The organism is Arthrobacter sp. SAFR-179 (assembly GCF_059414945.1).
In genome coordinates this window covers 55440-112841 of sequence record NZ_JBPFDM010000008.1, presented here as the reverse complement: position 1 = coordinate 112841, position 57402 = coordinate 55440, and the positions used below count along the sequence as shown (strand labels likewise).

Annotated in this window: 48 protein-coding genes and 1 pseudogene (2 of these 49 running past the window's edge); 28 read left to right on the top strand and 21 right to left on the bottom strand. The window is 65.6% G+C overall.

The features are described from left to right. Together ACR65K_RS13825 and ACR65K_RS13820 are read left to right on the top strand one after the other, a co-directional pair. Positions 1-568, top strand: partial view of a sugar phosphate isomerase/epimerase family protein gene (locus ACR65K_RS13825; RefSeq protein WP_440153433.1) — the 3' portion only. Its footprint begins 308 nt before the window's first position; 568 of the gene's 876 nt are visible here — the last part of the coding sequence; the start codon falls outside the window, past its left edge; the stop codon is at positions 566-568. Next, positions 565-2004: a sugar porter family MFS transporter gene (locus tag ACR65K_RS13820; RefSeq protein ID WP_440153431.1), complete on the top strand. Its 1440-nt coding sequence runs from the start codon at positions 565-567 to the stop codon at positions 2002-2004. Before ACR65K_RS13825 ends, ACR65K_RS13820 begins: the two co-directional genes overlap by 4 nt. 112 nt (positions 2005-2116) lie before the next feature. Here ACR65K_RS13820 and ACR65K_RS13815 read toward each other — a convergent pair whose 3' ends face one another. Beyond that, positions 2117-2566: a MarR family winged helix-turn-helix transcriptional regulator gene (locus ACR65K_RS13815; RefSeq protein ID WP_440153429.1), complete on the bottom strand. Its 450-nt coding sequence runs from the start codon at positions 2564-2566 to the stop codon at positions 2117-2119. A 171-nt stretch (positions 2567-2737) separates the two neighbouring features. On the opposite strand from ACR65K_RS13815, the gene ACR65K_RS13810 reads away from it, so the two are divergent. Continuing rightward, on the top strand, positions 2738-3943 hold the full coding sequence (locus ACR65K_RS13810) for an MFS transporter (RefSeq protein ID WP_440153427.1): 1206 nt from the start codon (positions 2738-2740) through the stop codon (positions 3941-3943). Here ACR65K_RS13810 and ACR65K_RS13805 read toward each other — a convergent pair. Genes ACR65K_RS13805 through ACR65K_RS13795 form a run of 3 tightly spaced genes read right to left on the bottom strand, consistent with a single transcriptional unit; the run spans position 3940 to position 6648 of the window. Further along, complete coding sequence (locus ACR65K_RS13805) at positions 3940-4953, bottom strand: LacI family DNA-binding transcriptional regulator (RefSeq protein WP_440153426.1); 1014 nt, start codon at positions 4951-4953, stop codon at positions 3940-3942. The two genes, ACR65K_RS13810 and ACR65K_RS13805, sit on opposite strands and share 4 nt — an antisense overlap. Before the next feature lie 43 nt (positions 4954-4996). Next, entirely contained in the window at positions 4997-5890 is an 894-nt protein-coding gene (iolB, locus tag ACR65K_RS13800) for a 5-deoxy-glucuronate isomerase (protein WP_440153425.1), read from the bottom strand. A 17-nt stretch (positions 5891-5907) separates the two neighbouring features. Then, positions 5908-6648 carry a GntR family transcriptional regulator gene (locus ACR65K_RS13795; RefSeq protein WP_142120104.1) on the bottom strand — a complete coding sequence of 247 codons (741 nt, stop codon included), beginning with the start codon at positions 6646-6648 and terminating at the stop codon, positions 5908-5910. A 316-nt stretch (positions 6649-6964) separates the two neighbouring features. On the opposite strand from ACR65K_RS13795, the gene ACR65K_RS13790 reads away from it, so the two are divergent. Both ACR65K_RS13790 and ACR65K_RS13785 read left to right on the top strand, forming a co-directional pair. Then, complete coding sequence (locus tag ACR65K_RS13790) at positions 6965-8362, top strand: sugar porter family MFS transporter (RefSeq protein WP_440153423.1); 1398 nt, start codon at positions 6965-6967, stop codon at positions 8360-8362. Between the two features lie 146 nt (positions 8363-8508). Beyond that, positions 8509-9642, top strand: coding sequence for an LOG family protein (locus tag ACR65K_RS13785; RefSeq protein ID WP_440153422.1), 1134 nt, complete (start codon positions 8509-8511; stop codon positions 9640-9642). Positions 9643-9645: 3 nt separating this feature from the next. Here the strand turns inward: ACR65K_RS13785 and ACR65K_RS13780 are convergent, their stop codons facing one another. Next, entirely contained in the window at positions 9646-10791 is a 1146-nt protein-coding gene (locus tag ACR65K_RS13780) for a VIT1/CCC1 transporter family protein (protein ID WP_440153420.1), read from the bottom strand. Between the two features lie 266 nt (positions 10792-11057). Between ACR65K_RS13780 and ACR65K_RS13775 the strand changes: the two genes are divergently transcribed. Continuing rightward, entirely contained in the window at positions 11058-11285 is a 228-nt protein-coding gene (locus ACR65K_RS13775) for a hypothetical protein (protein WP_056331285.1), read from the top strand. Between the two features lie 109 nt (positions 11286-11394). On the opposite strand, the pseudogene ACR65K_RS13770 reads toward ACR65K_RS13775, so the two are convergent. Next, a pseudogene (locus ACR65K_RS13770) lies at positions 11395-12915 on the bottom strand (sodium:solute symporter family protein). Positions 12916-13171: 256 nt separating this feature from the next. Between ACR65K_RS13770 and ACR65K_RS13765 the strand changes: the two are divergent. The 11 genes from ACR65K_RS13765 (at position 13172) to ACR65K_RS13715 (ending at position 28166) form a co-directional block, all read left to right on the top strand. After that, positions 13172-13747 (top strand): helix-turn-helix domain-containing protein, encoded by a 576-nt coding sequence (locus ACR65K_RS13765; protein WP_056331290.1) that lies wholly within the window; start codon positions 13172-13174, stop codon positions 13745-13747. 250 nt (positions 13748-13997) lie between these two features. Next, the gene (gene speB, locus ACR65K_RS13760) at positions 13998-15062 is read left to right on the top strand and encodes an agmatinase (protein WP_056331292.1); all 1065 of its coding nucleotides are present in this window, start codon (positions 13998-14000) and stop codon (positions 15060-15062) included. A 14-nt stretch (positions 15063-15076) separates the two neighbouring features. Then, on the top strand, positions 15077-16756 hold the full coding sequence (locus ACR65K_RS13755; protein ID WP_440153507.1) for a thiamine pyrophosphate-binding protein: 1680 nt from the start codon (positions 15077-15079) through the stop codon (positions 16754-16756). A gap of 156 nt (positions 16757-16912) precedes the next feature. After that, entirely contained in the window at positions 16913-17407 is a 495-nt protein-coding gene (locus tag ACR65K_RS13750) for a MarR family winged helix-turn-helix transcriptional regulator (RefSeq protein ID WP_440153419.1), read from the top strand. Beyond that, a complete protein-coding gene (locus ACR65K_RS13745; protein WP_440153418.1) occupies positions 17400-19691 on the top strand; it encodes an MDR family MFS transporter in 2292 nt (763 codons plus the stop codon). The genes ACR65K_RS13750 and ACR65K_RS13745 overlap by 8 nt, the downstream gene beginning before the upstream one ends. A 271-nt stretch (positions 19692-19962) precedes the next feature. Further along, on the top strand, positions 19963-21696 hold the full coding sequence (locus ACR65K_RS13740) for an ABC transporter ATP-binding protein (RefSeq protein WP_440153417.1): 1734 nt from the start codon (positions 19963-19965) through the stop codon (positions 21694-21696). Then, positions 21693-23774, top strand: a complete 2082-nt coding sequence (locus ACR65K_RS13735; protein WP_440153416.1) for an ABC transporter ATP-binding protein — start codon at positions 21693-21695, stop codon at positions 23772-23774. Before ACR65K_RS13740 ends, ACR65K_RS13735 begins: the two co-directional genes overlap by 4 nt. 110 nt (positions 23775-23884) lie before the next feature. Next, positions 23885-24301, top strand: a complete 417-nt coding sequence (locus ACR65K_RS13730) for an acyl-CoA thioesterase (RefSeq protein ID WP_307093349.1) — start codon at positions 23885-23887, stop codon at positions 24299-24301. Between the two features lie 82 nt (positions 24302-24383). Next, positions 24384-24641, top strand: a complete 258-nt coding sequence (locus ACR65K_RS13725) for a PLDc N-terminal domain-containing protein (protein WP_056331301.1) — start codon at positions 24384-24386, stop codon at positions 24639-24641. A gap of 71 nt (positions 24642-24712) precedes the next feature. Beyond that, positions 24713-26944, top strand: coding sequence for an McrB family protein (locus tag ACR65K_RS13720; RefSeq protein ID WP_440153415.1), 2232 nt, complete (start codon positions 24713-24715; stop codon positions 26942-26944). Then, positions 26931-28166, top strand: a complete 1236-nt coding sequence (locus ACR65K_RS13715) for a 5-methylcytosine restriction system specificity protein McrC (RefSeq protein ID WP_440153413.1) — start codon at positions 26931-26933, stop codon at positions 28164-28166. Before ACR65K_RS13720 ends, ACR65K_RS13715 begins: the two co-directional genes overlap by 14 nt. Before the next feature lie 31 nt (positions 28167-28197). On the opposite strand, the gene ACR65K_RS13710 is transcribed toward ACR65K_RS13715, so the two are convergent. Beyond that, complete coding sequence (locus tag ACR65K_RS13710; protein ID WP_440153411.1) at positions 28198-29853, bottom strand: sensor histidine kinase; 1656 nt, start codon at positions 29851-29853, stop codon at positions 28198-28200. A gap of 94 nt (positions 29854-29947) precedes the next feature. Here ACR65K_RS13710 and ACR65K_RS13705 point away from each other — a divergent pair, with 94 nt between their 5' ends. Continuing rightward, positions 29948-30715 carry a response regulator transcription factor gene (locus tag ACR65K_RS13705; protein ID WP_200946159.1) on the top strand — a complete coding sequence of 256 codons (768 nt, stop codon included), beginning with the start codon at positions 29948-29950 and terminating at the stop codon, positions 30713-30715. On the opposite strand, the gene ACR65K_RS13700 is transcribed toward ACR65K_RS13705, so the two are convergent. From ACR65K_RS13700 to ACR65K_RS13690, 3 genes are all read right to left on the bottom strand, one after another. Further along, entirely contained in the window at positions 30688-31098 is a 411-nt protein-coding gene (locus ACR65K_RS13700) for an Hpt domain-containing protein (RefSeq protein WP_440153410.1), read from the bottom strand. The genes ACR65K_RS13705 and ACR65K_RS13700 overlap by 28 nt on opposite strands. A 182-nt stretch (positions 31099-31280) precedes the next feature. Next, positions 31281-31724 (bottom strand): very short patch repair endonuclease, encoded by a 444-nt coding sequence (locus ACR65K_RS13695; protein ID WP_056331310.1) that lies wholly within the window; start codon positions 31722-31724, stop codon positions 31281-31283. A 19-nt stretch (positions 31725-31743) separates the two neighbouring features. Continuing rightward, positions 31744-32178 (bottom strand): pyridoxamine 5'-phosphate oxidase family protein, encoded by a 435-nt coding sequence (locus tag ACR65K_RS13690; RefSeq protein ID WP_056331313.1) that lies wholly within the window; start codon positions 32176-32178, stop codon positions 31744-31746. A 186-nt stretch (positions 32179-32364) separates the two neighbouring features. On the opposite strand from ACR65K_RS13690, the gene ACR65K_RS13685 reads away from it, so the two are divergent. From ACR65K_RS13685 to ACR65K_RS13670, 4 genes are all read left to right on the top strand, one after another. Next, the gene (locus ACR65K_RS13685; RefSeq protein ID WP_440153409.1) at positions 32365-34092 is read left to right on the top strand and encodes a purine-cytosine permease family protein; all 1728 of its coding nucleotides are present in this window, start codon (positions 32365-32367) and stop codon (positions 34090-34092) included. A gap of 197 nt (positions 34093-34289) precedes the next feature. Next, on the top strand, positions 34290-34955 hold the full coding sequence (locus tag ACR65K_RS13680; RefSeq protein ID WP_440153407.1) for a DUF6318 family protein: 666 nt from the start codon (positions 34290-34292) through the stop codon (positions 34953-34955). A 4-nt stretch (positions 34956-34959) separates the two neighbouring features. Further along, positions 34960-35922, top strand: coding sequence for a PKD domain-containing protein (locus tag ACR65K_RS13675; protein WP_440153406.1), 963 nt, complete (start codon positions 34960-34962; stop codon positions 35920-35922). A 128-nt stretch (positions 35923-36050) separates the two neighbouring features. Beyond that, positions 36051-37121 (top strand): alkene reductase, encoded by a 1071-nt coding sequence (locus ACR65K_RS13670; protein ID WP_440153404.1) that lies wholly within the window; start codon positions 36051-36053, stop codon positions 37119-37121. A 233-nt stretch (positions 37122-37354) separates the two neighbouring features. Here the strand turns inward: ACR65K_RS13670 and ACR65K_RS13665 are convergent, their stop codons facing one another. Then, positions 37355-37672 (bottom strand): hypothetical protein, encoded by a 318-nt coding sequence (locus ACR65K_RS13665; RefSeq protein WP_056331318.1) that lies wholly within the window; start codon positions 37670-37672, stop codon positions 37355-37357. 129 nt (positions 37673-37801) lie between these two features. Between ACR65K_RS13665 and ACR65K_RS13660 the strand changes: the two genes are divergently transcribed. Then, the gene (locus ACR65K_RS13660; RefSeq protein ID WP_440153402.1) at positions 37802-40264 is read left to right on the top strand and encodes a Tex family protein; all 2463 of its coding nucleotides are present in this window, start codon (positions 37802-37804) and stop codon (positions 40262-40264) included. A gap of 46 nt (positions 40265-40310) precedes the next feature. Next, positions 40311-40631, top strand: a complete 321-nt coding sequence (locus ACR65K_RS13655; protein WP_440153400.1) for a hypothetical protein — start codon at positions 40311-40313, stop codon at positions 40629-40631. Positions 40632-40660: 29 nt separating this feature from the next. Here the strand turns inward: ACR65K_RS13655 and ACR65K_RS13650 are convergent, their stop codons facing one another. The 5 genes from ACR65K_RS13650 to ACR65K_RS13630 all read right to left on the bottom strand — a co-directional run bounded on the left by ACR65K_RS13650 (position 40661) and on the right by ACR65K_RS13630 (position 45851). Then, positions 40661-41467 (bottom strand): YqjF family protein, encoded by an 807-nt coding sequence (locus tag ACR65K_RS13650; protein ID WP_440153399.1) that lies wholly within the window; start codon positions 41465-41467, stop codon positions 40661-40663. A 149-nt stretch (positions 41468-41616) separates the two neighbouring features. Continuing rightward, positions 41617-43392, bottom strand: a complete 1776-nt coding sequence (locus ACR65K_RS13645; RefSeq protein WP_440153398.1) for an HNH endonuclease signature motif containing protein — start codon at positions 43390-43392, stop codon at positions 41617-41619. Positions 43393-43601: 209 nt separating this feature from the next. Beyond that, on the bottom strand, positions 43602-43997 hold the full coding sequence (locus ACR65K_RS13640) for a DUF1622 domain-containing protein (protein WP_440153397.1): 396 nt from the start codon (positions 43995-43997) through the stop codon (positions 43602-43604). Between the two features lie 69 nt (positions 43998-44066). Further along, a complete protein-coding gene (locus tag ACR65K_RS13635) occupies positions 44067-44927 on the bottom strand; it encodes an SDR family oxidoreductase (protein ID WP_440153396.1) in 861 nt (286 codons plus the stop codon). Between the two features lie 3 nt (positions 44928-44930). After that, positions 44931-45851, bottom strand: a complete 921-nt coding sequence (locus ACR65K_RS13630) for an MSMEG_6728 family protein (RefSeq protein ID WP_440153395.1) — start codon at positions 45849-45851, stop codon at positions 44931-44933. 156 nt (positions 45852-46007) lie between these two features. Between ACR65K_RS13630 and ACR65K_RS13625 the strand changes: the two genes are divergently transcribed. Beyond that, positions 46008-46595 (top strand): hypothetical protein, encoded by a 588-nt coding sequence (locus ACR65K_RS13625; RefSeq protein ID WP_440153393.1) that lies wholly within the window; start codon positions 46008-46010, stop codon positions 46593-46595. Between the two features lie 179 nt (positions 46596-46774). On the opposite strand, the gene ACR65K_RS13620 is transcribed toward ACR65K_RS13625, so the two are convergent. Beyond that, a complete protein-coding gene (locus tag ACR65K_RS13620) occupies positions 46775-47425 on the bottom strand; it encodes a transglycosylase family protein (protein WP_440153391.1) in 651 nt (216 codons plus the stop codon). A gap of 311 nt (positions 47426-47736) precedes the next feature. Between ACR65K_RS13620 and ACR65K_RS13615 the strand changes: the two genes are divergently transcribed. The 3 genes from ACR65K_RS13615 (at position 47737) to ACR65K_RS13605 (ending at position 50433) form a co-directional block, all read left to right on the top strand. Further along, on the top strand, positions 47737-48798 hold the full coding sequence (locus tag ACR65K_RS13615) for an adenosine deaminase (RefSeq protein ID WP_440153390.1): 1062 nt from the start codon (positions 47737-47739) through the stop codon (positions 48796-48798). A gap of 261 nt (positions 48799-49059) precedes the next feature. Next, positions 49060-50010, top strand: a complete 951-nt coding sequence (locus ACR65K_RS13610) for a pullulanase X25 domain-containing protein (RefSeq protein WP_440153388.1) — start codon at positions 49060-49062, stop codon at positions 50008-50010. Positions 50011-50118: 108 nt separating this feature from the next. Continuing rightward, complete coding sequence (locus ACR65K_RS13605) at positions 50119-50433, top strand: acylphosphatase (RefSeq protein WP_056331906.1); 315 nt, start codon at positions 50119-50121, stop codon at positions 50431-50433. Between the two features lie 31 nt (positions 50434-50464). On the opposite strand, the gene ACR65K_RS13600 is transcribed toward ACR65K_RS13605, so the two are convergent. From ACR65K_RS13600 to ACR65K_RS13585, 4 genes are all read right to left on the bottom strand, one after another. After that, entirely contained in the window at positions 50465-54133 is a 3669-nt protein-coding gene (locus ACR65K_RS13600) for a TM0106 family RecB-like putative nuclease (protein ID WP_440153387.1), read from the bottom strand. Positions 54134-54227: 94 nt separating this feature from the next. Then, positions 54228-55430 (bottom strand): TerC family protein, encoded by a 1203-nt coding sequence (locus ACR65K_RS13595; RefSeq protein WP_440153385.1) that lies wholly within the window; start codon positions 55428-55430, stop codon positions 54228-54230. 37 nt (positions 55431-55467) lie between these two features. Continuing rightward, positions 55468-57174 (bottom strand): RecQ family ATP-dependent DNA helicase, encoded by a 1707-nt coding sequence (locus ACR65K_RS13590; protein WP_440153383.1) that lies wholly within the window; start codon positions 57172-57174, stop codon positions 55468-55470. 206 nt (positions 57175-57380) lie between these two features. Continuing rightward, positions 57381-57402 carry the 3' portion of an aldo/keto reductase gene (locus ACR65K_RS13585; RefSeq protein ID WP_440153382.1) on the bottom strand. The gene runs 953 nt beyond the window's last position, so 22 of the gene's 975 nt are visible here — the last part of the coding sequence; its start codon lies off the right edge, out of view; it ends in the stop codon at positions 57381-57383.

The window sequence follows — 57402 nt, the reverse complement described above, 5'->3', positions numbered from 1 at the left end:
CAGCACCATGAACACCGAGTTCAGCGGCCGGCCCGAAAAGGCTGAAGAATCCGAGCGGGCGTTCTACCGTTCCATGGAGGAACTGCTGCCCATCATCGAACGCGAGGGCATCGACCTGCTGATCGACCCCCACCCCGACGACTTCGTGGAGGAAGGCCTTGCCGCCATCCGCGTGATCCGCGGCGTGAACTCGAAGAACGTGGGCATGGTCTACGTGGCCTCACACAGCTTCCACATGAAGAACTCGCCGCTGGACATCATGAGGGCCGCGGGGGACAAGTTGCGTCTGGTCCACGTGGCCGACACCATGGACCACCATGCTTCACATGGGTTGCGGTACATCACCAACCCGCCAGGCACCCCGGTCCGGGTGCACCAGCACCTGAAGATCGGCGACGGCGACGTCAACTGGGATGAGTTCTTCGGCGGCCTGAAGGAGATCGGCTTCCTGGACCGGGAGAATACTGTGATGGTCTCCAGCGTCTTTGCCGAAAACGAACATGCCGAGGAGGTCTCCCGCTACCAGCTGGAGACCATGAAGCAGTACGTCCAAAAGGTCAGCGTATGAGTTCGCCTGTTTCCGGTAAAACAACCGTAAGGCAGCCCGGCAACCACCAGCGGGCGCTGCGGACCGTCACCATCATCTCCACGTTCGGCGGGCTCCTGTTCGGCTACGACACCGGCGTGATCAACGGCGCCCTGCCCTACATGCAGGAAGACCTGGGCCTCACCCCGCTGACCGAGGGCCTGGTCACCTCGTCCCTGCTGTTCGGTGCCGCCTTTGGCGCCCTGTTCGGCGGACGCCTGGCGGACCGCAACGGCCGGCGCAAGATGATCATGGTGCTGGCCATCATCTTCCTGCTGGGCACGCTGGGCTGCACGTTTGCGCCCAGTACCGAAGTGATGATCGCGGCCCGGTTCATCCTGGGGCTCGCGGTGGGCGGTGCGTCCGTCACGGTTCCCGTGTACCTGGCCGAGGTATCGCCGAGCAACCGCCGCGGCCGGATTGTCACCCAGAACGAGCTTATGATCGTCACCGGTCAGCTGCTCGCCTTCATCTTCAACGCCTACCTGGGCAACTCGTTCGGGGAGTCCCACGGAATCTGGCGCTGGATGCTGGTCATCGCCACCCTGCCGGCCATCGCCCTGTGGATCGGGATGAACTTCATGCCGGAGAGCCCCCGCTGGCTGGCCTCCATTGGCAGCTTCGGCGAGACGCTCAGCGTGCTGCAGCGGATCCGTTCACAGGAGCAAGCGCGCAGGGAGTTCGAAGAAGTCAAGGCCATGGCAGTGGAGGACTACAAGTCCAAGATGGGCTCCTGGAAGGACCTGGGCATCCCGTGGCTGCGCAGGATCTTCTTCGTGGGCCTGGGCCTGGCAGTGATCCAGCAAATCACCGGCGTGAACTCGATCATGTACTACGGAACGCAGATCCTGTCGCAGTCCGGCTTTGGCCGGGAAGCGGCGCTCACGGCCAACATCGCCAACGGCGCCATCTCGGTGCTCGCCACCTTCGTCGGAATTTGGCTGCTGGGCAAGGTGGGCCGGCGCAGGATGCTGATCACCGGCCAGGTGGGAACCACGACGGCGCTGCTGCTCATCGGCCTCTTCTCCCTGATCCTGCCCGAAGGCTCAGCCCGCGGTTTCGTCATCCTGTCCCTCACCGTGACGTTCCTGGCGTTCCAGCAGGGTGCCATCTCCCCGGTGACGTGGCTGATGCTCTCGGAAATCTTCCCGTTGAAGATCCGGGGCCTGGGCATGGGCGCGTCGGCCTTCCTGCTATGGATCGTGAACTTCCTGATCGGATTCGGCTTCCCGCAGCTGCTGGCCGCCATCGGGATCTCCAATACGTTCTTCGTCTTCGCAGCCCTTGGCGTAGGCGCCATCGCCTTTGCCGCCAGGTACGTGCCCGAGACCAAGGACAAGAGCCTGGAGGACCTGGAGCACTACTTCAAGAACGTTGCCGGCAGCAAAGCCGGTGCCACCGAAGCGAAGGTTCCCTGACCGGTCCAGCCACAGCCGTCCCAACCAGCAACGCCCCTTTGACGATCCTCAAAGGGGCGTTGCTGTCCTGGGCGTTTCTGTCGCGGGCGCTGCTGCCGCGGGCGCTGCTGTCCTATGCGTGCGCGTGCAGCCGCGGCAGGGCCTCCACCAGCGGCGCGAGTTCGGGGATCCCCATCGCTTCGTCCAGCGCGCGCTCCAGCGTTTCGTCGTGGACAGGCCGTGCGTCCGCCAGCAGCGTGCTTCCGCTGGGCGTGAGCTCGGTGTAGATGCCCCGGCGGTCGTCGTCGCACAGGATCCTGGTCAGGAGGCCGCGGTCCTCGAGCCGGTTCACCAGCCGCGTGGTTGCGCTGGGGCTTAGCGCCGTGGCGCGGGCCAGCTGCTGCATCCGCATGTGCCACCCGTCCTGGCGGCTGAGGGCGTCCAGCACCGTGTACTCCACCACGGAAAGCTTCGACTTTGCCTGGAGGGAGCGTTCCAGTTCGTTTTCGATCAGCCCGTGCAGGGCCGCCAGGGTGCGCCAGCCCTGGGCGCGGACCTCGACGGCGTCGTCCTTGATGCCCATGGTTTGCTCCTTACGGAATGGCCCGGCAGGAGGGCCATCGGTAGCTGTGGTCAGAGATAGTTGCTTGCGCGGCATATTTGCATGTGCAACAATAAATGCCGCGCCTGCAACTATCTTAGGCGCCTTCCCCGAGGGGGAACAACCACACGTACAGCTCAAAGGAGCATTCGCATGCCTGTTGGCCTGATTGCACTCGCCCTTGGCGGGTTTGGCATAGGACTCACCGAATTCGTCATCGCGGGCCTCCTGCCGCAGGTGGCCGCCGACTTTGGCGTCACCGAAGCGGAGGCAGGCTGGTTCATTTCCGGCTACGCGCTCTCCGTGGTGGTGGGCGCGTTGGGCCTCACGGCCGCCGTGACGCGCTTCCACCGCAAGCCGGTCCTGGCCGCCCTGCTGGTCCTGTTCATTGCCGGAAACCTGCTTTCCGCCACGGCGGACGGCTACTGGACGATGATGCTGGGCCGCGTTGTTGCCGCCCTCTCGCACGGCGCCTTCTTCGGAATCGGAGCCGTGGTGGCTGCCGGCATGGTCCCGCCGAGCAAGAAGGCAGGGGCCATCGCACTCATGTTCACCGGCCTGACCGCAGCCAACGTCCTGGGCGTGCCGTTCGGGACGCTGCTGGGCCAGGCCGCCGGCTGGCGTGCCACCTTCTGGGCCATCACGGTCATTGGGGTGGCCGCGCTCGCCGGGATCCTGGCGCTGGTCCCCAGGTCAGCAGGTGCAACGGAAGAAAAGGCCAGCCTCCGCTCCGAGCTTCGCGCCTTCCGCTCCAGCCAGGTGTGGTTTTCCATCGTGGTGACCATCCTGGGCTTCGGCGGCATGTTCGGCGCGTTCACCTACATCGCGTACACCCTCACCGAAGTCTCCGGGTTCGCGGCGTCCACCGTGCCATGGCTGCTCATCGTCTTCGGTGCGGGCCTCTTCGCCGGCAACGCCCTGGGAGGTAAGGCTGCAGACCGCAACGTGGACCGGACGCTCCTGGTGGTGCTCGCCGCGCTTGCCGTGGTCCTGGTGGCGTTCGCCCTGACAGCCGCCAACCCCGTCCTGACAGTCGTGTCCCTGGTCCTGATGGGAGGCTTCGGCTTCGCCACCGTGCCGGGCCTGCAGATGCGGGTGATGAAGTACGCCTCCGGGGCTCCCACCCTGGCCTCCGGCGCGAACATCGGTGCCTTCAACGTGGGCAACGCCCTGGGCGCCTGGCTGGGCGGGGTCACCATTACCGCCGGGCTCGGCTACACCTCACCCATCTGGGCCGGCGCGGTGATCACCCTTGCAGGCCTGGCGGTCATGGCGTTTGCCGCCGCAGGCGCCAGGGGGAAAGAGCAGCGCCGGGAGGGCCAGGCGCCAGTGGCCGTGGAGGAGTTGGCGAGCCGCTAAGCCGCGGGGTCGGAGGAGCGGCGCACCATCAGTGCGGGTTCGAGTTTCCGGGTGGTGGCCGGTCCTGCCGTGCCCGCAATCCGGTCCAGCATGGCCTGGGCCCCCAGCCGGCCCAGCTGGCCGGCGTGCTGGTCAATGGACGTCAGGCCGATGAGGGGAGAGGCCCCCACTTCGATGTTGTCGCAACCGACGATCGCCACGTCGCCCGGGACGGACAGTCCGCGCGACGCCAGGGCCTCCATGATGCCGATGGCAGTGAGGTCGTTGTGCGCAAAGACTGCCGTGGGGAGGGTGCCGCCGGAGTCCAGGAACTGCTCCATCACGGCCCGGCCGCCGCGTTCGGTCATGTCGCTGTGGACCAGCTGGGGCTCCAGGCCGAACTGCCGCATGGCGTGCAGGTAGCCTTCCCGCCTGGCGGTGTAGGGGAGCCAGTCGGAGATGTCCACGTGTGCGATCCGCCGGTGCCCCAGTCCATACAGGTGCTCCACGGCAAGTGCCCCGGAACGGAAGTCGTCCGTCAAAACGGAATCCACGCCGTCGACCTCCATCTCCCGGGTGATGACGACGGCGGGTGTCCCGCGCAGCGCGCCGGCCAACTCCGCCGAGGTGCCGGTATAGCCGGCCAGCAGGACCCCGTCCACGCGCAGGTCCACGAAGGACCGGACAGCCTCCAGCTCGGTCGCCGGATCAGCGGAGCCGACGGCGACCATCACCTGGTTGCCGCTTCCCGCCAGGCCCTCGGTGATGCCGTCATAAATATCGGCGAAGACAGAGTTGTGCAGGTCGAGGAAGAGGACTCCGATGGTGTTGGTGCGGTGGCTGGCCAACCGGCTGGCCAGCCTGTTGGGGGAGTAGCCCAACGCTGCGGCAGCTTCCAGGACGGCCGCCCGCTTGGCGGGGGATACGTTGGGGGAATCGCGCATCACCAGTGACACCAGGGCGCGGCTTACTCCGGCGTCCCGTGCCACGTCCTCCATGGTCACGGACCGCGCGGCGGATGGCTGTTTCACAAGACCCCACTATGCCAGTCGGCCGTCAACTGCCCAGGGTTCCTTATGAGGCGAACGGCAGCCGCGGGTCGATGTCCTGGCTGTCCCACGTTTGCCGCACCCAGCCGTGGTGCGGGTCGTCGCTGATCAGCCACTCCCGCACGGGGCCGGGGCCGGCCATGACGTTCAGGTAGTACATGTCATAGCCCGGCGCGGCCATGGCGGGACCGTGCCAGCCGTAAGGAACGAGGACGACGTCCCCGGTGCGGACTTCCGCCGAAACATCGATGGGGCGCTCGTCCGAGGCGTAGACGCGCTGGTAGCCGATGGCATCGGCGTCGGAGGGCGCCCCTGATCCTGCGGCCACCTGTGTCTCGAAGTAGTAGATCTCCTCCAGGGAGGTCTCGCCGTCCTTCTCCTCATCATGCTTGTGCGGAGGGTATGAGGACCAGTTCCCGGCAGGAGTGAGGACCTCGCAGACGATGAACCGGTCCGCCTCGAGTGCTGCCGGCGTGCCGAAGTTGTGGACCTGGCGTGAGCAGTTGCCGGCTCCGCGCAGCTCCACGGGGGTTTCGGCAGCAGATACCAGCCGGGTGGGATAGGACGCCTTCGCCGGTGCCGTGGCAACGGCAACGCGGCCGCCGTCGGCCGAGCTGATGCTGACGGCACGGCCGGTGCCGGCGTAGAGCACGTCGGTGGGTCCGGAGAAGACGGAGGGGCGGCCGTTCAGCGGGTACTCCGTGCCGTCAACGGTGACGGTGAAGGACCCGCTGAGGGGCACCACGATCCGTTCCTCGTCCGCGGCGGGGACTTCGACGGCGGCGCCGGCCGGCACTGTGGCCACCTTCAGTCCGGTGTGCGCCCACCCGTCCACGGTGAGGGAGGAGTCGGAGGTTCCGATCGAGACGTCCCATTTGCCGTCGGCGGCAGTGCCCAGGGGATAGACCCAGTTGGTCATGGAGTTGGCTCCTTGGATTATCGCTGTACGAGTGTCATTTCAAAGCTGTAGGAATCGGCGCGGTACACATGGTGGCCCGTTTCAACGCGCCGACCGGTATCGTCCACGGCGGTGCGTTCCATGGTGACCAGCGCCGATCCCGCCGGGGTGTCCAGCATGGAGGCCTGGTAGTCATTGGCGGTCATGGCGCCGATGCGCTGCGTGGCCAGCCGGAAGTTCACCCCGCCGCGGCGGAGGATCGAGTACAGGCCCTCGGCACCCAGCATTGCCTCGTCCATTTCGGCGATGTCGTCGCGCACCCAGTTCTCCATGAGGGCCAGAGGTTTGCCGCCCACTTTCCGCAGCCGGGTGAAGTGGTACACCTTGGAGCCCGCGGGAAGCTGCAGCGTGGCCAGCGTAGGGTCGTCCGCCTCCAGGTGCGAGAAGCTCAGCACTTCGGTGGTGGGCTTCTTTCCGTTGTTGGTGAGGTCGTCGTAGAGGCTGGACAACTCGAGTGGCCGGCGAACCTGGCTGGAGACCACCTGCGTTCCCACTCCCCGTTTGCGCACCAGCAGGCCGGAGCGGACCAGCTCATCCATGGCCTTGCGCATGGTGGGCCGTGAAAGGTTCAGCTGGGCGGCAAGATCGATTTCATTGTCCAGCCGGCTGCCGGGTTCCAGTACGCCGCTGTAGATCGCAGCCTCGATGCCCTGGACCACCTGGTGGTACAAGGGCACGGGGGAGGAGCGGTCGATGCTGAGTCCCAGGTTGTTCGCCACGGTGCGTTCCCTCGTCTTCGGTGTCTGCGCCTCCATCCGATCCGGACAGCCGCGCCTTCGGCAGTATGCCGCTATATGTTCGCTTGATAGGACATAGTTTCTTCCTCGATCGTAGCAGGCGGCCACCGGGGGTCAAGAGTGCGGCCGTGCTGCGAGGGGCGAAGCGTGCGGCAAAACAATTGTGCTGACATTAAGACTTTCTATTGACGCTGAGGATTAGAGCGCTCTAAAGTCAGTGGCACGCATCACATTCCTGACCGGCCTTCCGGTCCCCGAGAGAATCTGAGAGGCAACAATGCTGTTGCAGAAACAAACCATGGGCGCACCCGGCACCCAGCGCCGCGGCTACTTGGCCCGGCTCACCGTCATCTCCACCCTGGGCGGCCTGCTCTTCGGGTACGACACCGGCGTCATCTCCGGCGCCCTGCTGTACATGAACGACTCCCTCAGCATGACCGCCGTGGAGGAAGCCACTGTGGTGAGCGCACTGCTGTTCCCGGGTGCCGCCGTCGGCGCCCTCACCGGCGGCCGCATGGCAGACAAACTGGGCCGCCGCGGCTCCCTGTTGGTCTGCGCACTGCTGTTCCTGCTCGGCGCCATCGGTTGCGCCATCGCTCCCAACGTGACCTTCATGATCGCCGCCCGCATCGTACTGGGGCTGGGCGTCGGTGCCGCCGCCGTGACCTGCCCGCTGTACCTGGCCGAAATGGCGCCGGCCCACCTGCGTGGCCGCATGGTGACCATCAATGAACTCATGATCGTGACCGGCCAGATGCTCGCCTTCGCCATCAACGCCCTCCTGGACGCCCTGATCCACGACAACGAGGTCTGGCGCACCATGCTGGGCATCGCCTCGATCCCCGCCCTTGCACTGCTCGCCGGCATGCTGATGCTGCCCGAATCGCCGCGCTGGTACGCCATCCGCGGCCGCCTGGAGGACAGCCGCCGGGTCCTGAACCTCAGCCGCAGCCCGCAGGAAGCTGCCGCGGAATTCGAGGAGATTGCCCGGGCTGCGCGCACCGCAAAGGAAGAACGCGGCCACGCGCTAAGGGACTTGAAGAACAACCCCTGGATGCGCCGGCTGCTGTGGATCGGCATTGGCCTGGCCACCGTCCAGCAGGCCACCGGCATCAACACCGTGAACTACTACGCCCCCACCATCCTGGAAAAGAGCGGGCTGGGCGTCAGCGCCTCGCTCGTGGCCACCATCGGTGTCGGCGTCACCTCCGTGCTGATGACCATCCTGGGCATCTGGCTACTGGGCTTCGTGGGCCGCCGCAGGATGCTGGTGATCGGCTTCTCCGGCGTGGTTGCTTCCCAGGCCCTGCTGGCCATCGTCTTCCTCCTGCCGCAGTCGGACCTGGCCAGCTACACCATCCTGGCCGCCATGATGCTCTTCGTCGCCTTCGTCCAGTGCTTCATCGGCACGTGCGTCTGGCTCCTGCTCTCGGAAATGTTCCCGCTGGCCATCCGCGGCTTTGCGATGGGAATCGCGGTCTTCGCCCTGTGGACCGTGAACGCCGCCATCTCGTTCCTCTTCCCCATCGTGGTCAACGCCCTGGGTTCCACAGGCACCTTCGGCCTGTTTGTCCTGGTCAACGTCGCATCCCTGGCGTTCGTCATCAAGTTCGTTCCGGAAACCAAGGGCCACTCACTCGAGGACCTGGAAGCGCACTTCCGGGACGGCGCCGTGCCTGCCAGGCTCCCTGCCTAGGCAGGCAGCGCTTCCCAGCAGCCGTTGACCACCGCGGGGCCGGACCCGGCACTTTTCCGTCATTGACGAAAAGGGCAGGGGCCGGTCCCGCGTTTGCGTCCGGTGGCCTAGGCTGGCTCCATGATGTGGACTGTGGGGCAGCAGCGGTGAATTACGCCGGAAGCCTTGGTCCCCGTCCCCGCACCCTCGAAGTCCAGGACCTGGCCAGCTTTGACCGCCTGGTGGCCGGCGGTGCGGTCAACCTCCATGGCTGGCATGCGCAGTCCCTGGACCTGCGCGGCCGGTCTGCAGCGCTGAAAAGCGTCAGCGTCGAAGGCGCCATGTTCCTGGGCTGCCTCTTTGACGACGGCATGGAAGCCAACCTGCGCAGCCGCGGTGCCCTGATCTTTCCACGGCTTGATGGCGTCCCCTTCGACCCTTACCGGGCCTCGCTGTATTCACCGGCCGAGCTGTATTCCGGACTTGCAAAGTCACCGTACGAGGAACTGCCGGATGCCCGCATCTACCACTGGAGCATCCAGCCGGGGCAGCGGCACCGCGTGGACGCCACCCTGGCCTCTGCCCTGCACGACCATGCGATCGGCGACGCGCTGGAGGAATTGACGCGGTCAGCGGCGTGGACCCGCCGGTCCATCGTCGGCGTGATGGGCGGCCATGCGGCGCCGCGGGGGAGCCGGGAGTTTGCGGACGCGGCGCGGCTCGGGAAGCTGCTGGCCCTTGAGGGCTACTCGGTGGCCACCGGCGGCGGACCCGGCGCCATGGAGGCGGCAAACCTGGGTGCCTACCTGTGCCAGGCGTCCGACGCCGACCTGCAGGCAGCGCTTGCCACCCTCGCCGCGGTCCCGGGGTTCCGGCCGTCCGTGTCGGCATGGGCACGCGCGGCGGCTGCCGTCGTCGAACGCCATCCGGAGGGGACTCCGTCGCTCGGAATCCCCACCTGGTTCTACGGGCACGAGCCGCCCAACTACTTCGCCACGCACATCGCCAAATACTTCGCCAACGCCATCCGCGAAGCCATCCTGCTGGAACTGTGCCACGGCGGAATCGTCTTCCTCCCGGGAGCCGCCGGCACCGTCCAGGAGATCTTCCAGGACGCCTGCGAGAACTACTACGGCGCCCGCGAAAAGGTGGCCCCCATGGTGTTGGTGGGTCGGCGCCACTGGGAGCAGGAGTACCCGGCGTGGCCCATGCTGCGCAGCCTTGCCGCGGGCCGGCCCATGGCGGACTACATCTTCCTGGTGGACACGGTGGACCAGGCCGTGGAAGTCCTCCGGGGTTGAGCGTTATCCGACTGCAGTGCCGAAGAGCAGGCCCAGCAGGTACGTGATGGCGGCGGCGCCCAGGCCGATGGCGAGCTGCCGCAGGCCGCGGGTCAGCGGGGAGGTGCCGGAGAGCAGGCCGACTGCGGCGCCGGTGGCCAGGAGGGCAACACCGACCAGGACCCCTGCCACCACCAGCGCGGCGACCCCGGTCAGGCCGAACAGGAACGGAAGGATGGGCACGATGGCGCCGGAGGCGAAGAAGCAGAAGCTGGACAGCGCCGCACCCCAGGCCGTGCCCACGGCCTCGTGCTGGTCCTCTTCCTCCGGCAGGTCCGGCTGCAGGGACAGGCTGGGGTCGCAGTCGCAGGACAGCAGCCCCATGCGCTCGGCCACGCGGTGCTCCGCCGCTTCACGGGACATGCCGCGGGCCAGGTACACCAGGAGGAGTTCGTTGTGTTCGAGGTCCAGCTTGGGTGCCGCCGCCAGGGTGATCTGCGTGGGACGGGTGGCGGCCAGCAGTTCGCGCTGGGAACGGACGGAGATGAATTCCCCGGCGCCCATGGACATGGCACCGGCCAGGAGCCCCGCGATGCCGCTCAGCAGCACCACGGTACTGGCCACGCCGGACGCCGCCATGCCCATCACCAGGGAGAGGTTGCTGACCAGGCCGTCGTTCGCGCCGAAGACCGCTGCGCGGAACGTGCCGGCCAAACGGTTGCGGCCGCGGGTGGCCAGGCCGCGCACCACCTCTTCATGGATCTGCTCATCGGCGGCCATGGCCGGAGTGGCGTTGGGGTCCTTGGCGTACGGAGAGCGGCCCTCGGCACGCTGGGCGAGGGCCAGTACAAACACGGAGCCGAAGTGCCGCGCCAGGAACCCCAGGAAACGGCTTCGAGCGGAGGCCCTCTTTGGTTTGCCCGCGTAATCGCCCAGCAGGGCCAGCCAGTGGGCCTCGTGCCGGCCTTCAGCCTCCGCCAGGGCCAGGAGGATGGCCCGCTCTTCACCCTCGCGGTTCTGGGCGAGGTCCCGGTAGACCGCGGCTTCCGCGCGCTCATCGGCCAGGTACTGGCGCCACCTCTTGATGTTCGACGGCGAGGGCTGGCTTTGCGGGGTGTGCGCGGCCTCCGGCGGCGTGGCATGGGAATTGGAACGGGCGTGCTGCGACACTGGTAACTCCTGAGCTGGAAAGGGCATGTTTTTCGCGCCTTTGCCCTGCCAGCGTACTGCGAAATTCCGCGGTTTTTTGGCTGGCAAACCTCGCTGGGAAGTTTCGGTTCGCCGTAAAAGTTCGGGTTTTTCCGCCGCCGTTCACTGCCCTACCAGACGCGGCCGCGTCTATTGACCCGTCCGCCCGGCGGGTGCTGTGATGAAGGTGTGGCGCAGCCTGCGCCCTACCTGAAAGAGCACGTCAGGCGAACAACGGAGGTTGAATCATGAGCACCACCGGACAGCACCCGGACATGCCGCACCTTGACGCCGTGGAAGCGGACCCCGCCTACGATTACGCCGAGGATGCACCGGTAGACGATGCCGACTGGGACGCGGAGGACGAGTTCCTTGACGAGGAGGAGCCGGTGGTCCAGCCGCCGCCGGTGATCATCGACGCCGAGGACCGCGAGGTCCCGCTGGACGACGACGAGCCCCGCGACAGTGAAGGCTAGAAACACAGGGGAGTAGGACTTACGACGGCGGCGCCTCCTTTCGCTTCACGGTGAAAGGAGGCGCCGCCGTCGTACTTAATGCTTGTGCAGCCTTAGTGCTTGTGCAGGGTCAGCGGCCGGCGAGGACGTCCTCGGGCGCTTCCTCCGCCTCCTGCCCGGCAACGCGGAGCTGCCAGGCGCGCATGACCGCGGGGTCGGTGGGGCGGGTGAGCAGCGAGGCTGCGATGTAGACGACCGCGGAGGCGATGAGGCCGTAGTAGATGGGCTCGTTGGCGTAGATGCCGTCCAGCGGGGCCTTGGCGTTCACTTCCAGGATGATCATGGTTCCCAGGGTCACCACGGAGCCGACGGCCATGGAGGCCGCGGCCGCCACGCCGGTGCCGCGCTTCCACACCAGGCCGCCGAGGATGGCCACCAGGAGGCCGCCCACCAGGATGTCGTAGGCGATGGTCAGGGCCGCCACCACGTCCTTGGTGATGATGGCAATGACGATGGCCACGATGCCCAGAGCCAGGACCCAGATGCGGTTGGCCTTGACGTCATGCTCCGGGTTCTCCGTGTCACCGGTGTTGATGTCCTTGCCGAACCAGCCGGCCACGAACGGCAGCACGTCGGCGCGGGCAACGGTGGCGGCGGCGATGAGGGCACCGGATGCGGTGGACATCATGGCGGCCACCGCGGCGGCCAGGACCAGTCCGCCGATGCCGACGGGGAGCAGGTTCTGGGCCACTTCGGCGTAGACGTCGTCCTTGGCGGCAATCTTGACGTTGGACAGGGCCACGTTGGCGGCCATGCCGATCAGTGCTCCGGCCACGCCGTAGAGGATGCAGTAGATGCCGGCCGTCGCGCCGCCCCAGCGGGCCACCTTGGGAGTCTTGGCGGTGAAGACGCGCTGCCAGATGTCCTGGCCGATCAGCAGGCCCAAGGTATACACAACGAAGTACGTGATGATGGTTTGGACGCCGATGCCGTCCATCTGGAAGAAGCTGGCATCCACGCGGCTGCGGATGCCGTCCAGACCGCCGGCGGCGTTCAGGGTGAACGGGAGCATGAGGAAGAAGATGCCCACTGTCTTGATGACGAACTGGACCTGGTCCGCAAGGGTGATGGACTACATGCCGCCAATGGTCGAGTACACCAGGACGATGGCGCCGCCGATGGCGATGGCCAATGCCCGGTCCAGGCCGAACAGCACGACGAAGATGGTGGCGTAGGCACCCGTTGAGGTGGCACACAGCATCAGCGTGTAGGCGAGCATGACGATGCCGGAAGCTTCGGTTGCCTTGCTCCCGTAGCGGAGGGTGAGCATCTGGGACACCGTGTAGATCTTCAGCTTCTGGATGGTCCCGGCAAAGAGCAGGCTGAGCAGCAGTACGCCGGAGCCAATTGCCACCACCAGCCACATGCCGGAGATGCCGAACTTATAGCCAAGCCCTACGCCGCCCACTGTGGATGCCCCGCCCAGGACGACGGCGGCCATGGTTCCCGTGTAAAGGAACGGTCCCAGCCGGCGGCCGGCAACGAGGAAGTCGCTGTTGTTCCTGGTGCGGGACTTGCCCCACCAGCCGAAGGCCAGCATTGCGAGCAGATACACCACCACGATGGCGATGTTGATGGAACTTGCATCCACAGTTGGCTCCTTGGAGCTGTTTCGGGTGTGATGCCGTGGCAAAGGGTGCCCGGCAACGCGGCGGACGAACGAAGAGGGGATCCTGCTTTTGACCTATAGGCAACAGGAGTTTCACAGGTTAGAGTGTGACGGCGGCAACAGTCAAGGACGCGGACGCGGGTTGCCGCTCCCGTGTGGCAAGCGCGTGTCACAAAAGCGCTGCCGATTAGTATGGCTCGAGAGTGGAGCCGGACTGCCGGCCGTGAAAGGTTCGTACATGAAGGCACTGCCAGTTGAGCCCAGCAATGTCCCTGTTGCCATCGGCTCCAGGATCCGGGCCGCCCGGCAGTCCCAGCGGCTCACCATCGAGCAGGTTGCCGATGCCACGGGCCTGACCAAAGGCTTCCTCAGCCGGGTGGAGCGGGACCTGACGTCGCCGTCGGTCGCCTCCCTGGTGACGCTCTGCCAGGTGCTGTCGATTTCCATTGGCGATCTTTTCGCGGCGCCGGAAACCCACCTGACCAAGCGGAACGATGGCCCGCGGATTTCGCTCGGCGGCCAAGGCATCGTTGAGCGGCTCCTGACGGCACGCTCGGAACGCCGGGTCCAGATCATCCAGGCCGTGATCGAGCCGCATGGCCGCGGAGAGTCCGAACTCTATGCGGTGGACTGCGACGTGGATGTGCTGCACGTGATCAAGGGGTCCATCAAGCTGATCCTCACCAACGAGGAATACGACCTCAATACCGGCGACACCGTGACCTTCCCCGGCCGCGAACCGCATACCTGGATCAACCCCACGGACAAGCCGGTCGAGGTGCTCTGGGTCCTGGTCCCTGCCGCCAGCCGGTAGTCCGGCCGCCAGCGGCAACCCTCTTAGCCCGGCTCTCGCGTCACGCCGAGCAGCTTTTGGATGGCTGCCAGCCGGCGCACCCTTGAAAACACGCGGTTCCTGTCGCTTCCCGCTGCCCAAAGCGTGCTGTGCGTGACGCGTTGCTGCCAAAGCGGAGAACCGCTGGTAAACAACTGATGCCCTTGAGAAAACAGGGGTGTATGATTGCAGTCACACCAGTCCCCTCAACTCCTCGAAGGAGAGGCCTCCATTGGAAGAGCTGCGCATTGAAGCCAACGGCAACCTTGGCCCCATCGATTCATCCCGGATTCCCCGCTATGCCGGAGCTGCCACCTATGCCCGCCTGCCCCGCCTGGACCAGGTGGAAAAAGCCGATGTGACCGTGGTGGGCGTGCCCTTCGATTCAGGTGTTTCCTACCGCCCGGGGGCCCGCTTCGGCGCCAACCACGTCCGCGAGGCCAGCCGGCTCCTGCGCCCCTACAACCCCGCTTGGGACGTCAGCCCGTTCGAGAACATCCAGGTGGCCGACGCCGGGGACATGGCCGTCAACCCCTTCCATATCAATGAAGCCATCGAAACCATCCAGCAGAACGCGCTGGACCTCACCGCCGCCGGGAGCAAGCTGCTGACCCTGGGCGGGGACCACACCATCGCGCTGCCGCTGCTCCGGGCCGCCGCAGAGCGCGCCGGCGGACCCATCGCAATGCTCCACTTTGATGCCCACCTGGACACCTGGGACACCTACTTCGGCGCCGAATACACCCACGGCACGCCCTTCCGCCGCGCGGTGGAGGAAGGCATCCTGGACACCGAGGCCATCAGCCACATCGGCACCCGCGGCCCGCTCTATGGGAAGAAGGACCTCGACGACGACCACCGTTTTGGGTTCGGCATCGTCACCTCCGCGGACGTGTACTACCAGGGCGTGCTGGAAACCGTGGCCAAGGTCCGCGACCGGATCGGCAACCGCCCGCTGTACATCTCCGTGGACATCGACGTCCTGGACCCGGCCCATGCGCCCGGCACCGGCACCCCCGAAGCCGGCGGCATCACCAGCCGCGAACTTCTCGAGATCATCCGGGGCTTCCGCGGCATGAACCTGGTCGGCGCCGACGTCGTTGAGGTGGCTCCCGCCTACGACCATGCCGAAATCACCGGCGTTGCCGCCAGCCATGTCGCCTACGAACTGGTGACCCTCATGGCGGACAATGCCGTGCCGGGAAGCCGCTTCGGAGCCGAGACCGGCTACCAGGCGCAGGCCCTGGGCCAGGAAGCACGCCGCCCCGCAGGTTTTGCCGCCGCCGGCAAGGAGTAGGGGTCGTGACCGAGATGGGCGCACCTGTCCCGGGACAGGGGAGCGGTGCCCGCAACGGCGGGGACCTCGTCGTCGAGACCCTTGAGGCACTGGGCGCGAAGACCGTGTTCGGCATCCCGGGCCAGCATGCCCTGGGACTGTTCGACGCGATGGGACGCGGCAACCTCCACTTCGTCTCCTCCAGGATCGAGAACAACAGTGCCTTTGCCGCTGACGGTTACTCCCGCGCCACCGGGGAAGTGGGCGTGCTGTTCCTGTCCACCGGCCCGGGCGCGCTGACGTCTCTTGCAGGCTTGCAGGAGGCCTACGCCACGGGTGTGCCCATGGTGGTGGTGGCAAGCCAGATTCCATTGGAGGGGCTGGGTGCCCGGCGCAAGGGCATGCTGCACCAGCTTGATGACCAGAAGGCGTCCGCGGCCAACGTGACCAAGAGCCAGCGCTTGATCCAGCATGCCTCGGGCATCCCGTCCGCCATCCAGGATGCCTGGACCGAGGCCATCTCCTCGCCCCAGGGCCCGGTCTGGCTGGAAATCCCGCAAAACGTGCTGCTGGACCCCATCATGGTGCCTCCGGTGGAGGATGCCCTGGCGGAGGCGGCGGACAACCCGCCGCGCATCGAACTGGTGCGGGAGGCCGTGAAGTGGCTGGAAGCCGCCAAGCGCCCAGCCATCATCGCCGGCGGCGGAACCCGCCGCGGCAAGGCCGAGAAGTCCCTGCTGTCGATCGCGGAGAAGCTGCGCGCCCCGGTGATCTGCACTCCGGGCGGCAATGGTGCATTCCCCTGGAACCACGAGCTGTCGCTGCAGGCCTGGATCGAGGACCGCTACATGACCGACGTCCTGGAGGACGCCGATGTCCTGGTGGTGATCGGTTCCTCGCTGGGCGAGGTGACCTCTAACTACTTCACCTTCGAACCGCGAGGGCGGATCATCCAGATCGACGCCGAGCCACGGGTCCTTGAGTCCAACCGGCCCGGCCTGGGCATCCGCGCCGACGCCGGCCAGGCGCTCGCCGCCCTGGATGAGGCACTGAAGTCCGAAAGGACCACCACTGCCGATTGGCACGGTGCCGCTCCCGAGGCGCTGGTGAAGGAGTCGCTCGCCAAAGTCCGTGCCCGGCTGGAGTCCCAAGACTTGGCCAAGGAGCTGAAGTTCATGGCCGATATCCGCGAGGCTGTGCCGGCGGACATGCAGACCTTCTGGGACATGACCATTGCCGCCTACTGGGGCTGGTCCTGCTGGGACGCGCGGCAGGGGCAGTTCCACTCCGCCCAGGGGGCCGGCGGCCTGGGCTTCGCGTTTCCCGGTGCCATCGGTGCGGCCGTGGGGCTGGAGACTACAGGCAGGCCCGGACGCGTCCTGGCCGTCTCCGGCGACGGCTCCTCGATGTATTCCATCGCCGAACTTGCCACCGCGAAACAGCACAACGTGCCGGTCACCTGGCTGATTGTGGACGACGGCGGCTACGGCATCCTGCGCGAATACATGGTGGGTGCATTCGGCAAGGCCACCGCCACCGAACTCGCGCGCCCGGACTTCGTCAGGCTTGCCGAGTCCTTCGGCGTCCCCGCCACCAGGGTTGCACCGGAGGATGTGGGGGACGCGCTCAAGGCGGGATTCGCTGCGGACGGGCCCAACGTCGTCGTGGTTGAAACCCTCCTGAAGATGTTCGGCCCCACCCATTTGGACCACTGAGCGGCTCCTGCTGCCGCTGGCGCTCCCTCACTTCCCGGCCCGCCCGGAGGAAGTGGGGGAGCGCATGCGTTTAAGGCCCCGGACAAGCAATTCGTTTCCCTAAGCAACCTTTTTCTGATACAGTTGCTTGCAGCAACTAATTCTTTAGGGAGCATCATGTCTGTCGCACCGGCCACTGCAGCCGACCTCGTCAGCACCATCTATGACCTCCAGCGCGCACTGCGCTGCGTCACCATGATCAACGTCAAGGGCCAGGACACCGGCATCGCCCTCCAGGGCGTGCTCCGGTTCATTGGTGAAGGGGAGACCCGCGCCGCGCACCTGGCCGAGCGCCTGGGGGTCAGTCCTCCAGTGCTCAGCCGGCATGTGGCCGAGCTGGCGGACGCGGGCCTGGTGGTCCGCACTCCGGATCCGCATGACGGCAGGGCGCAGCTGCTGGCACTGTCACCGCGCGGGGAGGAAAAGCTCGCAGAGGTGGTGCGGCACCGGACGGAGACGCTCCAGGCGTACCTCGCCGACTGGAACGAGGACGACGCCGCAGCAACGGCCGCGATGCTGAGCAAGCTCACCTCATCCCTGAAGAATTCCATCCGGGCAAGGGCGGCCGGAACCACCACCGAACACGAAACGCAGGAGTCCATCAATGGCTAACGTCACCGCCGCCGCGGACCAGGACCAGGAGCGCCAGCGCCAACGCAGCGCCAAACAGGAGTCGCGGCAATCCAAGCGCCACGAACCCGGCGCTGTCATGAACCACCGGCAGATCATGGAGGCCCTGACAGGTCTCCTCGCCGCCTTCTTCACCGCAATCCTCAGCAGTACCATTGTGGCCAACGCGCTGCCCACCATCATGTCCGAGCTCAAGGGCACCCAGACGGACTTCGCGTGGGTCATCACCGCCGCGCTGCTGGCCAACGCCGCCACCACCCCCATCTGGGGCAAACTCGCCGACCTCTTCGACAAGAAGGTCCTGGTCCAGCTCAGCATCGTGATCTTCGTGGCCGGCTCGGTCATGGCCGGTTTCTCGGAAAACATCCCGTTCCTGCTCACCGCCCGCGTCATCCAGGGCATCGCCATGGGCGGGCTCACCGCGCTGGCGCAGGCGATCATCGGCTCCATCATCCCGCCGCGCGAACGCGGCAAGTACTCCGGCTACATGGGTGCCGTCATGGCTGTGGGCACTGCCGGCGGTCCGCTGCTCGGCGGCTTCATCGTGGACAGCTCGCTGGGCTGGCGCTGGACGTTCTTCGTCTGCGTGCCGCTCGCCGTCGTCGCCCTCATCCTGCTCCAGGTCACGCTCAAGGTTCCGCACGTCAAGCGCCCGGCCAGGATCGACTGGCTCGGTGCCATCCTGCTCACCTCCGGCGTCAGCCTGCTCCTGGTCTGGGTCTCCTTCGCCGGCAAGGCCGACTACTACGACTGGTGGTCCTGGCAGTCCGCGCTGATGGTGGGCGGCGGCGTCCTGCTGCTGGCGCTGCTGGTGCTGGTTGAATCCAAGGTGTCGCAGCCGATCATCCCCCTGAAGATCATCTCCGAGCGCACCACCGCCCTGGCCATCGTGGCTTCCGTGGCCGTCGGCGTGGCCATGTTCGGCTCCTCCACCTTCCTGGGCCAGTACTACCAGGTGGCCCGCGGCGCCACGCCCACCGAGGCCGGCCTGCTGACCCTGCCCATGATCGCCGGAAACCTCGTTGGCTCGGTAGTGTCCGGCCAGCTGATCAGCCGCTACGGAAAGTGGAAGCGCTTCCTGATCGGCGGCACCATCCTGCTGATCGGCGGCCTGGCGCTCGCAGGGACCATGGACCACACCACCGAACTCTGGCTGACCGGCCTCTACACCGGCATCTTCGGCATCGGCCTGGGCATGCTGATGCAGAACCTGGTCCTGGCCGTCCAGAATACGGTCCGCGCCCAGGATATTGGCTCCGCGAGTGCCTCCGTTGCCTTCTTCCGCTCGGTGGGCGGCGCCATCGGCGTGTCCGTCCTGGGCGCCGTCATGGCCAACCATGTCAAGGACCTGGCCACCGACGGGCTGGCGAAGCTGGGCATCCAGGCCTCCGGGAACAGCGGTGCCACGCTGGACCTCAAGGACCTGCCCGCGCCTGTGGCGGACGTCATGCGCGCCGCCTATGGTGACGCCACCGCAGGGATCTTCATGATCTCCGCCATCGTGAGCGCCGTTGCCCTTCTCGCCGTGATCTTCATCAAGGAAGTGCCGCTGCGCAAGACCGTGGACATCACCCCCGAGGCTACGCTGCAGGCCAACGCCGCCGGTGAAGCGGGAATGACGGCCATGACCGGCCAGCTGCCCATGGTCTCTCCCGCCGCGAACGGGGATGCCCCCGCCGGGACCGGGATGCCTGCCAGGAGTGCCGCACGTGCAGGCACGGCCGGGGCACCGGCAAAGATGTACGACGGCGGTGCTGCCGCTGCCGCTGCGGCGTCCGGCCGGGTGGCCACGGACGACTTCGAGGAGGCCTTTGCCCGGAGCTTCCGCTCCGAAGGGCTGGACCTGGGCTCCGTTGACGCGGCCTCCGTTGACACCGTCTCTGTTGACGCCCTCTCAGCCGGGACCGTGGGCAAGGCTGCCGACGCAATAGCCAGCGCCGCCGCCACCCTGCAGAAACTGCAGGACACCCAGCACCTGCTGGCCCGCCAGCAGGCGGAACTGGGCGGCCTGGTGCTGGACATCCAGGAGCAGCTGCGCTCCCAGCAGGAGGTGGCGGCCCAACAGGCAGCCACGGCCGCGGAGCTAGGCAGGCTACAGCGCAAGCTGCTGAAGGAGCGCAAGGTCCAGGCGGCTGCCGCGCTGTACCTTGCAGGGCGCGGCAAGCACAGTGCTGCAGCACCGTCCGCTGCCGCTCCGTCGGCCAATGCCCCGTCTGCCAATGCACCGTCCGCAGGCGCCGGTTCGGAGCAGGGCGCCGCGCAGTAGCCCCACATAGTAGGGCCTCGTGCAGTAGGGCTCCGCGCAGTAGCCTGTCGCTGCCGGAGCCGCCAGGCCCCAGCGAAGGCATTACAAAAGCCGCAGCCCGCACCGGAAAACACTTCTCGGTGCGGGCTGCGGCTTTTACTGTCCGTTGCCGGTTTGCGGGCCCGCAACGGCCGGGCCCGCAACGGCGGGGCCCCTTCCGCGGGGCCTTTCCGACCGGAAAAGAGGCATCCAAAGGGGCCCAATGTCGGTGGGCGTCACTAGAGTTGAGTCCATGCTCCTCACTCTGATACGGCGCTACTCCAAACCGTATTTTCCCTACATCCTTGCTGTGGTCGTTTTCCAGCTCGCATCCACCATCGCCGCCCTCTACCTGCCCAGCCTGAACGCGCAGATCATCGATGAAGGGGTGGCCCGTGGGGACACCGATTTCATCTGGCGCACCGGCGCTGTGATGCTCCTGGTGGCGTTCGCCCAGGTGGCGGCGGCCATCGCCGGCGTCTACTTCGGCTCCAGGACGGCAATGGCGGTGGGCCGCGACCTGCGCCGCGCAGTATTCCGGAAAGTCACCAGCTTCTCGGCCAAGGACGTCAACGCCTTCGGAGCCCCCACGCTGATAACCCGTGGGACCAATGATGTCCAGCAGGTGCAGATGCTCCTGCTGATGGGGCTGAACTTCATGGTTGCCACCCCCATCATGTGCATCGGCGGCATCATTATGGCGCTCCGCGAGGACATCAACCTGTCGTGGCTGGTGTGGGTGTCCGTCCCGCTGCTGGCCGTGGTGGTGGGATACCTGGTGGTTAGGCTCATGCCGCTTTTCCGCTCCATGCAGCGGAAGATCGACCGGATCAACGCCGTCCTGCGTGAGCAGATCATCGGTATCCGGGTGGTCCGGGCTTTCGTCCGCGAACCCTATGAGACGGACCGGTTCGGCGGCGCCAACAAGGAACTCACGGACGTCTCGCTGCGCATCGGGGCCCTGTTCGTCCTGATGTTCCCGGCCATCAGCATGATCCTGCACCTGTCCACTGCCGCGGTGCTCTGGTTTGGCGGGCAGCGGGTGGACGCCGGTGCCATGCAGGTAGGGTCGCTGACGGCGTTCCTGCAGTACCTGCTGCAGATCCTGATGGCCGTCATGATGGGCACGTTCATGGCCATGATGATCCCGCGCGCGTCAGTCTGCGCGGACCGCATCGGCGAGGTGCTCGGCGTCGAACCTTCCATCCACGACCCCCTGCACCCGGTGGCGCCGGCCGCCCTGGAAGGCGTGGTCGAATACCGCAACGTCACCTTTGCCTACCCGGGCGCCGAATCACCGGTGCTCAGCAACATCAGCTTTACTGCACGTCCGGGGCAAACCATCGCGATCATCGGGTCAACGGGCGCCGGCAAGACGTCCCTGCTGTCCCTCCTGCCACGGCTGTACGACCCCGCGGAAGGCCAGGTGCTGCTGGACGGTGTCCCGGTGGACAGGCTGGACCGGGCGGAGATCACCAAACGCGTCGCCCTGGTGCCGCAGCGTCCCTACCTGTTCTCCGGCACCATCGAGCACAACCTCCGGTTCGGCAAGACCGAGGCAACAGACCAGGAACTGTGGGATGCCCTCCGGGTAGCCCAAGGTGAATCATTTGTCAGGGAAAAGAAGAACGGACTCGATTCCCGGATCTCCCAGGGCGGCACCAACGTTTCCGGCGGCCAGCGCCAGCGTCTGTGCATCGCCCGCGCGCTGGTGACCAAACCGCGCGTCTACCTGTTCGATGACTCCTTCTCCGCACTGGATGTTGCCACTGACGCCCGGCTGCGTGCCGCCCTGAAGCGCACCACCTCGGACGCCACCGTGATCATCGTGGCCCAGCGGATCTCCACCATTACCGAGGCCGACCAGATCCTGGTCCTGGACAACGGACGGATCGTGGACCGCGGCACGCACGGGGAACTCCTGGAAACCTCGCCCACCTACCAGGAAATCGTCGAGTCCCAGCTGAGTGTGGAGGAAGTGGCATGAGCCCCCGGAAGAAAGGCTCCACCCCCGAGGAAGAAATGCCACTGTCAGCCCAGGCACCGGCAGGGGAGGCGCAGCCGGGCGCAGGGGCAGCGGAGGATGACGACTTCTTCGAGGAGGAGTTCACGCCCTCTGAAGCGGACGGGGATATGTTCGGCGGCATGCCTGCCAAGAAAGCCGAGCATTTCTGGCCTTCTGCAAAACGGCTCATGGGTCTGCTCAAGCCGGAAGCGTTGGGCATATACGCCGTAGTGGGCCTGGTGGTCATATCCGTGGTGCTTAACGTAATCGCCCCCAAGATCCTGGGCCAGGCCATGGACGTCATCTTCGCAGGAGTAGTGGGCCGGCAGCTGCCCGCGGGAGCAAGCAAGGAACAGTTCGTATCCGGCCTGCGCCAGCAGGGGCAGGACAATTTCGCGGACATGGTGTCCCGCATGGAACTGGTGCCAGGTACCGGCATCAACTTCGACAAGCTCAGCATGCTCATCGCCATCGTCCTGCTCATGTACTTCGTGTCGAACATCTTCATGTGGCTGCAGGGGTACGTGCTGAACCGGATCGTCATGAAGGTCATCCGGCGGCTGCGTGACGATACCGAGAGCAAGCTGAACCGGCTGCCGCTGAACTACTTCGACACGCGGCAGCGCGGCGACGTGCTGTCCCGGGTGACCAACGACGTCGACAACATCCAGCAGGCGCTCCAACAGGCCTTTGCCCAGCTGGTCAACTCTGTGCTGACCGTAGTGGGCATTGTGATCATGATGTTCATCGTGTCCTGGCAGCTGGCGCTGATTGCGCTGGTCGCCCTTCCGCTGTCCGGCGTGGCCGCGGGCATGATCGGGGTCCGGAGCCAGAAGCTCTTCGCAGCCCAGTGGAAGAACACCGGCTCACTGAACGGCCAAATCGAAGAGTCCTTCTCCGGGCACGATCTTGTCCGCGTCTTTGGCCGTGATGCGGACATGCTGGCCCGGTTCGAGGAACGCAACGAGGCCCTGTACAAAGCAAGCTTTGGAGCACAGTTCGTGTCCGGGATCATCTTCCCGGTCATGCAGTTCGTGTCCTACCTCAGCTACGTGGGCATCGCCGTGGTGGGTGGCCTGCGCGTGGCATCCGGTGCCATGTCCCTGGGCGATGCCACCGCTTTCATCCAGTACTCGCGGGAGTTCACCCAGCCGCTGGGCCAGATGGCGGGCATGGCCAACATGCTCCAGTCCGGCGTTGCGTCCTCCGAGCGCGTGTTCGAGTTCCTGGACGCCGACGAACAGGATGCCGAAACAGCCACCGAACACTTGCCGGCAAAGACCGACGGGCACGTGGACTTCAAGAACGTCACGTTCAGCTACACGGAGGACAGGAAGCTCATCGAGAACCTGTCCTTCACGGCCGAACCGGGAAACACCGTGGCGATCGTGGGCCCCACCGGCGCCGGCAAGACCACGCTGGTGAACCTCGTCATGCGGTTCTACGAGCTCAACTCCGGCTCCATCATGCTCGATGGGGTGGACATCACCCACCTCAGCCGCTCCGAGCTGCGTTCCAAGGTGGGTATGGTCCTGCAGGACGCGTGGCTGTTTGGCGGCTCCATCTACGACAACATCCGCTACGGCAACCTCGACGCCACCCACGAACAGGTGATGGCCGCCGCGAAGGCCACCTTCGTGGACCGCTTCGTCCGGGCACTGCCCGAGGGCTACAACACCGTGATCGATGAAGAAGGCAACAACGTCAGCGCCGGCGAGAAGCAGCTGATCACCATTGCCCGCGCGTTCGTGGCAAATCCCTCGCTGCTGATCCTGGACGAGGCCACCAGCTCCGTGGATACCCGCACCGAACTCCTGGTGCAGAAGGCCATGGCGGCGCTCCGCTCGGACCGGACAAGCTTTGTGATCGCGCACCGGCTGTCAACCATCCGTGATGCCGATACCATCCTGGTCATGGAGAACGGACAAATCGTGGAACAGGGCAACCACCAGGTGCTGCTTGAAGCCGGAGGCGCTTACCACCGCCTCTACATGTCGCAGTTCGCGGGGGCGGACGCCGGGGAAGTACCGGTGGATGATTCGACGGCGGTGCACAGCTGAGCGCGCAGCAGGCCCAGGCAGCCCAGCGGCTGCAGCGGCAGGACCAAGGACAGGAAGCCCCGGACGGCTCCGGGGAGCATGGCGGCGGCCGGATCGAGGTCCTGGTGCCCATGCGCTGGGGCGACATGGACGCCTACGGCCATATCAACAATGTCCAGATCGTGAGGATGCTGGAGGAGGCGCGAATCGCCGCCTTCGGGCCGCCCCGCGGCGCGGGTCTTCCGGGAATTGAGCCTCCCGTATCACTGTTCAACGACGTCCCGGACGGAACCCTGGCGCTGGTGGTTGACCATAAGATCCGCTACGTCAGGACGCTGGAGTACCGCAACATTCCGGCCGTGGTGCAGGTCTGGATTGGCGCAGTTAAGGGAGCCAGCTTCGACATCCACTACCTGCTCCAGGACCCGGTCACCCGTGAGGACTGTGTGAAGGCCAGCAGCCACCTGGCGTTCGTGGACGAAGCCACCGGCCGGGTGCAACGGCTCACCCAGGAACAGAAAGACCGGATGGCCCCCTATAGGCAGTAAGCCTCTGGACAGGGCTGCACTGGACGCACTGGACTGGAACAACCACGAACTGGAACAACCACCCACTCGAAAGGAAGCCCCGATGGCCAGGAACAAGATCAGTGCCGGCAGGAAGAAGAAGACCTGGAAGGAAATGTCCCCATCCGGTAAGGCGGGAATCATCATCACGGCGGTCGTTCAGATGTCCCTGTTGGTTGCTGCCCAGCGGGACATCTCGCGCAGGCCCGCTGAGCTGATCAATGGGCCCAAGGCTGCGTGGCGGGCGGCGTCCTTCATCAATTTCATCGGCCCCATGGGGTACTTCGTCTTCGGGAGGAAGCGGCCTGGCACAGGCATGTAGCCCCTGCCTGGCAGAAGGGCGGCCGCGCCCTTTGGAGCGGCCGCCCAGCTGAACCCTGTAAATTTGAGGGCATGACCCCCACTGCCACTGTTGCCATGACCCGCGCCCTCGGCATCTCCAAGGAGATAGAGGATGCGGCGTGGTTCGTGCTGGGGCCGGGTCTGCAGGGGAAGGCGTCACCCCTGGACGGCCGCACCAGGACGTGGTCGGTTCCGGCGGCCGCGGAGTTGCTCGACCGGCTGGACCGGGGCATCGCCGACTCCAAGGCCCCGATGATGACAAACCTCCGCGAAAACCTGGAGGGCGCCACCCGCGGGGCCAAGCAGCTGGCCGTGGAACTGCTGTTCCTGCAGTCACTGCCGCTGGCCCACGAGGTGAAGTCCCTGAAGGTCAAGCGTGCCCGCGTGGCCGAGGCCGCCGGGTGGCTGGAGCCGCCGCTGGAACTTCCGGATGAGCTGTATGCGGGCATGACGGACCACGGCGTGATCCGTGACCGGACCGCTGAATTCAACTGGACCATCTGGGACCACCTCAAGTGGCTGTGCCGGTTTGTGCAGAACGTGGCGCAGCGGCCTGCAAACGTGGTGCAGGCAGCCATCAAGGACCCGCTCCAGTTCCACCTGCTCGCCGCCTCAACTCCGGACGATCAGCCGGCCATCCGCCGCAGCATCGAGTTCCTCGCCTGGCCCAGCTACTTCGAGCCGGTGGTGGCGGACGTGGAGCGGCAGGAAATCCGGGACGCGTTCGCCTCGCTGGTGGGCGGGGCCAAGGGCGACAGCGAAGAAGACATCACTGCGGACATCCACCGCATCCGGCTGCACCTGGACGAGCAGGCCGGCCAGCGCATCGACTGGTACTCCCGCCAGTTGGTCAGCCAGTGGCGCAAAGTGGGTGACCCCGGCCGGCGGGCCTGGCTGCTCCGTACGCACAGCGACCACGCCGAGCTCCTCACAGCCTGGCACGGAGAGGAGAAGGTGACCCTCGACGTCGAACATCTCCGCCACCTGGACCCCGGCGTCACCGCCGGCCTGGTCCAGCACGCCGTGGACGAGGACTACAAGCACCTTGGCTATGTGGAGCGCGAGGACACCAAGACCGCGGTGTTTGCCTTCCTGACTGTCATGAAGCCCGGCGACCTGGTGCTCTACCAGCACGCCGGGAGCGTCCGGCTGGGCGGCGTGCTGGGGGAGCCCGAGTACAACGATGACAACCGCCGGCTGCGGCGCAAGGTGCGCTGGTTCGACGACGGGCACACCACCGCCAGCCTTCCCCGGCACGTCCAGCGCCAACTCGCCACCCCCGGCATCGTCGTGGACGTGACCCGGGTGGTCCAGGCGCTGCAGGCGCTGCTGCCTGCCGAGGCCGAAACCGAGCCCGACGGCGACACTGACGGTGCCGCCGTCGTCATTCCTGTCCAGGAGGGCTTCCGCCCGCTGACGCCGGAATTCGCCGCGTCGCTCCATATGGAGCTGGAACCGCTCCAGGAGATCGCGGACCTGCTGGAGGAGAACCGCCAGTTGGTCCTGTACGGGCCTCCGGGCACCGGCAAGACCTACCTGGCCAAGCACCTGGCAGCGGAACTGGCGGACGACAGCACCGACGAGCGCGTCAAGCTGGTGCAGTTCCATCCGTCCTATGCCTATGAGGACTTTTTCGAGGGCTACCGGCCGGACAAGACGGACGAGGGCCAGGTGTCCTTCAAACTGGTGGCCGGCCCGCTGCGCCGGCTGGCCGAGGAGGCCGGCAAGCCGGGCAACGAGAAGAAGCCGTACTTCCTGATCATCGACGAGATGAACCGCGCCAACCTGGCCAAGGTGTTCGGCGAGCTGTACTTCCTGCTGGAGTACCGGGATGACCGGATCTATCTGCAGTACAGCCCCAACGAACCGTTCACGCTGCCGGACAACCTCTACATCATCGGCACCATGAACACCGCGGACCGCTCCATCGCCATGATGGATGCCGCCATCCGCCGGCGTTTCTCCTTCATCGAGCTGCACCCGCAGACGGAGCCGGTCAAGGGTTCCCTGCTCCGGTTCCTGCAGGCCAGGCAGCTGGACACCACCCCGGCGCTGCTGCTGGATGCGCTGAACGAGGCAATTGACGAGTGGGACCGCGACCTGATGATCGGGCCGTCCTACTTCATGAAGCCTGCGGCCCAGACCCCGGCCGGGCTGCGCCGGATCTGGAAGTACGAGCTGATGCCGCTGCTGGAGGAGCACTACCACGGCCAACTGACCCGGGCGCAGCTGGAGGAGCGCTTCGGGCTGGACCAGCTGCTGGGACGCGTTGCAGCGCGCTGACCCCCGGGCGTCCGTACGGCACCTGGTCCTGGATGAGCTCTCCGGCGGCCTGGTGGAACGGCTGGACGCGCCCAGCGCTTCCTTCCTGAACTCCAGCGGCCTCGCCAAGGCGTCCCCCATGGGCTTGGGGCTCTACCGGATTGAGCCGGTGGGCAAGGTGGGCTCCGTGCGGACATCCACAATCCAGCTGGACGTCCGGCCCAAGGACCGGTTGGGGCTCAGCCGGCTCCTGTTCCTGCTCAGCTATGCGGGGGAGCAGGGCTTCCGGCCGGACCTGGTGGCCGCCCACGAGGACCGGGACCTGTGGAGCGCCCTGGCCGAATCCCTGGCGCAGCTGGCCGAGCGCGCGCTGGACCGCGGCGTCCTGCAGGGCTACCTCACCGTGGACGAGTCGCTGCGGACGGTCAAGGGCAGGATCCGGATTTCGGACCAGATCTCCCGCCGTCCCGGGATGCTTGTTCCCCTGGAGGTCTCCTACGACGAGTTCACCGAGGACATTGCGGAGAACAGGATCCTGCGCGCCGCGCTGGAGCGCATGGGGCAGGTGCCGGGGGTCAGGCCCCAGGTGCTGGGCCGGCTGCGGCAATTGAAGGGAAAGCTCGACGCCGTCACGCGCCTTCCGTCCGGCGCCCCGGTGCCGCCGTGGAAGCCCACCAGGATGAACCTGCGGTACCACGCCGTGCTGCGCCTGGCAGAGCTGATCCTGCGCAATGCATCGGCCGAAGCGGGGGAGGGCAAGCATCAGACGGCCTCGTTCGTGGTGGACATGGCCCGGGTGTTCGAGGACTTCGTGGGGATGGCCCTGCGCGCGGCGATGGCAGCCTATCCGGGAGAACTGCGTCTGCGGTACAACGCCCTCCTCAGTGAGGCGGTGCGTGATTCGGACCGCCTGTCAGTGCGGCCGGATGCGGTCCACATGCTCGGTGGCCGGCCGGTGGTGGCCTACAACGCCAAGTACCGTGCGGCCTCGGATGCCGGTGCTTCCCTCACCGCCGACCACTACCAAATGCTGGCCCACTGCACTGCGCTTGCGGTACCCACCGCCTGGCTCGTCTACGCAGGCAAGGGCGACATAAAACTCCGCCGCATCCTGAACACCGACATCGACATCGTGGAGTTCCCGCTGGATCTCAGCCAGCCGCCGTCGGCCATCCTGGCCTCCGTCGGTGACCTCGCCCGCCAATCCTGGGGCGAAGTGGTCCGTCAAGCCCGGAACGACTGACGCATCCGGCTGCCCGGTCGCCGTCGTCCTTTCACACCGGCACACGGAACGTAAACGTCGTTCCTTCGCCCAGGGTGCTGTCCACGCCGATGGTGCCGCCGTGCGCCTCGACGATGGCTTTGCTGATGGGCAGCCCTAGTCCCACCCCAGGGATGGCTGTGCGGCGAACGCTGCTGGTGCGGAAGAATTTGGCGAACACTTCGGAGGCGTCCTCCGGGCTCATGCCCATGCCGGTGTCGGTGACGCGGCAGGCCACGTGTCCGTCTTCCCGTGCCACCGACACCACCACTTCGCCGCCGTCCGGCGAGTACTTGATGGCGTTGGACACCAGGTTGTCCAGGACCTGGGAGATCCGTGCGCTGTCCACGTGGGCCTCCAGGCGGTTGGGCGTTTCGGCCCGCAGCTCAACCCCGGCGGCGGCTGCCCGGGGGATCGCCGAGGACACGCTGCTGCGTACCAGTTCGGCCACATCCACTGCGTGGGGCGTGACGATCAACTGGCCGTTCCGGCTGGACAGGAGGTCCGAGACCAGGGTCAGGAGCCGCTCGGAATTCCGGCGGATGATCTCCAGCATGTCCCTCTGGGGCCCTTCCGGGTCCTCGGCCAGCAGGATCTCCACGTACCCCAGGATGGAGGTCAACGGTGTGCGGAATTCGTGGGAGACGCTCGAGACGAAGTCGTCCTTGGCGGTGAGCGCATTCACCAGGTCCGTCACGTCGCTGAAGACGATTACGGAGCCGGCGAAGTTGCCGTCGGAATCCTTCATGGCGCGCGCCGTGGTCACCAGGGCCCGCTGGTCCTTTCCCTCACCCAGCCACACCAGGTAGTCAGTGAAGGTTTCGCCCAGGACGGCGCGGCGCACCGGCCGGTCCTCCACGGGAACCAGCGTCTTCCGGTCCGGGCCATAAACCAGCAGCTGTGACTCGTTGGGGTCGGCAATATCCTTTGGCCGCGCCAGTTCGTGGTTGGCGCGCTGCTTCCGGTTCATCAGGACGTCATGGCCGTCGGCGTCAACGGCCAGCACGCCCAGGTGCACGGTCTCCAGCACGGTATTCAGCAGTGACTCCTGGCGTTTGCTCACGCGCAGGTTGGCCCGCAGTTGCTCGTCCTTTTCCTCCAGCTGGCTCTGCTGGCGCATCATGCTCAGGGTCAGGACGCTCACGGAGACGCCGATGCCCAGCATCATGACCGGCAGCAGGAGCGAGCGGGCGAAGTCCTGCGGCGTGTAGTTCCCCTTCAGGAGCAACGGCACCCAGATGATGGCCAGCGGTCCCAGGAAGGAGAGCCACAACGCAGCCCGCGGGTAGTAACCGGACGCGCAGAGCCATATCACCGGGAACACGGCCAGCAGGCTGATGCCCGCGAGGCTTTCCTGGCCGCCTTCCCGGCCCGCCGCGATGGAGAAGAAATCCAGCAGCGGGATGGCCAGGAAGCTGGTGTAGGGCAGCCGCTCCCAGGGGATGAGGTAGCAAAGCGCCATGATGGCCAGCTGCGAGATGAGGAAGGTGACGAACAGCGGGTTGTCCATGGTGCCCGGGAAGAAACCCCACACCAGCAGGGCAGTCAGGATGGTGGTCACGAACAACGGCATTTGGCTTAAGGCCACCCGGTCCGTCAACCGGTATTCATGAAAGGGGCGCTTGAAAAACCGCAGACGTCCGGAGGACCAGGCCGTGGGGTTGCTCATGGCGTGGTAGACGCGGATGTCGGGGTGTGCAGGGCCATAGCAGCAGGATATCGGCAGCCAGCTATACTTCTGACGTTGGCACTGAGGGGGCTCTATGAGTGAGGCACGTGTGGGTCTGGTCATCGAGGATGACCACGACATTCGGGAACTGGTTCGCACTGTGCTGACCCAGGCTGGCTTTGACGTGAGTGTCGCCAGCGGCGGCGCCGAGGGCGTCCTGATGGCCAAGAGCCTGAATCCTGACGTCATCACCCTGGACCTGGGGCTCCCGGACATCGACGGGTTCGAGGTTTCGCGGCAGATCCGGGAGTTTTCCGATGCCTACATCGTGATGCTCACGGCGCGCGCGGAGGAACTGGACACCCTGATCGGGCTTGAATCGGGTGCGGATGACTACCTCACCAAGCCGTTCCGGCCGCGGGAACTGCGCGCCCGGGTAGCAGCGATGATGCGGCGGCCGCGCTCCGTTCCCGACCCCGCTGAGGTTGCGGTGGACGCTTCTTCCCCGGACGGCACTGCCCACCCCGAACGCGGAAACTTCAGCCACAACGGCCTTGAGCTCAGCTACGCTTCCCGCACGGTGGCCGTCGACGGCAAAGAAATGAACCTGACCCGCACGGAGTTCGAGCTCCTGTACGCGCTCCTGGAAGCCGGCCGGACGGTCCGGACCAAGTCGGACCTGGTGCGGCGCCTCCGCGACGAGGATTACGACGTCGGCAGTTACATCAGCGAGGCCGACGAACGTTCCGTGGAGGTCCACATGGGAAACCTGCGCAAGAAGCTGGGTGACTCGCCGCAGCATCCGCGGTGGCTGCAGACTGTCCGTGGGGTGGGCTACCGCTTGGCGCCGGGGCAGCACTGAGCCTGCAGCCGGTGCGTGGTTTGCCTGCTGCACTGGGTGATGGGCCGCAGGTAGGTGGCCGCCAGCCTGGGCAGTGCCACCGACATGTCAGCGTGGCGCGCCTGGGCCCGGATCTCGTTCTCCAACTCCAGGGCAAGTCCGGCCAGCCGCTCGGCTCCCACCATTTGGCTTGACGTTTTCAAGCTGAGCACGGCGTCCATGGAGCCGTCGAGGTCTCCGGTGGTCAGCGCCAGCCGCAACTTGCCCAGCCGTTGTGGCAGGAACTCAATGAAGTTCCCGACGAAGACCAGGGTGTACCCCTCTTCCTCCTCGAGTTCTTCCCGCAACCGGTCCAGGACGGACTGGTCAACCAGCGGTTTGGGCGCATCATCTGAAGTGCTCATGACACTCCTTTCTGCTGGAATTGCGGACCCGGGAAACACGGCGGCTATGCGGAGGTGCTTCGTCTTTTCAGGTTAGGACCGTTCCCCTGAGCCTGCAGAGGACCCGGCAAGAATTGCGGTTTTCTTGATGGGGCATCAGATTCCGCCCATGCAGCAGCAGTGGCTTCGCCAGGAAGCCTGCGTCATCCGCCGGTTTCGAGGAAGTCCACCAGCTGGGTTTCGAGGGCAGAGCGGTCCTTCAGTTCGCACTCCCAGACCGTCAGTACGTCCCAGCCGGCGTCTTCGAGCTGGCGGCGCTGGCCTTCGTCGCGCTCGCGGGTCCTGGTGCGCTTGGCGGCCCAGAAGTCGGCATTGGCTTTGGGCGCGTGTAGGCCCACCCTGCAGTCATGGAAATGCCAGAAGCAGCCGTTCACAAAGATCACCTTGTGCCGGCCTGCGAAAACGAGGTCTGGATTGCCTGGCAGTTTGGTGCTGCCGGATCTGCCGTGCAGGCGGTAGCGGTAGCCCTTGGCGTGCAGGAGGCGGCGGACCAGCAACTCAGGTTTGGTGTTCTTGCCGCGGATCCGGGACATGTTCCAGCTGCGCTGCTCGGGGGTGAGCTTGTCTGCAGTGGGCCGGTCCGCCATCCTTCCAGTCTAGGAGGGCCTAGATCTCCCGTTCGGGCTGTTCGCCGAACACGAAGTGCCGGCCGCTGACGGACTTCGGTTCTATCTCCACGTAGAAGTCCTTGAGTGTTGGAACCCAGGTCTTCAATCCGAGTTGCTCAATGGCTGCGAGCTCATCCGAATTGCTGAGGACCCGTGCTGTCCCCCTGAGGACAACGGACCAGGCCTCCTGGGACAGGATGCCGTCCGTTTCGAACAGCACCTGGGCGTTGATGGTGAGCTGCGCGAGCTTGTTTCCCGGAGCCGTCCGAAGATAAACCTTCCGGTTCGAGGTCACATAGTTCACCGGGAAAATGTCCGGTTCCCCTGCAACAGAAACCACCAGCCGCCCATGCTGCGTTGCGGCCAACAGACGCCACGACTGCTCATCATCGAGTTCCAGGACGGGATTGCCGTCCGCGTGTTCAAACATCATGCGGTCATTCTTCTACTAGGGGTAGAAATGCGCCAGAGGCTTTGTACCCCCACCTCCGACTCTTTGTGACAGGTCCGTCAAGGCTTAACACTCCGGAAACAGGCTTGTGACCGTGCTGTCTTTCCTGCTGGATAGCGTCGCTCGCAGGGCCGTGACGGCATCATGCAAACGAAAGCGAGGCACCCAATGGGCAGCGACTTGGATTCAACGCAACTACTGGAGCCGGGGGCACCTGCCGGTGCCGCCGTCGTCGGACCTTCTCCGGCAAGCACGACGGCGGGCAACACCGCCGCGCTCAACGCCACCAAGGAAAGCCTGGAGGACTACACGCTGCGGTTTGCACCGCGCTCCTACCGCAAGTGGAGCGCCGGGGTGGTGGCCACCAGTGCGCTGGGCGGCATCGCCTACCTGGCGGACTTCTCGATCGGGGCCAATATCGGCATCTCGTACGGTACGGTCAATGCGATCCTCGGCATCCTGGTGGCCGCCGTCGTCATCTTCGCCACCGGATTCCCCCTGGCCTATTACGCCGCCCGGTACAACATCGACCTGGACCTGATCACCCGCGGATCCGGCTTCGGCTACTACGGGTCGGTGGTCACGAATGTCATTTTCGCGACCTTCACCTTCATCTTCTTTGCGCTGGAGGGCTCCATCATGGCGCAGGGGCTGGAGCTGGGGCTCGGCATCCCGCAGTGGCTTGGGTACGCAGCCTCCACCGTCATCATCATTCCGCTGGTGATTTACGGGATGAACACCCTGGCCAAGCTGCAGGTGTGGACCACCCCGCTGTGGCTGCTGCTCATGGTGGTTCCCGTGGGATACCTGCTGGTCTCGCACCCGGAGAGCATTGACAGCTTCTTCGCATACACGGGTGCGTCCGGTGACGGTGGACCGAATTTGGCGTCCGTCATGCTGGCCGCCGGCGTGTGCCTGTCCCTCATGGCGCAGATCGCCGAGCAGATCGACTACCTCCGGTTCATGCCGCCCCGCACGGATGCCAATAAGGGTGCCTGGTGGCGTGCAGTGATCCTCGCAGGTCCCGGCTGGGTGATCTTTGGTGCGATCAAGCAGATTGTGGGCCTGTTTATCGCCATCTACCTGATCGCCACGCTGGATCCTGCCGCCTCAGCTACCGCCAACGAGCCGGTGCACCAGTTTTTGGGCGTCTATCAGGAGATGATGCCGGCCTGGCTGGCCATGACGCTGGCCGTGGTGCTGGTGGTCATCTCGCAGATCAAGATCAACGTCACCAACGCCTATTCGGGCTCCCTGGCGTGGACCAACTCGTTCACGCGCATCACCAAGACGTACCCGGGCCGGATGGTGTTCGTCGTGGTGAACCTGCTGATCGCGCTGGTCCTGATGGAAGCCAACATGTTCGACTTCCTCAATACCATCCTCGGGTTTTACGCCAACTGCGCCATGGCATGGGTGGTCACGGTGGCGTCCGATATCGCCATCAACAAGTACCTGCTCAAGATCTCTCCGAAGGTGCCGGAATTCCGCCGCGGCATGCTCTATGCAGTGAATCCGGTTGGATTCGTGTCCATGCTGGTGTCCGCCGGGGTTTCCATCGCAGTGTTCTTTGGGGCGTTCGGTGCCGCGATCCAGCCGTATTCGCCCATTTTCGCGGTGGGCCTGGCGTTGGTGCTGCCGCCGGTGCTTGCCGTTTTGACGGGCGGGCGGTTCTACCTGCGGCGTTTTGACGACGGGATCGACCTGCCCATGTTCGACGCCGACGGGAACCCGAGTGACGCCAAGCTCCTGTGCCATGTGACGGGGCTGGAATTTGATCGGCCGGACATGGTGCGTTCCGGACAGGACGGGCCCGACGGCGCCATCCAGTACGTTTCGTCGCTCGCCTTGTCCACTGACAAGACGGGGGAGTTGGTGCTGCCGGCCCAGCCTTAGCTTCCACAGTTTTTGTTGAGAAGGCCAGCGCATCTGATGCGCTGGCCTTCTCTTTTGAGTTTTATGTGGGTCCAGCCGGCTGCTAGAACCAAGGGTAAAAGCCTGTGGATAACTCTTATCGCTGAAATGTGATGTGGGCTACCCTTAAGGCACTGTCCAGAGCAAGCCGTCTAAAACTACTGGGGGAATAGCGGCCCATGACATCGCATAACAGTCGTACGGCCGGGGATGGCATGCGGTTTGGCGCCTTAGCCATTGTTGTTGCTGCCCCACTTTTGCTGGCGGGATGCTCCGGTGGAGCACCTGCGGATCCTGGGACGTCATCTCCCACGGCAGCGGCGTCCACTTCGCCCAGCGCCACGCCCACTCCGACGCCGACCCCCAGCGCCGTCTACAAACCCGCCGACGCGTCGGGCCCGGCCCAAAACGTGCCCGTTCCCGTGCTGCCCGAAGTGGCTAAGACGGAGACGAAGGAAGGGCTGGAGGCGTTCGCCAAGTACTGGTTCGAGCTACTTAGTTATGGTTACGAAACCGGCGACACGAAGCGACTGTCCGCTGTAACCAGCCCGGACTGCACGATGTGTGAACGAGCTAAACAGGTGCAGGAAGGATGGCATAGAGATGGCCGTTGGCTGGTAGGCGGAAGAGTCACCACGCCCGTCATCAACACCACCTTTGCCACAGCTTCTGACGGAAACTATCAAGTTGCCCTACAGGTCTCGCAAGAAGCGATCAGCTACTACAACCCTGATAAGTCTCTGGACAGTGCAGAGCCAAAACCAGCGGACTCCGGAAACCTGATGTTGGCTGTATTCCGTGATGGAGCTTGGTTCGTTCAAACAGTCGAGCCGATCGTCGGCTAACGGAATGAAAGTCCTGTTCCGTTCTTGTGCTTTGGGCCTTTTGCTTTGTTCATTGCTGGCCCCCGCGAGTGCGAACGCCAGACCTCATTTTGTTGAGCAAGTCATTAGTCGTGAGGGCGACGTTAGTGCGCCGCCAAAGGCCAATTGGAGTTCAGGGGGAGCTGACGTCTCTGGATGGCAGAAGAATCCGGGTGACGATGAATTTTCCCGGCCGGACCAAGGCAATGTTATTGACGACCCCAATGAGTACAAGTACGAGCTGCAATGCCATCTTGGCGGAGGGGATTTCGACACTCCTTGCCTTGCCCGCCAGCTCGACTGCAAGGACCGGGAGGACGGTGCCAAGGGCATTCCGGTCATGTGGCTGTCGCGGCCAAGAGGCGTACCAGGTGCGGTTTGGGCGCATCACTCGGGTCCCACATGTTTTTACGATCCGAAGCCCGAGGATCTCCTGCCCCGGATCGCCGCCGATATCCAGCGGCAGTTCCAGAACCTGCCGGTCAGTGCCGGGAAGGTCACTGCGCAGCCCAGCCCCAATACCCTTCGAGGCGCCGAGACCAACTTTTACGCGGAAGCGGTTGAACAGCAGTTCGACATCAGCATGTTCGGCCAACAGGTCCACGTGGTGGCAACCCCCGTCCAATACACCTGGAACTACGGCGACGGCACAGTCTTCGGCCCGCAACCGTCCATGGGCGGCGCTTTGCCCCAGGACCGGTGGGGCGAGAAGACCCGGACCAGCCACGCCTACGCATCCACCGGAGACTTCCAGGTAGTGCTGACAACGTCATTCCAAGGCACCTATTCGGTCAACTCCGGCCCGCCCCTTCCGATCCCCGGCCAGGGCCAGTTCAACGCCCCGCCGCAAGGGATCAGCGTTTGGCGCTCGCTCACCCGCAACTACGCGGACGACTGCAATGCCAATCCCCAGGGGCAGGGCTGTCCGGGTGCCGGAGCACCGCGCTAAGCGGGGAGGAAGCGAGTAGAAGGACAGCGTTCTGTGATCCGCGTCGCACCAGCCAAAGTCCGGAATAGTTGCACGCGCCCCACAGTTGGCATAGGCAGTACGTCTTCAGCCTTCGAAAGGAACTGCGCATGCTGTTTTCCCCACTCACCCTCGGCGAACTGGAACTTCCCAACCGGCTGGTGATGGCACCCCTCACCCGTCTTCGCGCAGGTGAGAAGGGCGTCCCGGGCCCGCTTGTCGTCGAGCACTACCGCCAGCGCGCGTCCCTTGGACTCATCGTCAGCGAGGGCATCTACCCCACACCCGCCGGCCAGGCTTACCCCGGACAGCCCGGGATCGTCACCCAGGAGCAGGTTGCCGGGTGGAAGAAGGTCACTGACGCCGTCCACGCCGAAGGCGGCCGCATGTTCGCCCAGATCATGCACGGTGGCAGGGTTTCGCACCCAGACATCATCGGTGGCCTTCCCGTCGTCGGTCCCAGCGACGTAGCAATTGACGGCGTCGTGCGGACGCCTGCCGGCAAGCAGCCTTACCCGGTGCCGCATGCACTCACCACGGATGAACTCCCCATCGTCATCCAGGAAATCGTCAACGCCTCCCTGAACGCCATCGAGGCAGGGTTCGACGGCGTGGAACTGCACTCGGCCAACGGCTACCTGCTGCACGAATTCCTGGCGCCTAACTCCAACATCCGGACGGACAGCTACGGCGGATCGCCCGAGAACCGGGCCCGCTTTGTCATCGAAACCATCAATGCCGTGGTTGCAGCCCTTGGCGCCAACCGGGTGGGCCTCCGCATTTCCCCTGAGCACAACGTCCAGGGCATTGCCGAGACGGATGCCGCAGATGTTCGGGCCACCTACGAGGTCCTTGTGGACAGCATTGCGCCGCTCAACCTGGCATACCTGAGCATCCTGCACCACGAACCTTCCGGTGAACTCGTCCAGGACCTTCGTGCACGCTTCGGCGGCACCTTCCTGGTCAACACGGGCTTCGGCATTGTCACCACAAGGGAAGAAGCCGTGAGCCTGGTGGCTGAGGGCCATGCAGACGCTGTTGTGGTGGGTCGCCCCGCAATCGCCAACCCCGACCTTGCCCGCCGGTGGAAGGAAAGCCTTCCGCTGAACGAGCCCGACGCCTCCACGTTCTACGCAGAGGGTGCCACCGGTTACACCGATTACCCGGTGTACCAAGGCTAAGAGGCTGACCAGCGACGCTGAACAAAACGACGACGGCGGCACCCATCATGGGTGCCGCCGTCGTTGGCTGTCTGGGGTGCTGGTCCCGGGCAGCGGCGCCGTGGGGCCATCCGACGGCCTCCCGGCTGAAGACTTATGTGGCCCGCCGGACTCCATTGGATGCCGGCGGTGATCAGATGCTACTCCATCGAATGGACTCTTACCAGAGCCATTTTTGCCGGGCGGAAATCGGGCTAAAGCACCGCTTCGCGGCCGGTGCCTTCCTTCATCACCAAGCGCCCGTCCTCGATGGACACCAGCACGCTTTTGGGCCTGCCGCTGACCTTGGTGATGGCTTTCAGGCCACGGTTGGTGACCTCGACTCCAACCTGTGCACCCTTGGCCGGCAGTTCTACGGAGACCTCTGATGCGATGCCGAGAAGCGGGTTCGTGGAGATTCCCAAATCCCTCCGCACTGCCTTCCCGTTCACGGTAACGGTGATGTTCGCCTCGTCGAACCCGTCCTGGAACACAACCAGCAATTCCCGCATGGTGGCCTCTTCCTCGAGCATGGGTGCCAGTGATGGCAAGTCCACTACAGCACTTTGCAGGCCCCAGGGGAATACCTGTCTGTTCCCGGCAGCACCTCTGCCAGCACGGTGGCGGTGGAGCCCCGCAGGCCGGTAAGGCAAGATGTTCTGGTGACTCAACTGCCAGCACCTTCCCCCGCGTCCGCCCGCTCCAACGCCTTGGAGCCGGACGCCCTCTTTGCCCAGATCGCTGCCGAGCTGGGCGTCAAGGCCTGGCAGGTGAAGGCCGCCGTTGAATTGCTCGACGGCGGCTCAACAGTCCCGTTCATCGCCCGGTACCGCAAGGAGGCAACCGGGACATTGGATGACACGCAACTGCGCGACCTCGACGAGCGGCTCCGCTACCTCCGCGAGCTGGCGGACCGCCGTCGTGCAGTCCTCGAAGCGATCGAGGCGCAGGGCCAGCTGACACCGGAACTGCGCAAGGCAATCCTCGCAGCGGACACCAAGTCGCGGCTGAAGGACATCTATCTGCCGTTCAAGTCCAAACGGCGGACCAAGGCCCAGATTGCACGGGAAGCAGGCCTGGAGCCGCTCGCCGACACTCTCGTGAAGCGGCCGGACCTGGATCCGGAACGCGAGGCCGCGAAGTACCTCAACAGCGGGCATTCCATCGATGATGCAGCCACCGCGCTCGCAGGTGCCAGGGCCATCCTGGTGGAGCGGGTAACCCAGGATCCGGACCTCGCCGCGAATCTGCGGGACCGGCTGTGGAGCCAGGGCCGGATGGTGTCCCGCGTCAAGAAGGGCAAGGAGGCCGAGGGCCAGAAGTTCGCGGATTACTTCGAGTTCGCCCAGGCGCCCGACAGGATGCCGTCCCACCGGATCCTTGCGCTGTTCCGCGGCGAGAAGGACGGCATCCTCGAGCTGGACCTCGCCGAGGCCGACCCTTCGGACGACGCCGCCCTCACCGCCGCCCGCGCCCGCTACGAGTCCGCGGTGGCAAGGTTCCTCGGTGTCGCCGACCGCGGCCGGCCCGCCGACGCCTGGCTGATGCAGACCGCGCAGGTGGCCTGGCGTTCCCGCGTGCTGTCCCGCCTCACCTCTGACCTCCGCGCAAGGTTGTTCTCCGCGGCGGAGGACGAAGCCGTCCGGGTTTTCGCCGCCAACCTCCGCGACGTCTTGCTGGCCGCCCCCGCCGGAAACCGTGCCACACTGGGGCTCGATCCCGGGCTGCGGACCGGGGTCAAGGTCGCCGTCGTGGACGGCACCGGCAAAGTGGTGGCCACTGACACGGTCTATCCCCATGCCCCGGCGCGGAAGTGGGACGACGCCCTGGGCACCCTGGTGCGTTTGGCGCGGCAGCACGCCGTCGAACTCATAGCTATCGGCAACGGCACGGCGTCCCGCGAAACGGACAAACTGGCTGCCGAACTGATCAAGCTGCTGCCCGGCGTCGACCGGAAGCCGCAGAAACTTGTGGTGTCCGAGGCCGGCGCGTCCGTCTACTCTGCCTCCGCGCTCGCCGCGGCGGAACTGCCGGGAATGGACGTCTCACTTCGGGGCGCCGTCTCCATTGCCCGGCGACTGCAGGATCCGCTCGCCGAACTCGTCAAAATTGATCCCAAGTCCATCGGTGTGGGCCAGTACCAGCACGACGTGACGGCGTCGAAGCTGGACCGCAGCCTCGACGCCGTGGTGGAAGACTGCGTTAACGCCGTCGGCGTCGACGTCAACACGGCGTCGCCCGCGCTGCTCAGCCGGGTTGCCGGCGTCGGCCCCTTGCTGAGCGAAAACATCGTGGCCTACCGGAACGAACACGGGCCCTTCAACAAACGGTCGGACCTCAAGAAGGTACCGCGGCTTGGCGCCAAGGCGTTTGAGCAGTGCGCCGGCTTCCTGCGGATCACCGGGGGAGCAGAGCCCTTGGATGCATCGAGCGTGCACCCGGAGGCGTACGCCGTGGCGAGGAAGATCCTGGTGGCCGCCGGTTCCGCACCCGCATCCTCCTTGGACCCGCAAAAGTTTGTTGACGATACCTTCGGTCTGCCGACGGTGAGGGACATCCTCGCCGAGCTGGACAAGCCCGGGCGCGACCCCCGGCCCGCCTTTGCCGCCGCTATTTTCTCGGAGGGGATCGAAAAGATCGCCGACCTGGTGCCGGGCATGATTCTCGAGGGAACCGTGACCAACGTTGCGGCATTCGGTGCGTTCGTGGACGTCGGAGTCCACCAGGACGGCCTGGTCCACGTCTCCGCCCTGGCCAACCACTTTGTGTCTGATCCGCGCGAGGTGGTGAAGTCCGGCCAGGTGGTCCGGGTCAAGGTCCTGGAGGCTGACCCGGAGCGGAAGCGGATTTCGCTGACGCTAAGGCTCGACGACGAACTGGCGGGCGGCGGTGCAGGTTCCGGACGGCGCGGTTCAGCCCAGCCCGGGTCCGGGAAGCCGGGCGGGAACGACAACCGCAGGGGAGCGGGCGGAGGAAAAGACGAGCGCAGAGGGCGCCCTGACCGGCAACAGCCCGGGAAGCAGGCCGCGGCCAGCACGGGCCGCAGTAGCCGCCCCACTCCTCCAGCCCAGCCGGCCAACACTGCAATGGCTGAGGCGCTCAGGAAGGCGGGGCTGGGCAAGTAGCCCTCCGGGTCCTTTGGCAGCGGCCGATTTTCTGCAAGGGTGGAGTATGACCTACTTCCTGGAATACACCGTTCCTACTGCCCCCGGTGATACCGAGTTCGAGTTCCCGCATGACGAGGTCAACTCAGGCACCACGGTACCGCTGACCCAGACGGACGCAGACGTGGTGCACACGCCCGACCTCCCGGCCCGCACCGGAATTATCGGGGCCACCGTGCCGGAGGCGAAGCTTGAAGCTGAGCAGCTGATCACCCACAGCCGCGCCTCGGAAGCGTCCCTGTACTTCGACCCGTCGAACTCCCTGCAGGCGGGCGTGGGCACGCTGGTGAGCACTTTCAGCGAAGGCCGCGGCTGGCAGGACGTCTAAAGCCTGGCGTCCAGCCTGGATCTTGGCGTTCAGGCAGTGCCGCTAATCAGGCGTGGCCGCCCGAATCGCGTGCGTACTCCCGGCGAAAAGAGGACTGACTCCGGCGGACCGCTAACGGTGATCCCTGCCGCTTTGATCAATCCGTCGTTGAGCTCCTGGACCTCCGCTCCGAAGAGCGGCCACGCCTGGTGGCTGTTCGGTATGTAGGCGCTCCTGCCGTAGAAGCGGCCGTGCATGCCGAACCTGGCAGTCAAAAAGACGGACAGGGGATCACTGGCGGCCGTGCGAAGCCTGGGAACCACCGTGAAGTCGCTTCGTGCACCTGCGCGACCGAACCGGCGTACAGAATAGCCCACAGGGAATTCGTCCACTATGGAAGCAGCCTCGGCCCCGCCGTTCTTATGCCGCCGGACGCTGCTGCCGGGAAAGGGCGGCCGTTGCCGAATGCGCGACCATACGTAGGGAATCCCCACCGCCCGCGTTGCCAGAACGACCGGCAGCCGGTCCGCATCCAGGCTCAGGAACACCACGCCGCGGGTGCCGTTTGGTTCCCGCGAGTAAAGCCGAACGTTGACCTCATTGAAGCTTCCCAGATAGGGAATGCCGGGGCCGCGTCCAATTCCGGCCTGCTCCATGCGAAAACCGATCAGGCCCACCCATGAACTGCCATCGAAAACGTCCGGCTGGACCCCTTTAGGCATGAAAGCGGCTGCCTCTTCCGCCGGGATGCGCCAGTGGAGGAAAACGGCGTCAAGCCACCGCTGGTCGGAGAACACCGGCGCGGGAAGTTCCGGCGGCCGCGGCCACGCTGCTGCGGCACTCAAATGTTCGGTCAAGGTCCGTTTGCTCCTTCGCTCGGCCCACCAAGCCTAACGGGCGGTGCCGCCGTCACGGGCGGCTGAGCGCACCCGCTCCTTCGACGCGGCCGTCTGTCCCCCGCACGGGGGACAACTGGCGCTCTGGAAGTCCGCTGGCGTTGCATCGTTCATCCGTTTCCGTGGGGTGGTGGGGGTGGTTTGAAGTAGTGGTTTTGTTGGGGTGTTTGGGTGGGGTCGATGTGGGGTGGGGGTATGAATGTGGGTGTGCCGTGGGTGGTGGAGATTGTCCATTGTTCTTTGTGGATGAGGTGGTGGTGGTGGCTGCAGAGCAGGACGCCGTTGCCGGTGGTGGTGGGTCCGTGGTGTGACCAGTAGGTGATGTGGTGTGCTTCGCACCAGGGTGCGGGGATGGTGCAGTTGGGGAAGGCGCAGCCTTGGTCGCGGGCGGTGAGGGCGGTTCGTTGGGCGGGGGTGAAGAAGCGGGTTTTGCGGCCGAGGTCGAGGATTTCGCCGTGGGTGCCCAGGAGCGCGGGGATGATGTCGGCGTCACAGGCAATTTTGCGGAGGGTGGCCGCGGCGACGGGCCCGGTGAACGCAAAGGTCCCGGTGCCTGCTGGTGTTGATGCCCGGGTTTCCCGGTGTGCCCCTGGTGTTGATTCTGTTGTTCCGGATGAGGTGGTGAGCGGTCCCAGGAACAGGTCCTGGTAGTGGATGGTGGCGATGATTTGGGGGCGGTTGCCGCCGGTGGTGGGCAGGGTGGTGGTGGCAAGGGCGGTTTTGGCGGCGGTGACGATGCCGTCGAGTTGTTTTTGGGCCCGGGTGCGCCGGTCCAGGTCTATGTAGTCCTGTTGCTTGGGTGCTCCCCGGTTCGCTGCGAAGTCGGCGGGGGTACCACTGGCGGCCGCGCCGGTGTCCCCGTTGGAGGTGTCGGGGGTATTTGAAGTGTCGGGGGTGGTGGTGCGGGGGTTGGTGGCGGTGTTCATGACGGTGAGGAGGTATTCGTATTGGTCGGTGGTGGCGAAGATTTCGACGTGGTGCAGGCCGTGGCGGGGTTTGCGGATGAAGGCGCCTTGGGTGTGGCGGAGGGCTTCGTCGGTGGGTTCGGTGCCGTCGGCGTCGATGGTGTCGGTCCAGCGTTGGGCCAGGCGGGTGAGGAAGTCGGGGTCGGCGGTGGTGGCGGCGTGGGTGAGGTGGTGTTCGATCCGGTTCAGGGTGTCCGGGGTGGTGTGGTGCTGGAGCCGGTCCAGGGTGGCGGTGATGATGGTCGCGGCGTGCGAGGACACTGCCGGTGCCTGCCCTGGCCCGGCCGTGATCACCGGCTCGGTGGTGGTCCCGGGGCCGGCGGCCGGGGTGAGGGCGGCGGCGAGGTGTGGCCGGGTTGGGGGGAGTGGTTCGCCGGTGAGGGTGGTGCCGGGGAGGACGTGCCGGGCGAGGGTGAGGCGGCGGCGGGCTTCGCGGATGGGGATCCGCAGGCGGAGGCGGAGGAAATCTGCGGTGTTCCGGCAGCCGTCATCGGCCGGGGACGCCACCAGTTGGCCAGGTGCAGCGGCTGGTCCGGGTTGGGAGGGCAAGCCGGGGCAGTCGGCGTCGGGTTCACTCACAGCTGCCGGGCCGGTGTTCAGGGTTTCGACCACGGGTCCGGTGCCGGTGTTGAGGGTTTCGATACCGTGGGCGTCCCACCCGGCGTCCCATCCGGTGATCCAGCCCCGGGCCCGGCTGGCGCGGGTCTTGGCCGTGGCGGCGTGGCTGATGGCCTGGGTGCGGGTCCGGTCCACCGCGCCGGCCGAGAGAATCTGCAGGTATTCCGCGGTCCGGACCAGTTCCTCAACCGCGTCGGCGAAATCGGCGGCCTCGGCATAAGAGGCGGAGGCCAGCACGTCCGGGGCGGCCAGGGCAGCGGCCGCAAGCTGCCCACGCAGCTGCCTGAACCCATCCCGTGCCATAGCAACTGCCGAAGATAAGAGTTCCTGGGATTGTTCTGAAGGCTGCTTACCCGGGACGGCCTGAAGGTGGGCCGGGCGCGGCAGCCAACTGCCGGCGTCGTCCGCCTGCCTTAGATCTTCGCCGATGGCCTCCATAACCCAACTCTGCCAGCGACCACTGACAATCAGGACCACCCAAAACCCCTATGTGGAAAACCAGAACAGGGCGTTTATCCCTGGGGAACGGTGGCACCGGAACGGGCCGGCGAGGCTTCCTTTTGCCAGGGCCAGCGCCCCGTGATTTCCAGTTCCAGGGAGAAGCTAAGGAACGTCCTGATCAGCACGATGATGGCCAGCACACCTACGCTGGTGAACGTGGGCGTGACGGCAACGGTGCGGATAATGTCGGCGGCGACGAGCAGTTCGAGCCCCAGCAGGATGGACCGGCCCAGCAACTGCCGGTAGGAGCGGTAGAAACTCAGTTTCTCCGCGCCCTGTGGGAGCTGCCGTGGCTGATGGCCACGGATGGCCAGCGGGAGGGAAACCACGGCTCCGATCACCATCACCGCCACTCCTGCGAAGTCCACCAGTTGCCCAACCGTCTCAATGACCTGCCGAAAATCCATGCTCCGCCTTACCTCGGGCCAGGCGTCCCGTGGCCAACCTGGCTGTGACCATTTGGACGGCGGCCTCCGTCATGGATGGCGGATGCCCTGCCCCGCCATGACGTCCTTGTACCCTTCCCGGAACGTGGGAAACGTGAAGGTAAACCCGGTGCCGCGAAGCAGGTCGTTGCGGCAGCGCTTGTTGCCTCCACGGGCGGGACCGGCGTCGCCTACGGGGGGTTCGGGCTGGCCAAGTTCGGCGGCAAGGAAGCGCAACACGGACCCCAAATCGGCGGGCTCATTGTCCACTCCGACATAAGCAGGCGCTGGCGAATCCGCCATCGTGGCGAGGTGCACAATCGCGGCCGCGGCGTCGTCTCGGTGGATCCGGTTGGTATAGCGCACGTCTTCGGGGATGACTGCAGCGCCCGTTTTCACCTGGTCGATCAACCGGGTCCGGCCAGGACCATAAATGCCACCAAGTCTGAGGGCGGTGCCGGCAGTGCCCGTTCCCGCAAGCCTGGCGTGGAGCAGCTCCTCGGCTTCCACCAGGACCCTCCCCGAGAAACCGCCTGGATCCGGCTGCGTCGATTCATCCACCCAGCCCCCACCCGCATCGCCGTAGATGGCCGTGGAGGAAACAAAGATGACCCGGTTCGGGCACACGCCATCCCGTTCCAGCGCGTCCAGGACGTTTGCCACCCCACGTACATACGCCGCGCGGTATGCCTCCTCCGAGGGGGAATCGGCAGCGACGGCAATGACGACGGCGGTGGTATCCGCAGGCACCCGCGGCAAGTCAGGCGATCCCAAGTCCGCCGCGGCACCTTCGATGCCTGCTGGCAGTTTTGCGGGAGACCGGCGCCATCCCACCACCCGGTGCCCCAACTGGGCGAACCTGAGCCCTGCCTCCGTGCCCAGGTCCCCGCACCCCGCCATAAGAATCGTCATGGCCTACGGTGCCTCCACCGGGAAGAAGACGCGGGGGTCCTGCAAGAGTGCGGGGTAGGCGAATACGGAACGGTCGATGATCTCCGTGACCTCGAAATTCCTGCCGAACCGGCCGTCCTCAAGGGTGATGGGACGCCCCACCACCTGCCCCACCGCAAACCTGGCCCCATTCTCGAACGGAACCGCAACCGGCGTTTTCCCGGGGAGGGTCCGGAAGGCCTCCTCCTGCGCCTGGCGTTTGCGGGTGGGCTTCTTCAGTTGCGGCTTGGGCGGGGCCTTCTTCGGCGCGCGGGACGGCCGGCGGGAGCCGTCGTCCACATAGACGGGGGAGTAGCCGTCATCTCCGGCGGACATGGCGGCCGCGGCAGCAGCGCTCCTGTTCACCGGCGGAAGCGCCACTGTGCTGAGCCGCTGCGGGTCGACGTCGTCATGGGGGTCCCTAAGGATCCACAGAATGTCCCCCTCCGGCTCCTGTGGCAGGAACTCGTGCCGGGGCTCGGGCCAGACGTAGTCCATCTCCGGGACGGCGTCCGGGAAGAGGGAGGCGTAGAACTTCGGTTCCTTGTGCACCAGCTTGGAACGGTGGCTCAGGTGGAAGTCCGGGTCCCCGACCCACGGCGGCAGGATGATCTTGTCCGCGTAGTCCGGATGGGCCGCCTGCGGTGCGAACTCGGCGATGTTGGCGCGGGTGTTGTCAGGGTGGCCGCGCTCGATCCACTCGTCCGCCATCGCCAGTCCGTACATGGTGAGGGCCGGCACGTGGCCCATCCACATGCGGATCGCGGGGTGGGTCTGCCAGCCGTAGTCCGGAATCACCAGCGCGCGGAGCGTTTGCAGTGCTTCGACCCGCTGCTTACCCAGCCGTGCGGTGTCAAGGGCTTTGGCGCTTTGGCGGAAGTCGGGGTAAGGGAGGAAGGTTTGCATTCATTCAGTCTGACGGTCCCCGGCGGAAGTGCCAATTGCTGTGCCGGCTGCCACAGCATTGGGTGCTTCCTGTCCAAATAGTGGACGCATACATACGGCGTCCAGGTTGACCCACTAAGATCTCCGCAACCCCAACCGCGTTTCGGAAGCTCTCTCATGACATCTACATCTGACAAAGCCGTCACCCACGCCCGCACCGCCCTGCCCCGTTACGGGCAGATGCTGGGCCCTGAAGCCCAGGGAATCCTGGTCCTCGATGAGTTCACCATCGATCCTGCCGCCGCACGCAAGGACCAGCACCGGTTCCGCGACGGCATGGCCGCCGTCGCCAGGACGGTCCGGCGTATTGCCGCCCTTCGAGTGGTCATTGCGCTCGTAGCCATCGGCAACCTGCCGCTGTTCCTGCTGTCCAGCGGCTGGTGGATCTATGGAGTTTCGCTCACCCTAGTTGTTGCAGTCCACGCGGCCGTGACACTGCTCAACCGGCACGAGCCACGGCTCAAACAGCGTTCTGCCCTGGAACTGCACATGCACCGCGAACGCAGCGCCAACTACCGCAAGGTGCGCGACGCCGTGAAGTACATGATCGACACCCCCACCCGCATGAACGAACACCTCTACCTGGAGTTGCTCGCCGTCAAGCGGGTCGCCCTGAACCTTGCGCACGGCACGGTTGCCCTGCTGGACACCAGCGACGACTCAGCCTGGAAGGTGCGGATCGTCCGGGAACTGCCGGCCAGCTGACCGCCTCTTCACTGACCGTTGCGGCAGCGGACTGAGGATTAAGGAACGACGCCGGCACATCCCTTGTGGGGGTGCGCCGGCGTCGTTTTTGGTCAACGGAATTTGTCTATCGCCGACCTGTCTGTGTCGCCTTCAAAGAGGCGGGGCGGCCAAGGCCGCCGGTGATGCTGCCGCTGTTGTTACGCGGGAAGCTGGATGACCTGTCCCTCGAACACGAGGTTCGGATCCGAAATGGTGTCCAGGTTGGCGTCGGCAAGATGCTGCCAGCCGCCCTGGATGCCCAGCTTCTGGGCAACAATGCTCAAGGTGTCCCCGGCCTGCAGGGTGTAGGTCTCGCCGCTGAGGGCAACGGACGTCGCGTGCCGCGGCGCCTGTTGGACCGGTGCGCTTTGGACGGGTGCGCTTTGGACCTGGACGCTCTGCGTGGGAGGAGCCTGCACGGGGGCAGCCTGCACTGGCGCGCTCTGGACCGGTGCTCCGCCGCCGCCGCTCAGGCCGAGCTGGGATGCGCAGGACGGCCAGGCGCCCCAGCCCTGGGAGGCCTGCACCCGCTCGGCTACGGCAATCTGCTGTTCACGGCTGGCGTTCTCCGGCGAACCGGTTCCGCCGTAGGCAGCCCAGGTGCTGGGGGTGAACTGCAGGCCGCCGGAGAAGCCGTTGCCGGTATTGATTGACCAGTTGCCGCCGCTCTCGCACTGCGCGAGTGCATCCCAGGTGGACGTGGGGGTTGCTGCGTTGGCCGCCGTGGCAGAAAGTGCCAAACCTGCCGCGGAGACGGCGGCCAGGGTGACTCCGCGGCGTGCGGCAGTACGGAATTTGGTGTTTTTCATGATGGTGATGCTCCTGAAGGCCACCAGCGCTGGCTCCGTCCCCGGAGATCATCGCGCCACTGCCCGCCCCTGACGAATAGAGGTCACTGTCGGTGGCTGCCGCTGGGCAGTTCTGGTGGAGGCAGCACCGGGCAATCAAAGAGCCCACTGAACGGGCATACATTTCACGCTAGGACATCACAGGGCCGTTATCAAATCGAGATTCCGGTGGGCGTGCCGGGTCCAGGCCACGGCGGCGGCCGGGCCAAGCACCCCCAAGGCCTTGAAATGCCGGGAAGGCGCGAAACCGGGAGGGGCACTATCCTGACCGGATGGACAACTTTGCCGGCGGCAGCATCATGCCCGAAACCGAAACGGACCCAGCGGTTCCCGTAGCCCCTGCCAAGCCCCTCCCCGTGGCAGAACTGCACCTGCACATCGAAGGCACGCTGCAGCCCGAGCTTATCTTCGCCTTGGCCGAACGCAATGGCATTGAGCTGCCGTACTCCGGGCTGGACGAACTCCGCGAAAAGTACGAGTTCACCGACCTGCAGTCCTTCCTGGACCTCTACTACGCCAATATGGCTGTGCTGCGTACCCAGCAGGACTTCGCTGACATGACCCGCGCCTACCTGGAACGGGCTGCCGCCGCCGGAGTCCGGCACGCGGAGATCATGATGGACCCGCAGGCGCACCTCTCCCGCGGCATTCCCCTGGAAGCGTGCGTCAACGGTGTGGCTTCGGTGCTGGCCACCTCGGAGGAGGAGTTCGGCATCTCCACCCTCCTGATCGCCGCCTTCCTGCGGGATCTGCCGGAGGACTCGGCGCTGGAAGTCCTGGGCCGGCTGTTGGCCATGAACGCTCCGATCGGCGCCATCGGCCTGGACTCGGCCGAAGTGGGGAATCCTCCGTCCAAGTTCGAGCGGCTGTACGCGAAGGCGCGTGAAGCAGGCCTGCGGTTGACGGCGCATGCGGGGGAGGAGGGTCCGTCGTCGTACATCATCGAAGCCCTTGACCTCCTGGGCGTGGAGCGGATTGACCATGGAATCCGCTGCATGGATGATCCCGACCTTGTGGAGCGCCTTGTGGACGCCCGCATTCCCCTCACGGTCTGCCCCCTCTCCAATGTCCGGCTCCGCGCGGTGGACACCCTGGCCGACCACCCGTTGCCGGCGATGCTGGCTGCGGGACTGAACGTTTCGGTCAATTCGGACGATCCTGCCTACTTCGGCGGCTATGTGGACGACAACTTCGCGCAGCTGACGTCGGTGTTTGACCTCTCCGATTTCGACAAGGCGCGCCTGGCAGCGAACTCCATCCATTCCTCGTTCGCATCCGAGGAGCGGAAGGCGGAACTGCTGGCGGAATTGAACGGCAGGGAAGTGTCCGACTGACCGCCGCTGTGTCGGGGGCAACAGCCGGGCTTTCGGCCCGGTAAACTAAGTGCCGCAGGCGTGTCTGGGGAGTGCAACGCAGCACCCATGTCAGCGCTTGAGGGTTATGCAGACGGCCCTTACCCGAGACCTCCGCCTCACTTGCGGCACTATCCGCTTCATAGTCGGTCACGACACGCAGAGTTAACCAATTAAAGTCGCGCGATTTAATGGGCTGTTGGCAAGATGCCTAAGACCGATCGCTTTTATATAAGGGGAATCATGGCCAAGTCCACCGCAGAAAACACCAACCTTCGACTCAAGACCGTGCTGGATGTCCTGACCGAAGGCGTGTGGTCCGGCGATGCACTGAACGCAGGCCAGGTCCTGGCGGAAGCAACTGCCCGGGTGCCGTTCAACGAGCACGAGGCAGAACTCCTCAGCGGCGGCATCCCGCGCGGGCACAAGACCCTCACCTCCGCCACTGCCAAGCTGGTCAAGGCCGGCTGGCTGGTCAAGGGCCGGTCCGGCTGGACCATCACCGAGGACGGCATGCGCGCCACAGTCGCTTTCCCTGATGCTGATACCTTCGGCGCAGCGCTCGACGCCGGCACGCCCGTCCCTGCCGACACTCCCGTTCCGACGGCTCCCGAGGGCTTTGTGCGCCCGGTTTCCGCCGCCGCGGCTACGTTGCAGGTTCCGGCCAAGGACGAAGCTCCGAAGAAGACCGCCAAGAAGGCGCCTGCGAAGAAGGCAGCGTCGGCTGTGGGCAAGGCAGCCAAGGCCATCGAAGACGCCGTCGAGCCGGTGGTGAAGGCGGTCCGCAAGGGCAAGGCATCGGCCAAGGACAAGACTGCAGCGGCGCCTGCCGCAGCTGCCGCTGAAACCTCCGCCGCTACCGAGCCGTTCGAGGGCCCGGACGTTGAAACCCTTCCGCAGCCCGAAGCTGTGGCCGTGGCTGGTGACTTCAACACCATCCTCGGCGCGCCCGAGAACTGGGCTCCGCAGTACGACGAAGCACAGATGGAGTTCGACTTCCTGGACCAGCTGTGGAAGAAGAGCGCCGAGCTTCCCGCCGGCTTCTACACCTTCAAGATCGCCCTGAACCGGTCCTGGACGGAGAACTACGGCGCCTTTGGCGTGTTCGATGGCCCCAACCACGAACTGCACCACACCGGCGGCACGGTGACCATCCGTTACAACCACGCCACCCGCGACATCACCATCAACTAACGGATTGCCCCCCCGCCCAACTGGGTAGCGCTAAGTGTCGTTTTGGAGACTCATAACGACACCTGCTGCTACCCAGTTGGGAGGGGGCGTCAGGTCCAGGAGGGCATTATGGGCAGGCATGAACGCCCCGCGGGGGATGACTCGGGTCAGGAAGCGGTGCGGTTGGACGCCCGCGTGTCCGGGATGGTGCAGGCTGTGGGCTTCCGCTTCTGGACCATGGGCCAGGCTGAGGAACTTGGGTTGTCAGGTGAGGTGAGGAACCTCGACGACGGTTCGGTTTCAGTAGTGGCCGAGGGGCCGGAGCCGAAGGTGCGCCAACTTCTGGAGTGGCTCAACTCCGGCCATACGCCGGGCCGCGTGGACGACGTGGATGCCACGATGTCCGAGGCCTCAGGGAAATTCCGCGGCTTTCGCGCGCACTGAAAAGTCCGGGAACCGGGAGCTGTTTCCGCCGCTATTCCCGCGGGCTCAGCCCGATAAACGCCCCCAGCTCTTCGAGGGCGGCGGGCTTGTGCGGCATGTAGCTGGTGAGCTCGGGGGAGCGGATGATGACGGCCCGCCACTGGCCGCGGGATACTGCCACGTTGATGCGGTTCCGGTTGAGCAGGAACTCCGCGCCGCGGGGAGCCTCTGATACCGCCGAACATGCCATGGAAACCAGTACCACCGGAGCTTCCTGGCCCTGGAATTTGTCCACCGTGCCCACCCTGACATCAGACAGTCCCGCCTCTGCCAGATTCCTGCGGATCAGGTGGACTTGGGCATTGTAGGCGGCGACCACCAGCAGGTCCTGCTGCTCCAGGGGACGGGCGTCGCTGTCCGGGCCGCAGGTCCATTTCAAGCCCAGGTGGCGGCGGACCTGGCCAACCACTTCCCCGGCTTCTTCTTTCGATGCAGTGGTGTTGCCGCTGTGATTGACGAACACCGTCTCCACCCCGGGTGCAAGGACCTCCAGTTCGCGAAGGGACGCGGCAGGAGCGGACTTCAGCTTGCCGTCGTAACTGAGGTCCGACACCGCCCGGCACAGCTCCGGATGCATCCGCCACGTATCGGCCAGGAAGTAGCCCAGGTTTGCAGGCAGGGTGGCGTGCCCGGCCGCCAGCCAGCCGAGGGCGGACTCATCCACTGGTTCCGGATGCGCCCCCTGGGTGACCTGCGGGAGCTGCTGGGGGTCGCCCAGCAGGAGCAGCCGCCGGCCGGCACGACTGACCGCCAGGGTGTTGGCCAGGCAGAACTGCCCCGCCTCGTCAATGACCAGGAGATCAAGGGACCCGGCAGGGACTTCCTTGCCGGTCATGGTCCACGCGGTGCCGCCCACCAGGCATCCGCCGGGTGATGCCAGCAGGCGGGACACATCGCCTTCCGAAGTGAGGCTCCAGGGGACCGGATGAGGAGCGGCCAGTTTCTTGGCCACCACCTGCGGATTCACTCCGCCGGTCTCGATGGCCCGGCAAAGCAGGTTTTCCACCACGTTGTGGGACTGGGCCACCACTCCAATCTTCCAGCCCTCAGCCACCAGCCTGCCAATGACATGGGCCCCCACGTAGGTCTTGCCCGTCCCCGGCGGGCCTTGGACGGCGAGGTAGGAATGGTCCAGATCCCGCAAGGACTCGGTAATGGCTTCGGCGTAATCGGCGGCGCCATCGTCCCCATGCTGGACCTCTGCGGGCCCTGGCAGCGAGCGGAACCGCGGCGGCAACTTACGCAGGATGTCCAGGCCAGGCTGCGCCGGGAGGGACGGCACTGAGGAACCGACCGCGTGGGCTATGGCCGCGATGGCCGCTTCGATGCTGGCAGTACCCAGGGGCTGGTCCTCCGTCAGTGCCACCGGCAGGTGCGGATAGGCACGGACCTTTCCGGTCTCCCGCTCCGCAATGGTGATGAAGTGCTCCGGCCCGTCCGGTGCCGCCTCCAGCTCACTGATCCTGGTACCGAAAGAGTAGGCCCTGGTCCCGGGCGCAGCCTCCGGGGTCATGCCATCAGGTCCCGGGGCGTCGTACAGGCGGCACCAGTTGGAATCAGACCGGAAATCGGAGCCTTCCGTCATGATGCCCCGCAACCTCAGGACGCGGGTCTGCATCCGTTCCCGGGGTTTGGCCAACGCCCAGTCGGACACGACTTCCGCTGATGACACAACGAACACGTTCCGCTGGTCCGACCAGTTTTCCAGCGGTGCCTCGATCCGGTCGAAGTGTTGCCACCAGAACTGCTTGCGCTCACGCCGGTGATATCCGGTGGCGGCCGCCACCATGGCGATGGCGCGCTCGTCGTCAGTCCAGGGGCGGTCGTCCGGCAGGCCGGCAAGATACTCGCGGAGCCTGCCTTCTTCGGGCGTCCCGTCTGCAGGGCCTGCATCGCCAGAGCCGGTTGCTGCCGGAACCTGGGCTGGTTGGCGATCGGGATCACGGGGATCGGCAGCCCCCAGTCCGCCACCTTGCCTGCCGGCACGTTCAGCAGGGTTTGCGGATCCTGCTCCCAACTGGAGCAGCCAGTCCCGCAGCCGAAGGGTGGAGAGACAGTCGTACTGGTTGTAGTCGGAAATCGAGGCAAGGATCGTCTCGGCTTCGTCCCGGCGCCCCTCGTCGCGCGCGGCACAATAGGCGGCGTAGGCCACCACGGAAGCACCGGCGTCCTTGACGTCACCGGAGCGCAGGTTGTCTCCCATGTACAGCGGTTCCAGCTTCTTGATGGAGTACGACGCTTCCGAGATCCGGAGGGAATGCCGCACCGTTGCATACAGGTCCACCAGCAGCCCCTGCCGGAGCCAGTCGTCCACCGTGTCCTCGCCGGCCTGGTGCGCGAGGGAGAGATTCCGCAGCGCCGTCTTTTCGTACGGGGCGTAGTGGTAGACGTGCATGTCCGGATACCGGACACGCCGGTTCTCCACGTACTCCAGGAAGTCCAGGAAGGCGCGGCGTTCCCCGGAACGGGAGTGCGCCCAGAACGGGCGGAACACCGGCTCGCTTTCCCCTCCGGCCACCGGTGCCTCGATCACGCCAAAGAGGTACTCGATGCCCCACGCGCCTGTGGCGGGATCCTGCCACAGCGGATCGCCCTCGAAGTCGAAAAAGATGTCCCCGGCACTGGGTGCAGGCAACGAGTCGATGCTGTGGTCAGGCAGGACCGTGTAAGAGACTGTGTGCGGCTGGCCATCCTTGGTAAACGTCCGCGAGCCCGCCGGCTGCTCCAGGCCCAGTTGCATCCGTGCCTGCGCGCGGAGGCGGACCACTGAGTTCTTGGCCTCGCTGGCCGGCATGGCCGCCAGTTCATCAATGGTGGTGATGTTTGCATCCTGGAGTTTCCGCCGCTGGACCACGGACATGCCTGCAACCATCAGCAGGTCCCTGTGTACCTGCACCTGCTCCGCGCAGTAGTCGCAGCGGCCGCAATGGACGACGCCGTTCTGCTGCCAGCGCACCGGGGCGTCACCGGCCCGGTGGCTGGCTGTGAGTTGGCGGAAGCGCCGCCGTCGCTCGCGGAAGAGGGGCAGCAGGTCCGGCAGGGAGTGGCTGCTCCGAAGCCAACCGTCGCCGACGCGGGTGCCGAGCACCAAGGTGACGATGGGCGAGGGATCCAGCCCCATCCCGAGGAGCTGGTCGCCGTAGGCCGCCAGCTGCAGCAACGCGCCTACCTTTGCGTGCCGGGCGAGCTTGGTGTCCCAGACCTCGTAACGGCCCGGCCTCCTGGTTCCCGCGGCCTCGTTGACCAGGAAATCCGCGTAGCCCAGGAATTCGCCGTCGAAGAAGGTGGCCTGGAAGACCACGTCCGCTCCGGATCTTAGGGCGAGTTCGGTTTCTGCATGTTTGGCCTGCAGCTCGCCACGCAGGTTCTCGCCGCGCTCCAGGGAGTAGACGCCCGACCCGCGGCTGGCATCCCATTCGCCATACTTGGCAACCAGGCTTGCGAGCACGGTCTGCTCGTGCCGATCGCCCAGCTCACCGGCACGCCTCTGCATCTCATCAGCGGGGAATTCCGCCTTGGGAGCGCGTCCCAGCTTTTCGTCCAGGATGCGGAGCGTGCGGTATTCACACTCGGATGCGGCAACAAGGTCGCTGGCTGAGAAGACCAGGTCCGGCGGCGCAGCGGCTCCGTCATGACCAACGGCAGCGTCCAGCAGAAACACGGGGCCTCCCCAACTGTTTGCGGGCCTGGAGACGGTTCCCCTGGCCTGGAATCAAACCTAGCAAGGGGGACTGACAAACAGTCGGGCCAGCCGGTCAGCCTTCGGCGGCAGCAGCCCGGACCTGGGCCTTGTCGTGCTCCGCATGGGCGTTGCGCAGCAGCTCCATGAACTCGGTTTCGTTGCGGACCAGACGCTTGTACTTCTCGGGAAGCTTGCGGATCTGGGCCTCTTCGCGGCACATCTTGGCGAAGATCTTGTCGCGTTCGGCCATGTCCGTTTCGTAGTTGAGGTCCAGGTATTCGGTGGCGTGGCGCCGCGCCCCGGACACGGCGTTCTTGGCCTTGCCTTTGGGGCTGAAGAGGGACGCCAGGATGGTCACCACCAGGACACCCAGGATGACGCCCAGCGAGACGCCGGTGCTGACCTCCACCACGTTGACGTGTTCGCCGTCATTGATGAAGGGAAGGGTGTTCTCGTGCAGGGCATGCAGGATGAGCTTCACGCCGATGAAGCCCAGGATCACGGCTAAACCGTAGGAGAGGAAGATCAGCCGGTCCAGCAGGCCGTCGATCAGGAAGAACAGCTGGCGAAGGCCCATCAGCGAGAACGCGGTGGCCGTGAACACGATGAACACGTTCTGGGTGAGGCCGAAGATCGCCGGAATGGAGTCCAGGGCGAACAGGATGTCCGTCCCACCGATGGCCACCATCACCAGCAGCATCGGTGTCAGGACCCGCTTGCCGTTCTCCACCGTGAAGAGCTTGTCGCCGTCGTAGTGTTCCGACGCCGGCAGGAGCTTCTTGGCGAGCCGGACCACCAGGCCGTCGGAGTCGTCGTCGTGGCTGTCGGGTTTGAGCAGGTTGCCGGCGGTGACCAGCAGGATGAGTCCGAAGATGTAGAACACCCAGGCGAAACTGTTGATCAGCGCCGCCCCCAGGAAGATGAACGCCGTGCGGGCGATCAGGGAGAACACGATGCCAAACAGCAGCACCTTCTGCTGGTCCGCGCGTGGCACCTTGAAGCTGGCCATGATGATGAGGAAGACGAAGAGGTTGTCCACTGACAGCGCCTTCTCCGTCACATAGCCTGCGAAGTATTCGGTGCCCATCTCGGGTCCGCCGAACACCAGCACCGCCAGCCCGAACAGCACCGCAATCCCCACATAGATCGCGGACCAGGTGGCGGATTCCTTCAGGGAAGGGGTGTGGGCCTTCCGGACGTGGAAGAAGAAGTCGAAGGCCAGCAGCCCCACGATTCCTGCAATGGTCAGGGTCCAGACATAAGCAGGTACTTCCACGCGGCGGGCCTTTCGTCGGAGTGTCCCTCCAGCCTACCTAAGCGGGCTTCAGGAGTTCATTCTCCACAACGACGGACCGGGACAGGGTCTTGTACCCTTCCTGCTCAAAGAGCACCGTGATGACATCGTCCTCGTGGCGCATCACCAGGCCGGGGCCCCACTCCTTGTGGACCACCGCGGATTGAAGCGGGAATGGTTCGCCGGCCGCCGAAGCCGGCCCGCCGCCGTCGGACGCCTTGCCCGGCTGGTTTTTGCCCTCTCCCTGGTCCGGCTCCGGCACGTGCACCGAAGCGGCGGCAGCAGCGCACCCGTCACAGTTTCCGCACGGCTCCGGCAGGTCCTCGCCGAAGTAGCCCAGCAGGAACTGCCGCCGGCAGCCGTCCGTCTCCGCGTAGGCGCGCATCATGGTGAGCCGGGACTGGTCCACGCGCTGCCGGGCCTCGGCGAGTTCGACGGCGTCGCGCACCAGTGTGGGCAGCTTGGCTTTGGAGGTCAGCCGGATTCCCCGCTTGCCTGTGCTGACGGCGCCAATTTCCTCCAGCTGGTTGATGAGTCCGGTGATGCGGCGGGCGGGTAACCCGGTCAGCTCTGCCAGGGATGCCTTGGGCGCGGGAGCTTTGGCGGTCTTGAGGATCTTCAGCACAGCCATCAGCGAATCCGGGTCGGGGGAGTGGGTGCTGAAGAACTTCCGCAGGCCCAGGTCCTCGGAGCGGTAGTGCAGCACGGCGGATGCCGGCTCGCCGTCCCTGCCTGCCCGTCCGATCTCCTGGTAGTAGGAATCCAGGGATTCCGGGATGTCCGCATGCAGCACAAACCGGACGTTCGGCTTGTCGATGCCCATGCCGAACGCGGTGGTGGCCACCACGACGTCCAGCTTGTCGGCCAGGAACAGCTCGTGGATGTGTTCCCGGTCCTTGGCGGAACGGCCTGCATGGTAGGCCTCCGCGCGGAGCCCCTCCTTTTCCAGCTTGGCCGCGTATTTCTCCGTGTCCTTCCGGGTGGCCGCATAGAGCAGGCCCTGCTCCTCCCCGGCCAGGTCCGCTACCTGGGCGAGCACCGCCTTGCGCTTGCCCTTGTCCTCATGGTGCCGGACCACGTCCAAGCTGATGTTGGGCCGGTCGAAGCCGTGGACCAGGACCAGGGCGTCCTTCATGCCCAGCCGCTCCACGATCTCGTCCCTGACCGGCGGGGAGGCGGTGGCGGTCAACGCAGCCACGGGAGGGTTCCCCAACTGCTCCCGGACATTACCCAAGGCCAGATAATCGGGCCGGAAGTCGTGGCCCCAGGAGGAAACGCAATGGGCCTCGTCCACCACGAACAGTGAGATGTCCAGGGCTTTGATCCGGTCCACGGTGGCTTGCTTGGCCAGCTGTTCGGGGGCGAGGAACAGGAACACCGCCCTGCCGTCCTCAACGGCCTGCCAGGAAGCCTCGACGTCGGTGTCGCTGTGCGAGGAGTTGATGGCCACCGCCGCCTCAGGCCCCAGGACATGGGCCAGGCCGTCCAGCTGGTCCTCCTGGAGGGCAATTAGCGGTGAAACCACGACGGCGGGACGTCCCGTGGTCCTGTGCAGGTGCAGGGCGGCGATTTGGTAGATGGCGGACTTGCCGTATCCGGTGGGCATGACGGCGAGGACGTCGCGGCCGTCCGAAAGGGCTGCCATGCCTGCTAATTGGCCGTCCCGCAGGTGGGGCAGGGAGAAGGGAGATTCAGCAAGGGCCCGAAGGGCTGGTTCGTCGGACATGAAAAGTGGCTCCGCACAGACGAAAACTGAGGCCGCTTGCTTCAGCCGTAGGAACCACCCTACGCCAGCCCCGCCCGGCCGTCGCAACCTTGGAGCGCTGGCAACTCCCCGCCGCCGCAACCTTGGGGTCCTGGCAACTCCCCGCCTTGAGGACTTTTCCCCTCGGCATGCGACGGGGTTTTGTCCATAAGGCGGGGATCGGGCGCCTACGTGTCGATGGGGGACATA

What these genes read in the sequence shown, in the direction of transcription:
- ACR65K_RS13690 (WP_056331313.1), bottom strand. Translation starts at nt 32,178, where the DNA reads ATGATGTTTGAACACGCGGACGGCAATCCCGTCCTGGAACTCGATGAT.
- ACR65K_RS13725 (WP_056331301.1), top strand. Translation starts at nt 24,384, where the DNA reads ATGGCCAGGAACAAGATCAGTGCCGGCAGGAAGAAGAAGACCTGGAAG.
- ACR65K_RS13820 (WP_440153431.1), top strand. Translation starts at nt 565, where the DNA reads ATGAGTTCGCCTGTTTCCGGTAAAACAACCGTAAGGCAGCCCGGCAAC.
- ACR65K_RS13645 (WP_440153398.1), bottom strand. Translation starts at nt 43,392, where the DNA reads ATGGCACGGGATGGGTTCAGGCAGCTGCGTGGGCAGCTTGCGGCCGCT.
- ACR65K_RS13625 (WP_440153393.1), top strand. Translation starts at nt 46,008, where the DNA reads ATGACATCTACATCTGACAAAGCCGTCACCCACGCCCGCACCGCCCTG.
- ACR65K_RS13705 (WP_200946159.1), top strand. Translation starts at nt 29,948, where the DNA reads ATGAGTGAGGCACGTGTGGGTCTGGTCATCGAGGATGACCACGACATT.
- ACR65K_RS13635 (WP_440153396.1), bottom strand. Translation starts at nt 44,927, where the DNA reads ATGACGATTCTTATGGCGGGGTGCGGGGACCTGGGCACGGAGGCAGGG.
- ACR65K_RS13680 (WP_440153407.1), top strand. Translation starts at nt 34,290, where the DNA reads ATGACATCGCATAACAGTCGTACGGCCGGGGATGGCATGCGGTTTGGC.
- ACR65K_RS13610 (WP_440153388.1), top strand. Translation starts at nt 49,060, where the DNA reads ATGGCCAAGTCCACCGCAGAAAACACCAACCTTCGACTCAAGACCGTG.
- ACR65K_RS13670 (WP_440153404.1), top strand. Translation starts at nt 36,051, where the DNA reads ATGCTGTTTTCCCCACTCACCCTCGGCGAACTGGAACTTCCCAACCGG.
- ACR65K_RS13735 (WP_440153416.1), top strand. Translation starts at nt 21,693, where the DNA reads ATGAGCCCCCGGAAGAAAGGCTCCACCCCCGAGGAAGAAATGCCACTG.
- ACR65K_RS13720 (WP_440153415.1), top strand. Translation starts at nt 24,713, where the DNA reads ATGACCCCCACTGCCACTGTTGCCATGACCCGCGCCCTCGGCATCTCC.
- ACR65K_RS13710 (WP_440153411.1), bottom strand. Translation starts at nt 29,853, where the DNA reads ATGAGCAACCCCACGGCCTGGTCCTCCGGACGTCTGCGGTTTTTCAAG.
- ACR65K_RS13775 (WP_056331285.1), top strand. Translation starts at nt 11,058, where the DNA reads ATGAGCACCACCGGACAGCACCCGGACATGCCGCACCTTGACGCCGTG.
- ACR65K_RS13765 (WP_056331290.1), top strand. Translation starts at nt 13,172, where the DNA reads ATGAAGGCACTGCCAGTTGAGCCCAGCAATGTCCCTGTTGCCATCGGC.
- ACR65K_RS13740 (WP_440153417.1), top strand. Translation starts at nt 19,963, where the DNA reads ATGCTCCTCACTCTGATACGGCGCTACTCCAAACCGTATTTTCCCTAC.
- ACR65K_RS13745 (WP_440153418.1), top strand. Translation starts at nt 17,400, where the DNA reads ATGGCTAACGTCACCGCCGCCGCGGACCAGGACCAGGAGCGCCAGCGC.
- ACR65K_RS13675 (WP_440153406.1), top strand. Translation starts at nt 34,960, where the DNA reads ATGAAAGTCCTGTTCCGTTCTTGTGCTTTGGGCCTTTTGCTTTGTTCA.
- iolB (WP_440153425.1), bottom strand. Translation starts at nt 5,890, where the DNA reads ATGACCAACTGGGTCTATCCCCTGGGCACTGCCGCCGACGGCAAATGG.
- ACR65K_RS13655 (WP_440153400.1), top strand. Translation starts at nt 40,311, where the DNA reads ATGACCTACTTCCTGGAATACACCGTTCCTACTGCCCCCGGTGATACC.
- ACR65K_RS13755 (WP_440153507.1), top strand. Translation starts at nt 15,077, where the DNA reads ATGGGCGCACCTGTCCCGGGACAGGGGAGCGGTGCCCGCAACGGCGGG.
- ACR65K_RS13590 (WP_440153383.1), bottom strand. Translation starts at nt 57,174, where the DNA reads ATGTCCGACGAACCAGCCCTTCGGGCCCTTGCTGAATCTCCCTTCTCC.
- ACR65K_RS13665 (WP_056331318.1), bottom strand. Translation starts at nt 37,672, where the DNA reads ATGCTCGAGGAAGAGGCCACCATGCGGGAATTGCTGGTTGTGTTCCAG.
- ACR65K_RS13620 (WP_440153391.1), bottom strand. Translation starts at nt 47,425, where the DNA reads ATGAAAAACACCAAATTCCGTACTGCCGCACGCCGCGGAGTCACCCTG.
- ACR65K_RS13700 (WP_440153410.1), bottom strand. Translation starts at nt 31,098, where the DNA reads ATGAGCACTTCAGATGATGCGCCCAAACCGCTGGTTGACCAGTCCGTC.
- ACR65K_RS13605 (WP_056331906.1), top strand. Translation starts at nt 50,119, where the DNA reads ATGGGCAGGCATGAACGCCCCGCGGGGGATGACTCGGGTCAGGAAGCG.
- ACR65K_RS13810 (WP_440153427.1), top strand. Translation starts at nt 2,738, where the DNA reads ATGCCTGTTGGCCTGATTGCACTCGCCCTTGGCGGGTTTGGCATAGGA.
- ACR65K_RS13790 (WP_440153423.1), top strand. Translation starts at nt 6,965, where the DNA reads ATGGGCGCACCCGGCACCCAGCGCCGCGGCTACTTGGCCCGGCTCACC.
- ACR65K_RS13815 (WP_440153429.1), bottom strand. Translation starts at nt 2,566, where the DNA reads ATGGGCATCAAGGACGACGCCGTCGAGGTCCGCGCCCAGGGCTGGCGC.
- ACR65K_RS13730 (WP_307093349.1), top strand. Translation starts at nt 23,885, where the DNA reads ATGCGCTGGGGCGACATGGACGCCTACGGCCATATCAACAATGTCCAG.
- ACR65K_RS13685 (WP_440153409.1), top strand. Translation starts at nt 32,365, where the DNA reads ATGGGCAGCGACTTGGATTCAACGCAACTACTGGAGCCGGGGGCACCT.
- ACR65K_RS13615 (WP_440153390.1), top strand. Translation starts at nt 47,737, where the DNA reads ATGGACAACTTTGCCGGCGGCAGCATCATGCCCGAAACCGAAACGGAC.
- ACR65K_RS13695 (WP_056331310.1), bottom strand. Translation starts at nt 31,724, where the DNA reads ATGGCGGACCGGCCCACTGCAGACAAGCTCACCCCCGAGCAGCGCAGC.
- ACR65K_RS13630 (WP_440153395.1), bottom strand. Translation starts at nt 45,851, where the DNA reads ATGCAAACCTTCCTCCCTTACCCCGACTTCCGCCAAAGCGCCAAAGCC.
- ACR65K_RS13750 (WP_440153419.1), top strand. Translation starts at nt 16,913, where the DNA reads ATGTCTGTCGCACCGGCCACTGCAGCCGACCTCGTCAGCACCATCTAT.
- ACR65K_RS13640 (WP_440153397.1), bottom strand. Translation starts at nt 43,997, where the DNA reads ATGGATTTTCGGCAGGTCATTGAGACGGTTGGGCAACTGGTGGACTTC.